Source organism: Pseudomonas sp. EL_65y_Pfl1_R83, assembly GCF_963970695.1.
GTDB lineage: Bacteria > Pseudomonadota > Gammaproteobacteria > Pseudomonadales > Pseudomonadaceae > Aquipseudomonas > Aquipseudomonas tritici.
The window spans coordinates 1-57,671 of record NZ_CAXAQI010000019.1 but is presented as its reverse complement, the minus strand read 5'-3'; the positions used below and the strand labels follow the sequence as shown (position 1 = coordinate 57,671).

49 protein-coding genes and 1 pseudogene (1 of these 50 running past the window's edge) are annotated in these 57,671 nt (G+C 60.6%); 30 read left to right on the top strand and 20 right to left on the bottom strand.

Annotated features, from left to right (window positions below; genetic code table 11):
- The 3 genes in view from AACY08_RS23370 to AACY08_RS23360 are tightly spaced (each overlapping or abutting the next) and all read right to left on the bottom strand, a layout consistent with a single transcriptional unit that may run on beyond the window.
- Positions 1-1,475, bottom strand: partial view of a hypothetical protein gene (locus tag AACY08_RS23370; protein WP_339471592.1) — the 5' portion only. It extends 322 nt beyond the left edge of the window; 1,475 of the gene's 1,797 nt are visible here — the first part of the coding sequence; it begins with the start codon at positions 1,473-1,475; its stop codon lies beyond the left edge, outside the window.
- On the bottom strand, positions 1,462-1,908 hold the full coding sequence (locus tag AACY08_RS23365; protein ID WP_339471591.1) for a bpX5 domain-containing protein: 447 nt from the start codon (positions 1,906-1,908) through the stop codon (positions 1,462-1,464). The genes AACY08_RS23370 and AACY08_RS23365 overlap by 14 nt, the downstream gene beginning before the upstream one ends.
- The gene (locus AACY08_RS23360; protein WP_339471590.1) at positions 1,905-3,026 is read right to left on the bottom strand and encodes an AAA family ATPase; all 1,122 of its coding nucleotides are present in this window, start codon (positions 3,024-3,026) and stop codon (positions 1,905-1,907) included. Before AACY08_RS23360 ends, AACY08_RS23365 begins: the two co-directional genes overlap by 4 nt.
- Positions 3,027-3,116: 90 nt before the next feature.
- Here AACY08_RS23360 and AACY08_RS23355 point away from each other — a divergent pair, with 90 nt between their 5' ends.
- From AACY08_RS23355 to AACY08_RS23340, 4 genes are all read left to right on the top strand, one after another.
- Positions 3,117-3,605, top strand: a complete 489-nt coding sequence (locus AACY08_RS23355; protein ID WP_339471589.1) for a GFA family protein — start codon at positions 3,117-3,119, stop codon at positions 3,603-3,605.
- 127 nt (positions 3,606-3,732) lie between these two features.
- Entirely contained in the window at positions 3,733-4,629 is an 897-nt protein-coding gene (locus AACY08_RS23350; protein WP_339471588.1) for a dihydrodipicolinate synthase family protein, read from the top strand.
- Between the two features lie 91 nt (positions 4,630-4,720).
- Complete coding sequence (locus AACY08_RS23345) at positions 4,721-6,295, top strand: aldehyde dehydrogenase (NADP(+)) (protein WP_339471587.1); 1,575 nt, start codon at positions 4,721-4,723, stop codon at positions 6,293-6,295.
- A gap of 126 nt (positions 6,296-6,421) precedes the next feature.
- Positions 6,422-7,120: a GntR family transcriptional regulator gene (locus AACY08_RS23340; protein WP_339471586.1), complete on the top strand. Its 699-nt coding sequence runs from the start codon at positions 6,422-6,424 to the stop codon at positions 7,118-7,120.
- 49 nt (positions 7,121-7,169) lie between these two features.
- Here the strand turns inward: AACY08_RS23340 and AACY08_RS23335 are convergent, their stop codons facing one another.
- The gene (locus AACY08_RS23335) at positions 7,170-8,171 is read right to left on the bottom strand and encodes a 4-hydroxyproline epimerase (protein ID WP_339471585.1); all 1,002 of its coding nucleotides are present in this window, start codon (positions 8,169-8,171) and stop codon (positions 7,170-7,172) included.
- A gap of 21 nt (positions 8,172-8,192) precedes the next feature.
- Positions 8,193-9,437: an NAD(P)/FAD-dependent oxidoreductase gene (locus tag AACY08_RS23330; RefSeq protein ID WP_339471584.1), complete on the bottom strand. Its 1,245-nt coding sequence runs from the start codon at positions 9,435-9,437 to the stop codon at positions 8,193-8,195.
- A gap of 365 nt (positions 9,438-9,802) precedes the next feature.
- Between AACY08_RS23330 and AACY08_RS23325 the strand changes: the two genes are divergently transcribed.
- The 5 genes and pseudogenes from AACY08_RS23325 to AACY08_RS23305 form a co-directional block, all read left to right on the top strand.
- Entirely contained in the window at positions 9,803-10,633 is an 831-nt protein-coding gene (locus AACY08_RS23325) for a transporter substrate-binding domain-containing protein (RefSeq protein ID WP_339471583.1), read from the top strand.
- 51 nt (positions 10,634-10,684) lie between these two features.
- Positions 10,685-11,347: an amino acid ABC transporter permease gene (locus tag AACY08_RS23320; RefSeq protein WP_339471582.1), complete on the top strand. Its 663-nt coding sequence runs from the start codon at positions 10,685-10,687 to the stop codon at positions 11,345-11,347.
- A 6-nt stretch (positions 11,348-11,353) separates the two neighbouring features.
- Complete coding sequence (locus AACY08_RS23315) at positions 11,354-12,013, top strand: amino acid ABC transporter permease (protein ID WP_339471581.1); 660 nt, start codon at positions 11,354-11,356, stop codon at positions 12,011-12,013.
- A complete protein-coding gene (locus AACY08_RS23310; protein ID WP_339471580.1) occupies positions 12,006-12,731 on the top strand; it encodes an amino acid ABC transporter ATP-binding protein in 726 nt (241 codons plus the stop codon). The genes AACY08_RS23315 and AACY08_RS23310 overlap by 8 nt, the downstream gene beginning before the upstream one ends.
- Positions 12,732-12,852: 121 nt before the next feature.
- Positions 12,853-13,473 (top strand): annotated as a pseudogene (locus AACY08_RS23305) (serine hydrolase domain-containing protein); the annotation flags it as partial.
- A 59-nt stretch (positions 13,474-13,532) separates the two neighbouring features.
- On the opposite strand, the gene AACY08_RS23300 reads toward AACY08_RS23305, so the two are convergent.
- Positions 13,533-14,810, bottom strand: a complete 1,278-nt coding sequence (locus AACY08_RS23300) for an ATP-binding protein (RefSeq protein WP_339415952.1) — start codon at positions 14,808-14,810, stop codon at positions 13,533-13,535.
- Positions 14,811-15,518, bottom strand: coding sequence for a winged helix-turn-helix domain-containing protein (locus tag AACY08_RS23295; RefSeq protein ID WP_339427580.1), 708 nt, complete (start codon positions 15,516-15,518; stop codon positions 14,811-14,813). It abuts the gene before it with no gap.
- A gap of 157 nt (positions 15,519-15,675) precedes the next feature.
- Here AACY08_RS23295 and AACY08_RS23290 point away from each other — a divergent pair, with 157 nt between their 5' ends.
- Positions 15,676-16,875: an MFS transporter gene (locus tag AACY08_RS23290; protein ID WP_339471579.1), complete on the top strand. Its 1,200-nt coding sequence runs from the start codon at positions 15,676-15,678 to the stop codon at positions 16,873-16,875.
- On the opposite strand, the gene AACY08_RS23285 is transcribed toward AACY08_RS23290, so the two are convergent.
- Entirely contained in the window at positions 16,831-17,433 is a 603-nt protein-coding gene (locus AACY08_RS23285; protein WP_065872862.1) for a tRNA-(ms[2]io[6]A)-hydroxylase, read from the bottom strand. The two genes, AACY08_RS23290 and AACY08_RS23285, sit on opposite strands and share 45 nt — an antisense overlap.
- 151 nt (positions 17,434-17,584) lie before the next feature.
- Between AACY08_RS23285 and AACY08_RS23280 the strand changes: the two genes are divergently transcribed.
- A complete protein-coding gene (locus AACY08_RS23280) occupies positions 17,585-18,430 on the top strand; it encodes a universal stress protein (RefSeq protein WP_339471578.1) in 846 nt (281 codons plus the stop codon).
- A gap of 58 nt (positions 18,431-18,488) precedes the next feature.
- Here AACY08_RS23280 and AACY08_RS23275 read toward each other — a convergent pair whose 3' ends face one another.
- Positions 18,489-18,962: a DUF1289 domain-containing protein gene (locus AACY08_RS23275; RefSeq protein WP_339415945.1), complete on the bottom strand. Its 474-nt coding sequence runs from the start codon at positions 18,960-18,962 to the stop codon at positions 18,489-18,491.
- A gap of 396 nt (positions 18,963-19,358) precedes the next feature.
- On the opposite strand from AACY08_RS23275, the gene acnB reads away from it, so the two are divergent.
- The gene (gene acnB, locus AACY08_RS23270; protein ID WP_339471643.1) at positions 19,359-21,968 is read left to right on the top strand and encodes a bifunctional aconitate hydratase 2/2-methylisocitrate dehydratase; all 2,610 of its coding nucleotides are present in this window, start codon (positions 19,359-19,361) and stop codon (positions 21,966-21,968) included.
- A 209-nt stretch (positions 21,969-22,177) separates the two neighbouring features.
- On the opposite strand, the gene AACY08_RS23265 is transcribed toward acnB, so the two are convergent.
- Positions 22,178-23,455: a serine/threonine transporter gene (locus AACY08_RS23265; protein WP_339471576.1), complete on the bottom strand. Its 1,278-nt coding sequence runs from the start codon at positions 23,453-23,455 to the stop codon at positions 22,178-22,180.
- A gap of 395 nt (positions 23,456-23,850) precedes the next feature.
- On the opposite strand from AACY08_RS23265, the gene AACY08_RS23260 reads away from it, so the two are divergent.
- The 4 genes from AACY08_RS23260 to AACY08_RS23245 all read left to right on the top strand — a co-directional run bounded on the left by AACY08_RS23260 (position 23,851) and on the right by AACY08_RS23245 (position 27,369).
- Positions 23,851-24,375, top strand: coding sequence for a cysteine hydrolase family protein (locus AACY08_RS23260; protein WP_339471575.1), 525 nt, complete (start codon positions 23,851-23,853; stop codon positions 24,373-24,375).
- Between the two features lie 53 nt (positions 24,376-24,428).
- A complete protein-coding gene (locus tag AACY08_RS23255; RefSeq protein ID WP_339471574.1) occupies positions 24,429-25,382 on the top strand; it encodes a 2-hydroxyacid dehydrogenase in 954 nt (317 codons plus the stop codon).
- A 129-nt stretch (positions 25,383-25,511) separates the two neighbouring features.
- Positions 25,512-26,579: a phosphotransferase family protein gene (locus AACY08_RS23250; RefSeq protein ID WP_339471573.1), complete on the top strand. Its 1,068-nt coding sequence runs from the start codon at positions 25,512-25,514 to the stop codon at positions 26,577-26,579.
- A 22-nt stretch (positions 26,580-26,601) separates the two neighbouring features.
- Entirely contained in the window at positions 26,602-27,369 is a 768-nt protein-coding gene (locus tag AACY08_RS23245; protein ID WP_339471572.1) for an SDR family oxidoreductase, read from the top strand.
- A 50-nt stretch (positions 27,370-27,419) separates the two neighbouring features.
- Here AACY08_RS23245 and AACY08_RS23240 read toward each other — a convergent pair whose 3' ends face one another.
- Positions 27,420-28,049: a DNA-3-methyladenine glycosylase I gene (locus tag AACY08_RS23240; RefSeq protein ID WP_339471571.1), complete on the bottom strand. Its 630-nt coding sequence runs from the start codon at positions 28,047-28,049 to the stop codon at positions 27,420-27,422.
- Between the two features lie 217 nt (positions 28,050-28,266).
- On the opposite strand from AACY08_RS23240, the gene AACY08_RS23235 reads away from it, so the two are divergent.
- The 3 genes from AACY08_RS23235 (at position 28,267) to AACY08_RS23225 (ending at position 31,181) form a co-directional block, all read left to right on the top strand.
- On the top strand, positions 28,267-29,592 hold the full coding sequence (locus AACY08_RS23235) for a C4-dicarboxylate transporter DctA (RefSeq protein WP_339471642.1): 1,326 nt from the start codon (positions 28,267-28,269) through the stop codon (positions 29,590-29,592).
- 177 nt (positions 29,593-29,769) lie between these two features.
- The gene (locus AACY08_RS23230) at positions 29,770-30,471 is read left to right on the top strand and encodes a FadR/GntR family transcriptional regulator (protein WP_339471570.1); all 702 of its coding nucleotides are present in this window, start codon (positions 29,770-29,772) and stop codon (positions 30,469-30,471) included.
- A 17-nt stretch (positions 30,472-30,488) separates the two neighbouring features.
- Positions 30,489-31,181, top strand: coding sequence for a GntR family transcriptional regulator (locus AACY08_RS23225; protein ID WP_339456827.1), 693 nt, complete (start codon positions 30,489-30,491; stop codon positions 31,179-31,181).
- Between the two features lie 101 nt (positions 31,182-31,282).
- Here the strand turns inward: AACY08_RS23225 and AACY08_RS23220 are convergent, their stop codons facing one another.
- The gene (locus AACY08_RS23220) at positions 31,283-36,151 is read right to left on the bottom strand and encodes an NAD-glutamate dehydrogenase (protein WP_339471569.1); all 4,869 of its coding nucleotides are present in this window, start codon (positions 36,149-36,151) and stop codon (positions 31,283-31,285) included.
- Between the two features lie 488 nt (positions 36,152-36,639).
- On the opposite strand from AACY08_RS23220, the gene AACY08_RS23215 reads away from it, so the two are divergent.
- The 7 genes from AACY08_RS23215 to AACY08_RS23185 all read left to right on the top strand — a co-directional run bounded on the left by AACY08_RS23215 (position 36,640) and on the right by AACY08_RS23185 (position 44,043).
- Positions 36,640-36,993, top strand: a complete 354-nt coding sequence (locus AACY08_RS23215; protein WP_339471568.1) for a hypothetical protein — start codon at positions 36,640-36,642, stop codon at positions 36,991-36,993.
- A 207-nt stretch (positions 36,994-37,200) separates the two neighbouring features.
- The gene (locus tag AACY08_RS23210) at positions 37,201-38,160 is read left to right on the top strand and encodes an AAA family ATPase (RefSeq protein ID WP_003174327.1); all 960 of its coding nucleotides are present in this window, start codon (positions 37,201-37,203) and stop codon (positions 38,158-38,160) included.
- Between the two features lie 5 nt (positions 38,161-38,165).
- Positions 38,166-39,098, top strand: coding sequence for a DUF58 domain-containing protein (locus AACY08_RS23205; protein ID WP_339471567.1), 933 nt, complete (start codon positions 38,166-38,168; stop codon positions 39,096-39,098).
- A complete protein-coding gene (locus AACY08_RS23200) occupies positions 39,095-39,589 on the top strand; it encodes a DUF4381 domain-containing protein (protein ID WP_339471566.1) in 495 nt (164 codons plus the stop codon). Before AACY08_RS23205 ends, AACY08_RS23200 begins: the two co-directional genes overlap by 4 nt.
- Complete coding sequence (locus tag AACY08_RS23195; RefSeq protein ID WP_339471565.1) at positions 39,582-40,670, top strand: vWA domain-containing protein; 1,089 nt, start codon at positions 39,582-39,584, stop codon at positions 40,668-40,670. Before AACY08_RS23200 ends, AACY08_RS23195 begins: the two co-directional genes overlap by 8 nt.
- Complete coding sequence (locus AACY08_RS23190) at positions 40,667-42,406, top strand: tetratricopeptide repeat protein (protein ID WP_339471564.1); 1,740 nt, start codon at positions 40,667-40,669, stop codon at positions 42,404-42,406. Before AACY08_RS23195 ends, AACY08_RS23190 begins: the two co-directional genes overlap by 4 nt.
- Positions 42,403-44,043 (top strand): BatD family protein, encoded by a 1,641-nt coding sequence (locus AACY08_RS23185; protein ID WP_339471563.1) that lies wholly within the window; start codon positions 42,403-42,405, stop codon positions 44,041-44,043. The genes AACY08_RS23190 and AACY08_RS23185 overlap by 4 nt, the downstream gene beginning before the upstream one ends.
- A 16-nt stretch (positions 44,044-44,059) precedes the next feature.
- On the opposite strand, the gene AACY08_RS23180 is transcribed toward AACY08_RS23185, so the two are convergent.
- Positions 44,060-44,335, bottom strand: a complete 276-nt coding sequence (locus tag AACY08_RS23180; protein ID WP_339471561.1) for a type II toxin-antitoxin system RelE/ParE family toxin — start codon at positions 44,333-44,335, stop codon at positions 44,060-44,062.
- The gene (locus AACY08_RS23175) at positions 44,335-44,607 is read right to left on the bottom strand and encodes a CopG family ribbon-helix-helix protein (RefSeq protein ID WP_339471559.1); all 273 of its coding nucleotides are present in this window, start codon (positions 44,605-44,607) and stop codon (positions 44,335-44,337) included. Before AACY08_RS23175 ends, AACY08_RS23180 begins: the two co-directional genes overlap by 1 nt.
- A 375-nt stretch (positions 44,608-44,982) precedes the next feature.
- On the opposite strand from AACY08_RS23175, the gene AACY08_RS23170 reads away from it, so the two are divergent.
- From AACY08_RS23170 to AACY08_RS23160, 3 genes are read left to right on the top strand one after another with little or no spacing between them, the layout of a single operon-like run.
- A complete protein-coding gene (locus AACY08_RS23170; protein WP_339471558.1) occupies positions 44,983-46,224 on the top strand; it encodes an exonuclease SbcCD subunit D C-terminal domain-containing protein in 1,242 nt (413 codons plus the stop codon).
- Positions 46,221-49,859, top strand: coding sequence for an AAA family ATPase (locus AACY08_RS23165; protein WP_339471557.1), 3,639 nt, complete (start codon positions 46,221-46,223; stop codon positions 49,857-49,859). The genes AACY08_RS23170 and AACY08_RS23165 overlap by 4 nt, the downstream gene beginning before the upstream one ends.
- Positions 49,856-50,449, top strand: coding sequence for a glutathione S-transferase (locus AACY08_RS23160; protein WP_339471556.1), 594 nt, complete (start codon positions 49,856-49,858; stop codon positions 50,447-50,449). The genes AACY08_RS23165 and AACY08_RS23160 overlap by 4 nt, the downstream gene beginning before the upstream one ends.
- A gap of 54 nt (positions 50,450-50,503) precedes the next feature.
- On the opposite strand, the gene AACY08_RS23155 is transcribed toward AACY08_RS23160, so the two are convergent.
- The 6 genes from AACY08_RS23155 to AACY08_RS23130 form a co-directional block, all read right to left on the bottom strand.
- Positions 50,504-50,629, bottom strand: a complete 126-nt coding sequence (locus AACY08_RS23155) for a hypothetical protein (RefSeq protein ID WP_339415919.1) — start codon at positions 50,627-50,629, stop codon at positions 50,504-50,506.
- Positions 50,630-50,788: 159 nt separating this feature from the next.
- Positions 50,789-50,968 (bottom strand): hypothetical protein, encoded by a 180-nt coding sequence (locus AACY08_RS23150; protein WP_016980181.1) that lies wholly within the window; start codon positions 50,966-50,968, stop codon positions 50,789-50,791.
- Positions 50,969-51,124: 156 nt separating this feature from the next.
- A complete protein-coding gene (locus AACY08_RS23145) occupies positions 51,125-52,297 on the bottom strand; it encodes a lactonase family protein (RefSeq protein WP_339471555.1) in 1,173 nt (390 codons plus the stop codon).
- Complete coding sequence (locus tag AACY08_RS23140) at positions 52,287-52,580, bottom strand: DUF5629 family protein (RefSeq protein ID WP_339415915.1); 294 nt, start codon at positions 52,578-52,580, stop codon at positions 52,287-52,289. Before AACY08_RS23140 ends, AACY08_RS23145 begins: the two co-directional genes overlap by 11 nt.
- A gap of 79 nt (positions 52,581-52,659) precedes the next feature.
- Complete coding sequence (locus AACY08_RS23135; protein WP_339471554.1) at positions 52,660-55,035, bottom strand: efflux RND transporter permease subunit; 2,376 nt, start codon at positions 55,033-55,035, stop codon at positions 52,660-52,662.
- Between the two features lie 15 nt (positions 55,036-55,050).
- On the bottom strand, positions 55,051-56,091 hold the full coding sequence (locus AACY08_RS23130) for a WD40/YVTN/BNR-like repeat-containing protein (protein ID WP_339471641.1): 1,041 nt from the start codon (positions 56,089-56,091) through the stop codon (positions 55,051-55,053).
- A 307-nt stretch (positions 56,092-56,398) separates the two neighbouring features.
- On the opposite strand from AACY08_RS23130, the gene AACY08_RS23125 reads away from it, so the two are divergent.
- On the top strand, positions 56,399-57,514 hold the full coding sequence (locus AACY08_RS23125) for a Gfo/Idh/MocA family protein (protein WP_339471553.1): 1,116 nt from the start codon (positions 56,399-56,401) through the stop codon (positions 57,512-57,514).
- The last annotated feature ends 157 nt before the right edge of the window (positions 57,515-57,671 follow it).

Sequence of the window (57,671 nt, the reverse complement as noted above, 5' to 3'; positions counted from 1 at the left end):
TCAGGGGTCACCAGGCGCCAACTCTGGTGACCGCCATGGTGAGTGAGTAATGCGCACCCGCCAAAGGCGTACCTCCAATTCGAGCTGGCGGCAAACAACACTTGGCTGACCCCGGCCGCAGCACCCACCGCGTAGCCGGATGTCTTTTCACCTTCGGCCCAGGCGGAGTATGTCACCAGTTGCCCGCCCTCACTGCGGGCGTAGACCAGCGTTAACGCGTCCACTTGCGCCAACCCCATGACATTGCTCGTCACCGCGAAAGCCTCGCCCTTCGGCCCTTGGCCGGAACGCTGCCAGCGAGCAAGCTGGCCTTTTGTATCAAGCACATACAGGCGTTCGGACAGTTGACCACGCAGCCACACCGCCGGCAGAAACGTCGCGGTGCCTGGTGGCAGGTGCATTTCCTCGCGAGTCGGCTTGGGGACGGAATCAAGACTGGGGATGTTCCAGAAGTGCAGCGTATTGTCCTCACTCAACATCGCGCCAAGGCTGCGATAGTGGAATGTGGTAGCCAGCACATGCTGCTGTTTCCCCCATAGGCGACGTCGCACCTCAAGGGCTTTTTTCTGGTTCTTGTGGGGCAGTTTGATCACCACCATGCCGGGCTCGTCCAGCATGCGCAGTGCCACATAATTGCCGGAGCCGGAGATGACCGGCGGCAGGGTCAATGCAACCCGAGCCACCCGCCCGGCGGCCGTCGGCGAAGGCGTGTGGACTTCATTATCGAACTGGCCCTTGAGCAGGCGCACCGCTTGTTGCTCATCCGGTATCGGCAGCGAGACGCGCCGCGATTGCAAGGCGAACGACAGGCTGCGCCCATCCAGGCTGCGCGTAATCTGCACGCGGTGGGTGCAGACCTTGGGATCGGTGTGTGGCAAGCGCTGCCCGACCACCCAGCACTCACCGGCCGCCTGATCGGCCAGCCAGTCGCGCCACGCCTGCCAATGGCGATCGCTCACGGTCTCGTAGGTACGGGCCTCGAGCAGGCGCTTGAGCTGTGCCGGTGAATCCAGTTCATGCAATACCGGCGCGCCTTGCAGAATGCCCCAACGCAATTGCGCGCCAGCCTCCTCGGCACGCCGCGCCAGCAACATCAACAACGCAAGGTGCACCAGGCGCGCAGCCCCCAATTGCAAGGGGCCCGCATCAAACATCACCACAATCAAGCGATTCGCTTCACGGGCACGGTACTGCGGGGCGAGGAACATATGCTCACCGCCGACCGCGCGGCGCAGGAATTCGTCGGGCACTTCATCGGCCAGCAGCCATTCGCTGGAGAGCAGCCGCTCATAGGGACCACGCCGGTGCAGATCGCCCAGGCCGTCAGGCTCCGGCACTCCGCCCTGGTGCAGGCCACGCAGCGGCCCCAGCAGCGGGTTGAGGCGACCCAGCAAGTCGGCGAACAGAGGTAAGTGTTGCGGGGCAAACCATTCCAGCCATTGCCGCCAGGGTTGCAGGGCCTCAGGCAGTTGCATGTGCAATTCCCCAATAGCGGGCGATGCGTTGCAGATGCGCCGGTGACACCGTCAGCAGGCGGTCCAACGGGACCACCGCTTGGGGCTCGCACCACAGCAGCAAGGGCGAACGCTTGAAGCGTGCCGACAAGGCCTGGCCCAGCAGGTCCTCCGGCACATCCGGTTGCCAACTGGTCGGCAACCAGAGTGCCGGCGCGCGGGTGCTGGGGGCGGCATAAGCCACACCGTCGACCCACGGCAGATCGGCCGTCACGCCCGTCACCACCAGCACGTCACCGTTGGCCGTGGCTTGCAGGCGTGCGGCATGCTCGGCCGCAAGTAGCGAGAGACGCCGGTGCAAATGCCGTGCAGCCTCCCCCCAGGCCACGGCAGCCTGAGCCTCGGCGGGCAACGGCCGTGAACGCCAGGCCCAGGGCTGGATTACCGCACTCATTCGGTGGGTGTCAGCAATCGGGTGAGTTGCCCGCGCGCCTGCTGCAACGGTTCGGGCATGGTCTGGCTGTTGAAGTTGGCATCGATCTCGCGCAACAGGCCTTCAAGCACAGTGCTGGTCGGCGGTTCGGTACGGGCGAGGTAGTCTTCGGCGGTTTCCAGCAGGCGATTCAAGCGTGACATCGGCTGCAACGTGGCCTCTTCCACCGCACTGAACAGATGGCTGTTGCTGGAGGCGGCGAACAGATCGCGCAACACTTCTCGGCCGTGTTGTTGAGTGGCCTGGGTCGGCAGCACGTACAGCAGCGGCCACAGGTCAGCGTCACTGGCCTCCAGGCGCCCACTGAGCAACGCGGCGGCCGCAATCAGGCGCTGGGATTTGACGATACGCCGGTCCGACAACTGAATACCGGCTTCGCGCAGGCGACGAATAGCCTGGGCCAGCGCTGGGCGGACGGCACTCAGATCGACGTTTTTCAAGGCCTGGCCCAGGGTGTCCAGTTGCGTAAGACCGAGCAGTTGTTGCACCGGCCGCTGCTCCGACTGCCAGCCGCCGGCCAACATCGCTTCCAATTGATTATCCGGCACTGACTCCACAAACAGGTGCAACAGAAAACGGTCGCCGAAGGCCGCCAGCGCTTCATCGTCCGGCAGGCCGTTGGCGGCGCCGACGCACACGCGCAGCGGGCATTGCAGTTGGGTATGGCCACGGCGAAAGCGGCGCTCGTTAAGCACGCCCAGCAAGGTATTGAGGATCGCGGTAGAGCCTAGAAAGACTTCGTCGAGAAACACGATATCGGCTTCTGGCAGCATGCCACTGACATCGGTTTCCACTGTGCCTTCGCGGAGTTTTTTCAGGTCTACCGCACCAAACAGTTCGGACGGTTCGGTAAAGCGCCCGAGCAGGTATTCAAAGTAGCGCCCGCCCATCGACTGCGCGACGCGCCGCACCACCGCGCTTTTGGCAGTGCCGGGTGGCCCGATCACCAAGATGTGCTCCTGGGCCACGGCCGCCAGCACGATCAGTTCGGCCAGTTGCTCGCGCCCAACCAAGCCCTCGGTGGCGGCACGCACAGCGTGACGGATTTGCGCGGCAGCGCTCTGCAACTGAGCAATCATGGGCGTCTTCCCTGAAAACAAAGCGGTGAATCTTGCCTGAGGCTAAGGTTTTAGCAAAGTGTTGTTACATACTCACCTGAGGAGTTACCCATGCAGCTTGAAGGATCCTGCCATTGCGGTGCCGTCAAGTTCAGTCTCACCAGTGCCCACCCCTACCCTTACCAGCATTGCTACTGCTCGATCTGCCGCAAGACCCAGGGCGGCGGCGGTTATGCAATCAACCTGGCCGGTGACACCATTAACCTGAAGGTGCACGGGCGCAAATCCATTTCGATCTGCCACGCCAAGCTCAAGCCCGAAGGCGTCAGCCGTGCCCATGTGAGCACCGCTGAACGGCATTTCTGCTCGCGGTACGGCAGTGCCTTGTGGCTGTTCAGCCCGGAATGGCCGGAGCCGATTCATCCGTTTGCCTCGGCCATCGACACGCCGCTGCCGGTGCCGCCAACCCATACGCACCTGATGCTGGGATCGAAGGCGCCGTGGGTGGAGGTCGCGCGGCGCAAGGGCGACCTGCAGTTCGATGAGTACCCCGAAGAATCCATCGCCCAGTGGCATGAGCGGCACGGGCTGACCCGCTAAACGCCACTGACTTTTTTTGCCATACAAAAATTAAAGCCTTGAGTGGACGGGTCAGATTTCAACATTGTAGATTGGATACAGTTGACAATTTAACAGCAGTCCCACCACAACAAAAAAGGTACTTGAAATGGCAATCTGGAAAGGCGTTTTCCCCGCGGTCACGACCAAACTGACCAAGGACGGCGAGGTCGATTTGGCCGCAACCCAAGCCAGTATTGATCGGTTGATCATCAATGGCGTCTCTGGCGTTATCGTCCTGCCGATGCTGGGCGAGAATGCGTCGATGAGCCTGCAGGAGCGCGAATCGGTTATTCGCGCGGCCGTGGAAGTGGCCGCGGGACGCGTGCCGGTGTTGTCCGGTCTGGCCGAGATCACCCTGCAAACGGCGAAGAAAAACGCGGCGCTGTACAAGCGCTTCGGCGCACAAGGCCTGATGGTTTTCCCAAGCCTGGGCTACAAGACCGACCCTCGTGAGACCGTGGAATGGTACAAGGGCATCGCCAGTGCCACCGACCTGCCGATCATGATCTACAACAACCCGATCGCCTACGGCGTGGACTGCACCCCGGCGATCCTGGCAGATCTGGTGAATACACCGGAGATCGTCTGCATCAAGGAAGAAACCGGCGATATCCGACGCGTGACGGACATGTATGTCGCATTCGGTGATCGCTTCAGTATCTTTTGCGGGGTCGACGACCTGATCGTCGAAAGCAGCGCGCTGGGCGTGACCGGCTGGGTCTCCGGCATGACCAACGTGTGGCCGGCAGAATGCGTGAAGCTCTTTGACCTCTGCGCCCAGCAACGTTTCAGCGAGGCCCGCGCGCTGTACCACATCCTCACGCCGTCCTTTCACCTGGATGTGCACGTCAAGCTCGTGCAGTACATCAAGTTGGCCGAGCATCTGGTCTACGGCGCTCCAGAGTGGACGCGCGCGCCGCGCCTGGCGCTGGTCGGCCAGGAGCGTGATTACGTGATCAGCACTGTCCAGAAAGCTATCGACACCCTCGCCGTTCGCGGGTGACCCCACCGGCCCCTTCGCCACGGCAAGGGGCCTGCTTCGCTAACAAATACCCAACCGTTGCACACTCATTTTCCATTGAGCGAGGCTCGTTATGTCCATTACAGGTGAGATGCTGATCGGCCAGTCGAAGGTTCGCGGCCAAAACGGGCTGATTTGGGGAGTCAACGCTGCCACCGGCGAAACCTTATCCCCTGATTTTGGTGGTGCGACTCTGGATAACCTCGAAACTGCTTGCGCCCTCGCGAACGCGGCGCTCGATACTTACCGCGAGACATCGTTAGAGCGCCGCGCGGTGTTGCTGGAGACCATTGCGCGTAATCTCCTCGCACTGGGCGATGTCTTGATCGAGCGCTGCATGGCCGAAACCGGCCTGCCGCGTGGGCGTCTCGAAGGCGAACGCGCACGCACTGTCAACCAGCTTGCTCTGTTCGCATACGTGGTTCGCGATGGCAGTTTCCTCGATGTGCGCATTGATCCGGCACGCACGGAACACACGCCACTGCCTCGTGCAGATATCCGACTTTGTAACATTGCCCTTGGCCCGGTTGCCGTGTTCGCTGCCTCCAATTTTCCGCTGGCGTTTTCCGTCGCAGGCGGTGACACCGCCTCTGCACTGGCTGCCGGTTGCCCAGTGATCGTCAAGGCGCATTCGGCGCACCCAGGAACGTCTGAGCTGGTGGGCCAGGCAATTCAACGCTCCGTACGCGAATGCAAGCTGCCGGAAGGCGTATTTTCCCTGTTATTCGATTCGCAGCATGGCATCAGTCAGGCCCTGGTTGCCGATCACCGGATCAAGGCGGTGGGCTTCACAGGCTCGCAACGGGCAGGCGTCACCTTGATGAAGATCGCGGCGGCACGCAGGGAGCCGATTCCGGTTTATGCAGAAATGAGCGCGATCAACCCTGTCGTGCTGCTGCCCCATGCGCTGGCCGAGCGCAGTGGAGCCATCGCTGACGCCTTCATTGCCTCGCTCATCTTGGGTGCAGGCCAGTTCTGTACGAACCCTGGGTTAATAGTGGCGCTGGAGGGCCCGCAACTCGAAGTTTTCGAACACGCAGCGATCATTACTATTAGCGCAGCACCGGCGGCAACCATGCTGACGCGCCTGATCTACGAAAGTTATTGCGATGGCGTTAAGAAATTGAGTGCGCAGCCTGGTGTCGAGCTGCTTGGCCAAGGCCGACCCGGTAAGCTTTTTCAAGGACAGGCGGCGCTGTTCGCCACCAGTGCGCACGCGTTTCTAACAAACGCAGAACTGCGTGCCGAGGTATTTGGCGCATCATCCTTGATTGTGCGCTGCCCCGACGCAGATACTTTGCAGCAGGTACTTGAAGCCTTGGACGGTCAGTTGACGATTGCGGTTCACGCAAGTGCCAACGACTACCCTGCCCTTGGCGCGCTGATGCCGACGCTGGAGAGAAAAGCCGGGCGCGTTCTGCTCAACGGTTTTGGTACAGGCGTAGAAGTCTGTCATGCCATGGTCCATGGCGGCCCTTTCCCGGCCACATCAGACCCTCGCACCACCTCGGTTGGCAGCCTGGCGATCGATCGATTTTTGCGGCCCGTGTGTTACCAGGATTTCCCCCAGGCGTTGCTCCCTCCGGCACTCCAGGACAGCAATCCGTCAGGCCTCTGCCGGAGGATGAACGGCACAGTTGAACCCTGACGGATCAGCAGGATTGAAATGTTTCGCGCTCGATTACTGGAAGCGTCCTACATTTGTGTGGCTGAGGTATGATCGGCCGATGAGGATCTCGAATCCTGGATCCAGTCACCTGTCAGTAGCTGAAGAATGCCTAAAAAAGAGCCTTTGCCCAACCTGCGCATCAAACGTCAAAGCTTGCCCGATACCCTGGCGGAATCACTGCGTGAGCGGATTCTCAATGGAGAGTTCAAAGAAGGTGAGTCGCTGATCCAAGAGACGATTGCAACCGAGTATGGCGTCAGCCGCATGCCGGTGCGCGAAGCGTTCAAGGAGCTGGAGGCGTCCGGCCTGATCACGACTCAGATTCATAAAGGCTCCGTGGTGAAATCCATCCCCCTGGAGCAGATCGCGGAGTTGTTTGATCTGCGAGCCTTGCTGGAGTCAGAGCTGCTGGAACGCTCACTGCCGCGAATGACGGAGGCGCATTTCGCGGCGACCAAACAGCTGCTCCCGCAACTCGAGGCCGCCTATTCGGACGATGACGTTGCGCGATGGGGCAAGCTCAACTGGCTGTTTCATGAAAGCCTGTACGCAGCGGCTGATCGCGTGCAAACGCTCGCCATTGTTCAAGGCATCAACATTCAGACGGATCGTTACATCCGCTTGCAACTGTTGCTGACTGGCGGAAAAAAAGAAGCCGAAGTCGACCACCGCGAGCTGCTCAAGCTGTGTGAGCAAGGCGATACCAAGAAAGCGGTCCAGTTTCTGCGCAAGCACATTCAGCGCGCAGGCACTGACCTTGTCACGCTGCTCAAAAAAAAACGCGACAAGGACACGCGGGTTTAAACGCAAGCGCGCGCCCCCTCCGTCAATAGAGGGGGCCACGCCCTTCGCCTCAGCCCAGTTGAAACCCATGCGCCAATGGATCGCGGTCATCCACAAAAATCGTGTTGTGTCCGGTTACCTGGGCCCAGCCGGCAATGCTTGGCATGATGCCTGAAAAACCGCCAACCTCGGTCGCCGACTCAACGCGGCAATCAAACATCGTGCCGATGATACTCTCGTGAACAAACTCGTCACCCGCCTTCAAGCGGTTTCGCGCGACCAGTTGCGCCATGCGTGCCGAGGAGCCGGTGCCGCACGGCGAACGGTCGATGGCCTTGTCGCCATAGAACACGGCGTTGCGCGCATGGGCGCGAGGGTTCCTGGGTTTGTCGCACCACATGACATGGCTCACCCCCTGAATACGGCCATCCAGCGGGTGAACCGGCGCCAACAGCGCCTGCGCAGCCTGCCGTACCAGGGGGCTTAATCGAACGATTTCGCTGACCGCCATTGAGTCCAGGCCTTGCCAACCCGCTTGCGGCTCGATGATGACGTAGAAGTTCCCTCCATACGCCAGGTCGACATTCAATTTGCCCAGGCTGGGCACATCGAGCTGCACATCGGCTGCGTGGAGGTAACTGGCGACGTTGTAGAGACGGACCTGCTCAACCGACGCACCATTTCTCACGTAGTCGATCGCAACACGGCCCGCAGGCGCCTCGATGGCCAACGTGCCTTCAACCTTCGGCACCACAAGGCCTGCTTCCAGCGCAGCAGTCACCGTCCCGATAGTGCCGTGACCACACATTGGCAGGCACCCGCTAACCTCGATGAACAGCACACCGATATCGCAATCCTCACGCGACGACGGATACAGAATGCTACCCGACATCACATCATGACCACGGGGTTCGAACATCAAGGCTTTGCGAACCCAATCATGCTCACGCTGGAAAATCTGGCGTTTTTCAGCCATCGAAACATTGGGTAGCACAGGCCCTCCACCGGTAACAACGCGCACTGGATTGCCACAGGTATGCGCATCGATGCAAAAGAACGTGCGACGAGACATAGAAACTCCCTTTTGAACGAGTTAGTTGAAACGGCTGATTGCATACGGGGCGAGGTCGATCAGAGCGGGTTTGTCCAAGGCAATATCGCTGACCAATCGACCCGTTGTTGCTGCCTGCGTCAGGCCGAGATGACCATGGCCGAATGCGTAGATAACAGAGGGATGACGCGGCGAGACGCCAATTACCGGCAGACTGTCAGGGGTGGCCGGGCGATGACCGGCCCAGCATGTACCCCCTTCCGTCTGCAGCCCGGGAAGATAACGAGCGGCCAGCCGGGCCAGGGCCTGCGAGCGCTTGAAATTCGCTGGCGCGTGCAACCCACCAAACTCAGCGGCGCCACCGATCCTCAAGCCGCAGCCCAACGGCGTGGCCACGAAATGGCGCTCCGCGAAGATAACCTCCCTGGACAACGTGACGCCTGGCGCCGGCAGCGTGGCGTTGTAACCTCGCTCGCTTTCCAGCAAAACCTTGTCCCCAAGGTGCCGAGCCAGCAGACCGGACCACGCGCCGGCGGCGACCACGATCTTGTCAGCCAGGAGCCAGCGACCGTCGCAAAGACCCGCGGACGCAGCGCTACCCCCCAAGCCAGGCCGTATGCCGCAGACCTCACCCACTTGAATACGCAGGCCTTGGGCAACCAGTGACTGGCGCAATTTGTTCACTAAGATCTTGGGGTCCTTGACGTGCGACCACTGAGGGGTGAACACACCACGGGTGATTGACTGGCCAAGCGCAGGTTCGATTTCGCGTGCTTCGTCGCCATTCACCGTCTGCACCTCAACGCCGCAGGCGCGCTTGAGATCCCACTGCGCGGCATCCTGGTCGAATGACTCTGCTTTCTCGTAAACCGTCAGTGCGCCGAGGCGCTGCAGTTCTTCGTGCAGGTCATGTTCGGCGAGCAGTGGCAGGAGGTCTTCATAGACCCGGGCGTTAAGCGCCGCCAATGCAGACGTGATGCGCCTGACCTCCGAGGGCTTGCCTGCACTGGAGAAGCGCAGCAGCCACGGTATCAGCCTGGGCGCATGGCTCGGGCGTATCGCCAAGGGGCCCAATGGATCCAGCAACCAACCGGGTACTTTCCACAATAATCCCGGCACCGAGGTGGGAATGACTTCCGTAACCGCGATACCACCGGCATTACCGAACGAGGCCTTGTCGCCTTCAGGGTCGCGGTCAATCAAAGTGACGCTGACGCCTTCCCTCAGCAAATGATGCGCGGCTGCCAACCCCACGATGCCGGCGCCAATGACGATTACGTGCCTCATGAGTCACACCCTTTTCAGATGGAAAAAACGTGCCTTTGAAAGAGTTTTCGTTGGAATTAATCCATTGAATTAATTATATGCAGATTGGATACATTAAACACTGCCTGTCAACCCCTCCCTGCTATTCCGCCAAACTCTGACACAGTTCATAGTCTGCAACATCTTTTTAAAAAACATAACCTACTGATATTAATTGTATTTTTTTTATTTTGATGTTGCCTTCCTACACGTAATCAAAAAAACGCGCCCCTAACCCCTTCTTTCACCAATAAACATTTGGTAGATTTTTCGCTGAATGTAGATTGGATACAGTAAACATAAAAGCCATACCCCTAAAAACAATGCCAACCCAATCGGGGATTCCCATGAACATTGCACGCCACGTAAGCGCCTCTCTCCTGCTCGCTTTTGCCACCACAGCATCCATAGCCTCAGCCGCTCCAAGCTCGACACTGGACCAGGTCATTTCGTCAAAAACCCTTCGGTGCGGCGTCCAGCTCGACTATCCACCGGCAGGCTTTCGCAACCAGGCCAACGAACCGGATGGCTACGACGTTCAATACTGCAAAGACATGGCCACTGCCCTGGGGGCGAAGGCTGTGATCGTCGAAACCCCCTCCTCCGAGCGCATTCCGGCGCTGGTCTCAAATCGTATCGACGTCCTCATCGCTTCCGCATCGATCTCACCCCAACGCGCCATGAGCGTGAGCTTTTCCCAGCCCTACGTGAACTACACCAACGTTGTGCTCACGCGCAAAGACGCCAATATCGAAAGTTTCCAGGACTTGAAAGGCCGCAACATTGGCGGTGTCACGGGCACTACCACCGAGCAGGAGCTTCAGGCGTTGCGCAAAGGATGGAATGAAGAAAATGGCAGCTATACGGGGTTCGGCAGCGAGGCCGAAGGCTACCTGGCGCTGGCTCAAGGCAAGATAGATGGCGTGATCATCGGTAACGCGTCGGCCGCCGCACTGGTTCAGAGCGGTCAATTTCCAACGTTGGCGATCAAGGGAGTCGCCCCTACGCCTCCCGACCTGTGCGGCATTGCGGTGAAAAAATCAGACACACAGATGCTCAATTGGGTGAAGACGTTCGTCTGGACCCAGGTCAAGAACGGTCGCTACACAGAGCTGTACGCGCAGTACTTCGGTGACGGCGAAGCGCCTTCGCTCACGGTTGCCGGCGTGGACTATTAACCCCACCCTTCGAGCGGCCGGCGTCGGCTGCTCCTGCCCGGAGTCTGCGCTATGTTCGGATACACATTTTACTGGTCGATGGTCTGGGAAAAGCTCCCCGAGCTTATCGAGGGCGCCAAAACAACACTGCTCTTGACCGTGTTTTCGATGATCATCGGCACGCTCATCGCCCTTGCGCTGACCCTGTTGCGCACACACGAAAAAGGCTTCGGCTATGCGATTGCCACGTCCTGGGTCGAAGTCGCTCGTAATACACCAGCGCTGTTTCAGGTGTACATGATTTATTTTGGCTTGGGCGCGCTGGGGCTGCACTTCTCCAGCTACATGGCAATGCTGTTGGCACTGTCGTTCAACAACGCCGGTTATCTGGCCGAGATCTTTCGCGGGGGGCTTCAGGCTATTCCAAAACAACAACACACGGCGGCTAGATCACTGGGTATTTCGTCGTTCTCGGCCTACACCCATGTGGTATTTCCGCAGTTGTTCAAGATCGTATATTTCCCGTACGTCAACCAGCTGAACTGGGCCCTGCTCAACAGTTCACTGGGCATGATCATCGGCCTGCGCGAGCTTACGGGCGCGACGCAGGCCGCCCAGTCCGAATCCTTCAGGACGTTCGAGTTCTTCATCATCGCCGCCTTGATGTACTACATCATGTCCAAGCTTATTGAGGGCGGCGCCCGACTCACCTTCTGGCGCGTGTTCAAGGGGTAGGCAAGCATGCAATTCCAATTGGCATACTCTGGTTTGCACTGGGGCGATATCCCATTTGTGCTCACTGGCATCTGGCACACCTTGTTACTGACGTTATTGGCGACGGTGCTTGGCACTCTCCTCGGGGTACTGGTCGGCTGGCTTCGACAGGAGTTCATTTTCGCGCGCCTTGTACTGGGCCCCTTCGTCAACGTGGTCCGCAGCATCCCGCTGATTATTCAGTTCATCCTGGTCAATAGCTTCTTTGCCATGGCAGGTTTCGGGATGAGTCCACTGCTCATCGGCGTCGTCGTCCTCAGCCTCTATATGGGCATGCTGACCTCGGAGCTGGTCCGTTCGGGCTTGCAATCCATCCGGCCCCAGCTGAAAAAAGCCAGCCGCTCACTCGGTTTGAGCTACTGGCAGGAGTTGCGCCACATATCCGCCCCATTGGCCTTTCGCACGCTATTTCCTGGCTGGATCGGCACGGTGATTGGCCTGACAAAAGACACGGCATTGGTGAGCGTTGTGGGCTACATCGAGCTACTCAGAGCCTCCCAGATTCTGATTAACCGCTCAAACGAGGCACTTCTGGTATTGGCGGGCGCCGGGCTTTTCTACTTTGCGATCTGCTACCCCATTTCCCGCTACAGCCGCCATCTTGAAAAGGTAATGCACCATGATTGATATCAAGGATGTCCGCAAAAGCTTCGGCCCTATAGAAGTCATCAAAGGCGTCAACCTGACGATCCAGAAGCGTGAAGTCTTATGCCTGATCGGTGCCAGCGGCTCGGGGAAGTCCACGTTACTGCAGTGCATCAATGGCCTGGAACCGATTCAAGGGGGCAGCATCCTGGTCGACGGTACGAATGTGCACGCCAAGGGAACCGACTTGAACCAATTGCGCCAGAAACTCGGCATCGTGTTCCAGCAATACAACGCATTCCCCCATCTTACCGCACTGGAAAACGTGGCACTGGCGCCACGCCTGGTCAAGAAGCTTCCCAAAGCCCAGGCCTTGCAATTGGCGCGTGACCACCTGGCCTTCGTCGGCCTGGGCAATCGAGCAGACATGCGTCCGGCGAGCCTCTCCGGCGGCCAACAACAACGATTGGCAATTGCGCGCGCCCTGGCCATGCAGCCCGACTACATGCTTTTCGACGAAGTCACCTCCGCCCTTGACCCTGAGCTGGTGGGAGAAGTACTGGACACCATCCGCAAACTCAAGGATTCGGGCATGACCCTCATCATGGTGACCCACGACATTGCCTTCGCACGTGAATCCGCAGACCGAATTGCATTCTTCGACAATGGGTTGATCTGTGAAGTCGGTGACGCCCGCCAGGTCATCAATGAGCCACGGGAAGAAAGGACCCGGCAGTTCCTCCAGCGCGTATTGCACTGACCGGAGCCACAGGGATCAGCCGTTAACAGTCTTTGACGGTTTATCGACAAAGCTGTCAAAGACTGCCGCCCCCCAGCGCCCCTAGCATTCGAGCATCCAAACCACTTGCCGGGTGCTCTTCATGCTTCGCACATTGCGCGGTATTCCGTTGCTCGGTTGCCTCTTGGGCAGTCTCGGCTGTCACGGTCAGCCACCTGCCCCGCCGTCGATTCCGAAGGGCGACTACAGCACGATCATCCGCTATCTGCAAACGCGGATCCCCTGGGATATGGCCAAGGAACATGTACCGGACCTGTCCATTGCACTGGTCAATGGTCAGGAACTGATCTGGGCCCGCGGGTTTGGCATGGCCGACAAAGCCAAGCGGCTGCCGGTAACGCCGAACACCGCCTTCCGGGCCGGGGCGACCTCCAAACTGCTCACCGCCAGCGCGGCCCTGCAACTGGTTGAGCAACAGCGGTTGGCGCTGGATGCGCCGGTCCAGCAGAGCTTGCGCGAGTTCTATGTGCGCTCGCCCTTTCACACCGGTCAGCAGGCCGCCGATCGCGATATAACCTTGCGCCGCCTGCTCAGTCATCAATCCGGCTTGCCCAGCGAACACCTGCGCAATAGCTTCGCCATGGGGCAGATACCGATGCGCCTGTCCGGCGTTTGGCTGAGCACACCGCCGGGCACGCAAGCGGCCTATTCCAATCTGGGCTATGCGCTGGCGGGCGCAGCCATTGAGAGCAGCAGCGGCCAGGGCAGGAGCAACTGCAGTGAGCGGGCTTGCCCCGCTTACTACAGTCGATTTCAGCGTCGTTAATCGGCATACGCCCACGTCATCCGGAACGACGCTCCGCCCCATTCCGAATCCAGCACTTGCACCTGGCCGCCGTGCCACTGCGACACCCGTTGTACCAGCGCCAGGCCAAGGCCGAAGCCGCCGGTGCGACGGTCACGGCTGGCGTCGAGGCGCATGAAGGGCTGGAAGATCTTCGAGCGGCCTTCCTCCGGAACACCCGGGCCGTCGTCACACACCCGCACTTCATAGCCGCTGCCGAACGTGACCAGCGACACCTCCACACGGCGCTCGGCGTATCGGATCGCATTGCGCAGCAGGTTGATCACCGCTCGCGCCATAAAGCGCGGTTCGATCTGGATAAAGTCCACCTCGCACGTACGCAGCGACAGCTGAATGCCGGCCGCTTCCGCTTCGAGGGCCACGCTGCCGATCACACTGTCGAGCCAGCTGTGGGCCTCGATGCGCTCGCGCGTGACCTGAGTGGCGCCACGTTCCAGGCTGGCATAAGTGAGCAGCTCGGAGACCATTTCTTCCAGCTCGCCGAGGTCGGCGTACATGTCGGTAATCAATTGGCTGCGCTGGCGCGGGTCGGTCTGTTGCTTGAGCTGGTCGAGCTCGAACGACAGGCGCGCAATCGGCGTGCGCAGCTCGTGGGACACGGCGTTGGTCAGCTCGCGCTGGTTGGCGATCAGGCTTTCAATGCGCTCGGCCATCTGGTTAAAGTGCCCCGCCAGCTCGCGCACGGTGGAGCGGCGTGGCAGCAGGATGCGGGAACTGAGGTCGTTGTCACCGAAACGTTGTGCCGCCAGGCGAATATGCTCCAGGTCGCGCCAGTGCGGACGAACCCAGAAATACAGCACAATTGCCAAGCACAACCCCAGCAAACCGTAGGCCCACAGGTACAACCATTTAGGCTCTTCAGGCAGCTTGATATTGAGCAGTTGCGGGCCGCCATCGATATTGGCGATGAACTCCATGAAGTCGCCCCGTACCACTAATTGGCCGGCCGCGAGCAAGTGCTGCTCGCGTTGGCTCAGCGCCAACTCATCGCGTTGCACCAAATCCAGACGCAGACCGTAATGCTGCTGCAATTCGCTCAGGCGCACCTCGCGGGCCTCGGCCGGCACGGGACGCAATTGCTCCACCAAGCCATAGGCGGGGCCGCGCAGGGCTTCGCGGTTATAGGTTTCGTTGGCCTCAGGGAGCAGCTCATCGAAGGTGTAGTTAACCAGCCAGATTGCCCCCGCCAGGCCCAGCGCCAGGATGATGTAAAGGCGGATGTAGAGCCGCAGCATCTAGACCTCCCACGCAAACGGGTTGAACAGGTAGCCCTTGCCCCAGATGGTCTTGATGCACACCGGTTCGCGCGGGTTGTCGTTGAGTTTGCCGCGCAGTTTGCTGATGTACACATCGACACTGCGGTTGAGGCCATCGAACGCGATACCGCGCATGCGGTTGAGAATGTCATCACGGGACAGGATCGTCCCCGAGTTGCTCGCCAGCAGCCACAACAGCTCGAACTCCATGGTGGTGAGGTCGATCTTGTCATCCCCCAGGCTGACGCCCCGGCAACTGCGGTCGATGGCCAACCGCCCGAAAGCGAGGGCGCCGCGCACCGTCGGCTCTGGCGCCTGCCGCCGCTGCAGGGCGCGCAGGCGTGCGAGGAGCACCGGGGGTTTGATCGGTTTGATCACATAGTCGTCAGCACCAGACTCCAGGCCAAGGATGTGGTCCAGGTCATCTTCCTTGGCGGTCAGGATCACGATGGGCGTGTCGGACACCGCGCGGATCCCGCGACACACATGCAGGCCGCTCTGACCAGGCAGCATCAGGTCGAGCACGACGATCTTCGGTTTGAAGTCCAGGAACGCCGCCAGGGCCTCATCGCCCCGGTGCACCACGCGCACCTCAAAACCATGCTGTGACAGAAAATGCGCGATCAGCCCTGCCAGCTTCTCGTCGTCCTCAACGAGCAAGACCTTGCCCAACCCCAGGTTTTCCATAAGTTCTCAGTGTGCAGATGCGGATTGAAGAGCGGGGATTATAGGTGGCAAGCTGGGCAACAAACGCAGCGGGCTCACACCGGCCGACCAAGCTTCATGTTTTTAAGAGTTTTTAACAAATAACCTGCAATCTTTAACGCCATCCACAGGGAGTTGCATGCGCAAGGATTACCTGGCTTTTTTTATCTCACTGTTCCTGTCACGGCTGGCGGACCAGATACTGCTGTTTATCGTGCCGCTGCTTGTGTTCCAGACCACCAACAGCGTCGCATGGGCCGGGCTTGCGTTTTTCGTCGAATCGCTGCCGCGCTACCTGGCTTTTCCAGTCTGTGGAGCGCTGTGCGATAAATTCTCGCCGGTGCGCATCCTGCATATCAGCCAGGTTTACCGCGCACTGGCGTGCGTAGTGGCCGTAGCGCTTTACGGGGTGTTTGACGGTATCTATTGGCTGGTAGCGCTGTCTGCGCTGTGCGGCGTGCTGACGACTCAAGGCATCATGGCCCGCGAAGTCGTGATGCCGCACATCTTCAAGCATTACACCTACGCCAAGACCTTGTCCTACTCACAAATAGCCGACCAGAGCGGCCTGGTGCTGGGGCCGCTGGTAGCGGCATTGATGCTGGAGGTGTGGGCCTGGCATTGGGTGGTGCTGGGGGTTGCCGGGCTGTTTGTGCTAGCAGATCTGGCGATGCGGACCTGGCAGCGCAACACTGCGGTGAATCTGGAGAGCTTTGAACAGCATCAGGACATCTGGCTGCAACCGCTGCGCATCGCATTCGGGCATATCCGCAACCTGCCAGAGCTGAAGCGCATCATTGCCCTCGCAGTCGGCGTGAACCTGATCATCGGCGTGACGCTGGCCACGTCGGCGGCGATGGTGACCGGGCAATTCGCCGCCGGCAAGGATGCCTATGCGCTGCTACAGGCTGCCGGCGCAGTGGTCACCATCGCTATTCTGTTTTACCTGGCACGCGCCACCCTGGCGTTGAAAGTGCTGGGCGGGCTGTCGTATTCAATGATCGGGGCCGGGGCCTTGGTCATGGCGGTCAGCCCCACGCTTTGGGCTTACACCGTGGGTTTCCTGCTGGTCACCGGTTTCGACAAAATGTTCAACGTGTACATGCGCAGCACCCGTCAACGGGTCATTCCGGTGCAAGACTTCGGCAAAACAGTGGGCGTGATCACCTTGCTCAACAACCTGGCGCAGCCATTGGCTGGCCTGGCGATTGCCGTACTCGCCGCACCCTTGAGTACCCAGACGGTGATCCTGCTGCTGGGCGGGATCACCACGCTGATCGGCGTGGCCGTCGCGTCAGGCTGGCACGCCACTGTGAAAGCGGAACTCGATGTCGGGTGACTCGATCAGTTCCTGCTCGGCCGCCCTCACCCGCTCGATCACCTGGGCGATGTCCTTGGCGTCGCCATACTGGTACGCCAGCTTCAGGTAACCCTGGAAGTGCCGCGCCTCGCTTTTGAGCAAGCCGAAGTAGAACTTGCCGAGTTCTTCGTCCAAATGCGGCACCAATGCTTCGAAACGCTCGCAACTGCGCGCTTCGATAAAGGCACCCACCACCAGCGTGTCGACCAGTTTGACCGGCTCGTGGCTGCGCACGACTTTGCGCAAACCCGAGGCATAGCGCCCGGCGTGCAGTTGTCGCAGCTCGACCTTGCGCTTTTTGATCAAACGCATGACTTGCTCGTGGTGCACCAGCTCTTCACGGGCCAGACGCGACATCATGTTGATCAGGTCAACATGGCCGTGGTACTTGGCCATCAGGCTCAGCGCGGTGCTGGCGGCTTTGAATTCGCAGTTCTTGTGGTCGATCAGCAGGGTTTCCTGATCGGCAAGCGCGGCCTGGACCCAAGCGTCAGGGGTGCGGCAACCGAGGAATTCGTGGATTTCTGGCAGGTTCATCGGGCTCACGGGCAAAAGGATCACAAAAGGCCGGCGATTATACCGACCCCGCCGCAGACCACCAGTCACGGGCCTTGATATGCATCAACATGACGTGCGCCAGCCAGCAACTATAGTTGTTCCAGCCCCCGCCTCTTTTGGAGATCCGATCATGCAAGCCATCCGCAGCATCCTGGTGGTCATCGAACCCGAGCATTCGGAAAGCCTGGCCCTCAAGCGCGCCAAGCTGATCGCCGGGGTCACTGGCGCGCACTTGCATTTGCTGGTCTGCGACAAAAAGCATGAGCACTCGGCGCTGCTGGCGCTGCTGAAGTCGGGCTTACAGGAAGATGGCTACAGCGTCAGCACCGAGCAGGCCTGGAATGACAGCCTGCATGAAACCATTATTGATGTGCAGCAAGCCGAGGGTTGTGGCTTGGTGATCAAGCAGCATTTCCCCGACAGCCCGCTGAAAAAAGCCCTGCTGACGCCCGCGGACTGGAAGCTGCTGCGCTATTGCCCGTCGGCAGTGCTGCTGGTCAAGACGGCTAAGCCGTGGACGAGCGGTGTGATCCTGGCGGCGATCGATGTGGGCAACACCGATGCAGACCATCGAGCGCTGCACAATTCAATCATCGACCATGGTTTTGATATCGCCAGCCTGGCCAAGGCGCAGTTGCATGTCATCAGCGCCCACCCGTCGCCGATGTTGTCGGCGGCAGACCCGACCTTCCAGCTCAAGAAAACCATCGAGGAGCGTTATCGCGAGCAATGTAAGGCGTTTCAGGCAGAGTTCGATGTGGACGACTCACACTTGCACATTGAGGAAGGCCCGGCGGATGTGCTGATCCCTTTCGCCGCCCATAAGTGGCAGGCGGCGGTGACGATCATCGGCACCGTGGCGCGCACAGGGATTACCGGGGCGCTGATCGGCAATACGGCGGAGGTGATACTGGATGCCGTGGAAAGTGATGTGTTGGTGCTCAAGCCTGACACGCTGATGGATCAGTTGGAGTAACTGGCCAGCAAGGCCTGACGGGGTCTTTCGGACGATTGCTCCCACATTGGGTTCTGTGTCATCCGCTGGAAAATGCATCTTTGAGAAAGCTTGGCGCGATATAGCGCTGGTAGTGCGCCTCCGACAGGATAAAGAACTCTCGATCAATGGCGTCACGCAGGTCTGGCAAGGGCCAATCGCGAAATTCCGGCAACAGCACCATGCCGTAAGCCTCCACGTTGGAAATCACCCGCGCACCACGGGCGATCAACTGGTAGGCCCAGCAATACTCGGATTGATGTGGCACGAAGCGAATCTTGCGCTGCTCCAACTGCCCACGCAGGGTCTTGGGGTCAAATACCTCGAGTTTGCCGGCCATTACCTGCACCAACAGTTGCTCCAACCGCAGCCAGACCGCGCGTTTTTCTTCTTCGTTATAGCCGTTCCACTGGATCACTTCGTGGTGGAAACGCTTGCAGCCACGGCACACGAGATCACCGTAAACCGTGGAGCACAGGCCGACGCAGGGGGTCTTGATGGTTTGGTTGGACATGGGCAAGACACGCAGATAAGCAAAACAATGCGCCATGTTAGCCCTTTGTCTAACGGCTATCACCCTGCAAACTTGGCGAGGCAACTTACCTTTAGATTTTTTTTGCCGTAGAATCATCCGGCCTTGTAAGGCGCCAATAATCCGCTGGAAGCTGTTTTCAAAGCGTCACGAGCACAGTCGTTCCTTCAGAACGGTGTTGGCGATGGTGAATGACTCGGTAGGTCAACGCCCTCGCCAACCCTCATCAGCTCCGTTCTGCAGGCGTAAAACTTTGAAAGCAGCTTCTGTGAGAAATGCCGGCAGCGCTGGCTTTGTGGCCCAAAAAGCCCCCGAGCGCATGCGTGCCGTTCATTGCTGGATGAGCGTCCCGTGGGACCACTGATGAGGGTAATAACTGTGCTTGAAGCCTACCGCAAACATATCGAAGAGCGTGCAGCCCTGGGTATTGTTCCCCAGCCGCTTAACGCCGAACAAACCGCAGGCCTGGTTGAGCTGCTGAAAAATCCTCCGGCTGGCGAAGAAGAATTCCTCGTTGACCTGATCACCAACCGCATTCCACCAGGCGTTGACGAAGCTGCCTACGTCAAGGCCGGTTTCCTGTCTGCCCTGGCCAAGGGCGAAGCCACTTCCCCCCTGATCGACAAGAAACGCGCCGTTGAACTGCTTGGCACCATGCAAGGCGGCTACAACATCGTGACCCTGGTTGAGCTGCTGGACGACGCCGAACTGGCACCTGTCGCCGCGGCCCAACTCAAGCACACCCTGCTGATGTTCGATGCGTTCCACGACGTGGCCGAAAAAGCCAAGAACGGCAACGAGCATGCCAAAGCCGTGATCCAGTCCTGGGCTGATGGCGAGTGGTTCAGCAACCGCCCTACCCTGGCCGACAAGATCAGCCTGCGCGTGTTCAAGGTCACCGGCGAAACCAACACCGACGACCTGTCCCCTGCGCCAGATGCCTGGTCCCGTCCTGACATCCCGCTGCACGCCCTGGCCATGCTGAAAATGGCGCGTGAAGGCATCGTGCCGGACGAGCAAGGCAAGACCGGCCCGATGAAGCAGATCGAAGAGATGCGCGGCCAAGGCTTCCCGATCGCCTACGTCGGTGATGTGGTTGGTACAGGCTCCTCGCGTAAATCCGCGACCAACTCCGTACTGTGGTTCTTCGGTGACGACGTTCCTTACGTGCCGAACAAGCGCGCTGGCGGCTTCTGCTTCGGCAGCAAGATCGCTCCCATCTTCTATAACACCATGGAAGATGCTGGCGCACTGCCAATCGAATTCGACGTTACCAACATGAACATGGGCGACGTGATCGACCTGTACCCGCATGCTGGCAAAGTCTGCAAACACGGCACCGACGAAGTCATCACCACCTTCGAAATGAAGACCCCGGTGCTGTTGGACGAAGTCCGCGCCGGCGGCCGTATTCCGCTGATCATCGGTCGTGGCTTGACCGACAAGGCGCGCGCAGAACTGGGCCTGGGCCCTACCGACCTGTTCAAGCTGCCTGAAGCGCCTGTCGACACCGGCAAAGGCTTCACCCTGGCACAGAAAATGGTCGGCAAGGCGTGCGGTCTGCCAGAAGGCAAAGGCGTTCGTCCTGGCACCTACTGCGAACCGAAGATGACCACCGTGGGTTCCCAGGACACCACCGGTCCGATGACCCGTGACGAACTGAAAGACCTGGCGTGCCTGGGCTTCTCGACCGATCTGGTAATGCAGTCGTTCTGCCATACCGCGGCCTATCCAAAGCCGATCGACGTGACCACCCACCACACCCTGCCTGACTTCATCATGACCCGTGGCGGTGTATCGCTGCGTCCAGGCGACGGCATCATCCACAGCTGGCTGAACCGCATGCTGCTGCCGGACACCGTCGGTACCGGTGGTGACTCCCACACCCGTTTCCCGATGGGCATCTCGTTCCCGGCCGGCTCTGGCCTGGTCGCGTTTGCCGCAGCCACTGGCGTAATGCCACTGGACATGCCGGAATCAATCCTGGTGCGCTTCAAAGGCAAAATGAAACCTGGCATCACCCTGCGCGACCTGGTTCATGCCATTCCTTACTACGCGATCCAATCGGGTCTGCTGACTGTAGAGAAGAAAGGCAAGAAGAACGCGTTCTCCGGCCGCATCCTGGAAATCGAAGGCCTGAACGACCTGACGCTGGAGCAAGCTTTCGAGCTGTCCGACGCCTCGGCCGAACGTTCGGCTGCCGGTTGCACCATCAAGCTGTCGAAAGAGTCGATCACCGAGTACCTGAACTCCAACATCACCCTGCTGCGCTGGATGATCGGTGAAGGCTACGGTGACCCGCGTACCCTGGAACGTCGCGCCCAAGCGATGGAAGCCTGGGTTGCCAACCCGGAGCTGATGGAAGCCGATGCCGACGCGCAATACGCCGAAGTCATCGAGATCGACCTGGCCGACATCAACGAGCCGATCCTCTGCGCACCGAACGACCCGGACGATGCCCGTCTGCTGTCGAGCGTTGCCGGCGAGAAGATCGACGAAGTGTTCATCGGCTCGTGCATGACCAACATCGGTCACTTCCGCGCTGCCGGCAAGCTGCTGGAGCAGGTCAAGGGCCAGCTGCCAACCCGTCTGTGGCTGTCGCCGCCGACCAAGATGGACGCTCACCAACTGACCGAAGAAGGCTACTACGGCATCTACGGCAAGGCTGGCGCGCGCATGGAAATGCCGGGCTGCTCGCTGTGCATGGGTAACCAGGCACGTGTAGAGCCGAATTCGACCGTTGTGTCGACATCGACCCGTAACTTCCCGAACCGTCTGGGTGATGGCGCTAACGTCTACCTGGCTTCGGCCGAGCTGGCAGCAGTGGCGTCTACGCTGGGTCGCCTGCCGACCGTCGAAGAGTACATGGGCTACGCGGCGAAACTGGACACCATGGCCAGTGACGTCTACCGCTACCTGAACTTCGACCAGATCGCTGAGTTTCGCAAGATCGCAGCAAGCGCCAACATCCCGGTGATTCAAGCCTAATATGTTGATGTGAAGAAGCGCCGCGTATCGCAAGGTACGCGGCGTTTTTTTATGCCTGCAATACGGTATTAGCGACACCCCAAAACAAATGTGGGCTTGCTCGCGAATGCGGTGTGTCAGTCAGTGATTTATTCACCGATCCACTGCATTCGCGAGCAAGCCCACTCTCACATTTTTAGTGCCGTGCAGTCAGCTTGACCGCATCAGACTCAAGCAATAAACGAATACACCAACGCTGTAATCGCCACCAAGCCGACGGCCGTGACAAACACATTCGACGCCTGCCCACGGTACTTGGCCATGGCCGGAACCTTACGAATGGCGTACATCGGCATCAGGAACAGGATCGACGCGATGATCGGCCCGCCCAGCGTCTCGATCATGCGGAGGATACTTGGGTTAAGCGTGGCAACCATCCAGCACACCACCAGCATGAAAGCGGCAGTCATGCGGTCCAGGCTCTTGGCACCCGGGCGGCGACCCGTTTTCAGCACCAGCCCCTTGAGGCCTTCGCTGGCTCCGATGTAGTGGCCCAGGAACGACTTGGCAATCGCCACGAACGCGATCAGGGGGGCTGCGAACGCGATGGTCGGGTTATCGAAGTGGTTGGCCAGGTAGGACAGGATCGACAGGTTCTGCGCTTTCGCTTCGGCCAACTGCGCCGGCGACAGGGTCAGCACGCAGCTGAACACGAAGAACAGCACCATCCCGACCATTAACAGGTGCGCGCGGGACAGGATCTGCGAACTGCGCTCATCGGCATGGACACCGTACTGGCGCTTCTGGTCAACCGCAAAGGCCGAGATGATCGGCGAATGGTTGAACGAGAACACCATCACCGGGATCGCCAGCCACAGCGTATTGAGCAGTGCCGACGGGGCTGGGACTATGCTGGCGGTGCTGAGGATGCCGCCATTCCAATGCGGAACCAGGTACACCGCCAGGAACAGCAACGCGACGATGAACGGATACACCATCAGGCTCATGGCCTTGACGATCACTTGCTCGCCGCAACGCACCACGGCCAACAGACCGAGGATCAGCACCAACGACAGAATCGCCCGTGGTGGCGGCATAATGTGCAGTTGGTGTTCCATGAAGCTGCCAACGGTGTTGGTCAGCGCCACGCTGTAGATCAGCAGGATCGGGAAGATCGCAAAGAAGTAGAGCAAGGTGATCAGCGCACCGGCCTTGATGCCGAAGTGCTCTTCGACGACGTCGGTGATGTCGGAGCCTTCTCGGCCGGACAGCACGAAACGGGTGAGGCCACGGTGGGCGAAGAACGTCATCGGGAAGGCCAGTACCGCGAGGATCACCAGTGGCCAGAAGCCTCCCAGGCCCGCGTTGATCGGCAAGAACAGCGTGCCGGCGCCAATGGCGGTGCCGAACAGGCCCAGCATCCAGGTGGTGTCCTGGCGGCTCCAGCGTGTGAGGGTTGCAGGTGTCGTCTCATAGCGTTGGTCGACGCTACTGGCCTGATCATTCATCCGATCGGATCTCCGCTTTTACACGGCCGGGACGAGTCAGAAAACCTGACAGGCAGCGCCCCGACCATAGAAGGGGCCGGATTGTCCGGGATTCTGTTGAATAAGCAAAGACTTAGCTGAGGAACGGTGGCGTGGTACATCGACGCGCCGCGCGCAACTCAAATACATTCGTTGACAACTAGGCGCCGCTCTCAGCATGATCCAGCCATGAACCGTATTCAGCTGAACCTCACCACCACCACCACCACCACCACCACCACGACCGCCTCAGGCGGGTCGTGCGGTTGCGGTGGGTGTTCACGCTAAACACCTCACAGATTCAACCCAAGGCCCCGCCAGCAATGGACGGGGCCTTTTTATTGCTCCGCCATCTGGCCATTGCAAGGAGCAACACCATGACTGACGCCCTGCTGATCATCGATATGCAAACTGGCTTATACGACGGTCCGGAAAAGCCCTTCGAGCGCGAACGTGTCCTCGCCACCATCAACCAACTGATTCAGCGTGCCCGCCCTGCAGGCGCACCGATCTTCGTCGCCCGCCACACTGGTCCGAAAGGCTCGCCGATTGAAGCCGGCAGCGCGCCCTGGCAGCTATGGCATGGCCTGGATGTCGACGAGTCCGGCGATCTGGTGTTCAACAAAACCCGCCCCAGCTGCTTCCTGGGCACAGACTTGCAGCAGCAACTGAGGGCGGCGCAGGTCAGTCAATTGGTGATTGTGGGCATGAAAACCCAGTTCTGCATCGACACCACCTGCCGGGTAGCGGTGGAACTGGGCTTTTCGGTGGTGCTGCCGGAAGACGGCCATACCTGCATGGACACTGCGGCACTGAAGGCAGAGGCGATTATCGAGCATCACAACGCGACGTTGGCTGGGGCGTTTGTGAAGCGCACGAGAGCGGCTGAGATCCGCTTCTGACCACGCAAATACTGCATACTCATGCCCTCAAACCCTTCAGCAAGAGCCTTCCGATGACCGCCACCGTTCTGGTCCTGGTAGAAACCATCAACGACTACCTGCCCATCATCGAGAGCAATGACTTTCATGTGATCCTGGCGCCGACACCTGCCGAACGCGCCGAAGCCATCAAAGCCCACGGCAGCCAGATCAACGCCGTACTGACCCGTGGCCCGCTGGGTTTGTACGCCGAGGAAATCGCCGCCCTGGCGCTGCTGGAAATCATCTGCGTGATCGGCGCCGGCTATGAGCATGTCGACCTGCAGGCCGCCAGCAATCGCGGAATTGTCGTGACCAATGGCGCCGGAGTGAATGCGCCGTCGGTGGCCGATCACGCCATGGCGTTGCTGCTGTCGCTGGTGCGCGGTATCCCGCAGACCGACGCCGCCGTGCGCCGCAGTGAATGGCCGAAAGTGATGCGCCCGTCGCTGGGCGGCAAGCAGCTGGGCATTCTCGGACTCGGTGCGGTGGGCCTGGAGATCGCCAAGCGTGCCGCCCTGGGATTCGGCATGGAGGTGAGCTATCACAACCGCCAACCGCGCGACGACGTGGACTACACCTACTGCGCCACCGCCGTGGAACTGGCGCGCACCTCGGACTTCCTGATCCTGGCCACGCCCGGCGGCGCCAGCACCCGCCACCTGATCGATCGCCACGCCCTGGACGCCCTGGGGCCGAATGGCTATCTGGTCAACATCGCCCGTGGCAGCGTGGTGGTCACCGCCGACCTGCTCGCCGCCCTGGAGCAACGCCGCATCGGCGGCGCCGCGCTGGATGTGTTCGACGACGAGCCCAAGGTGCCCGACGCGCTCAAGAAGCTCAGCAACACAGTGCTCACCTCCCATGTCGCGGGCCTGTCGCCGGAAGCCGCCCATGACACGGTGCAGCGCGTAGCGGACAACTTGGTGGAATACTTCGCCGGGCGTCCAGTGCTCACGCCGGTCGCCCTGCCCCCGCCCAATAAATGACCGATCAGGCACGCTGATCATCATCCAACACGCTAACCTATTAAGCCGCCCCGACCTTGTCGCTGGGCGGTGGTGCGCATTAGATTAGGAAATAGTCCAAGGCCTTTAGAATAAGCAGAAGGGATAAGCATGGCGCTGAACGACCAATCGACCCAGATTCGCCCAGGCGAAGAACTTGATGCCAGCCTGATCGATCCCTACCTCAAGGCCCACATCCCCGGTTTGAGCGGCACGCCTACGATCAGCCAGTTCCCGGGTGGTGCGTCCAACCTGACCTACCTGTTGGAATACCCCGGTCAGGAATTCGTGCTGCGTCGCCCACCGTTTGGTCACAAGGCCAAGTCCGCTCATGACATGGGCCGCGAATACCGCATTCTCAACCAGCTCAAAGACGGCTTCCCTTATTGCCCCAAGGCCTACGTGCATTGCACCGACGAGTCGGTGATCGGTGCCGAGTTCTATGTGATGGAACGCGTCAACGGCATCATCCTGCGCTCCGACCTGCCGCCCGAACTGGGCCTGGATGCGGCCAAGACCGAGGCGTTGTGCAAAAGCTTTATCGACAAATTCGTCGAACTGCACCAAGTTGACTACAGCGCCTGCGGCCTGGCTGACCTGGGCAAGCCGGAAGGCTACGTAGAGCGCCAGATCCGTGGCTGGAGTGATCGCTACGAAAAAGCCCTGACCCCCGACGCGCCGCGCTGGGAAGCCGTGCGCGCGTGGCTGAATGACAAAATGCCCGCCGACCACCCAACGTCGAGCATCGTGCATAACGACTACCGCTTCGACAACGTGATCCTCGACCCAAACAACCCGATGCAGATCATCGGCGTGCTGGACTGGGAGCTGACCACCCTCGGCGACCCGCTGATGGACCTGGGCAACACCCTCGCCTACTGGATCGAAGCCGCCGACCCTGCGCCGGTGCAACTGATGCGCCGTCAGCCAAGCAACGCCCCCGGCATGCTCACCCGCCGCCAGTTCGTCGACTACTACGCTGAACGCGCGGGCCTGCAGATCGACAATTTCGACTTCTACTACACCTACGGCCTGTTCCGCCTGGCGGGCATCGTGCAGCAGATCTACTACCGCTTCTTCCATGGCCAGACCCAGGACAAACGCTTTGCGCAGTTCATTCAAATGAACAAGCTGCTGGAGCAAATGAGCCTGAATGTCATCGGCAAATCAGCGCTCTGATCGCACACACCAAGGAACCCTCATGTCCAAGACCAACCTGTTCGACCTCGATGGCAAGATTGCTTTTGTTTCCGGCGCCAGCCGTGGCATCGGTGAAGCCATCGCCAAGTTGCTGGCCCAACAAGGCGCTCACGTGATCGTTTCCAGCCGCAAGCTGGAAGGCTGCCAGCACGTGGCTGATGCAATCATCGCCGACGGCGGCAAGGCCACCGCCGTGGCCTGCCATATCGGCGAGATGGAGCAGATCACCCAAGTGTTCGCCGGCATTCGCGAGCAATTTGGTCGCCTGGATATCCTGGTGAATAACGCTGCGACCAACCCGCAATTCTGCAACGTGCTGGACACCGATCTCGGTGCGTTCCAGAAGACCGTTGACGTGAACATCCGTGGCTATTTCTTCATGTCGGTGGAAGCCGGCAAGCTGATGCGCGAAAACGGTGGTGGCAGCATCATCAATGTGGCGTCGATCAACGGGATTTCGCCGGGTCTCTTCCAGGGCATCTACTCGGTGACCAAGGCCGCCGTGATCAACATGACCAAGGTGTTTGCCAAGGAATGCGCCGAGTTCGGCATTCGTTGCAACGCCCTGTTGCCGGGCCTCACCGACACCAAGTTCGCCTCGGCCCTGGTGAAGAATGACGCAATCCTGAAAATGGCCCTGGCGCAGATCCCCCTCAAGCGTGTGGCGGATCCGAGCGAAATGGCCGGCGCGGTGTTGTTCCTGGCCAGCGATGCGTCCAGCTACACCACGGGTGTGTCGCTGAATGTGGACGGTGGTTTCCTGTCCTGATAGCCCAGACACCGCCGCACCCACAGTGTTGACAGTGTGGAACCAGGGATTCAGGGCCGTTTGAACTGCTGCCGCAGCGTTTCAATTCGCGGCCGGCAGCAGCAGCCGTCCAGATGATCATTCACCATCCCCATCGCCTGCATCAGCGCATACATCGTGGTCGGGCCGACAAACGTCCAACCCCGCTTCTTCAGGGCTTTCGACAAACGTTCGGAAGCCGGCGAGGTGGGGTTACCCGTCCAGTAAGCCATGTCCACCACGGCCGGGCGCTCATCGTCAGCGGGCTCAAACGCCCACAACCACCGTGCCAGCGAGCCGGTCTCCTCCACCAACTCACACGCCCTGCGCGCATTGTTGATGGTGGACACGATCTTCGCGCGATTACGCAAGATGCCCGGGTCCTGCATCAGCCGCTCGATATCCGCCTCGCCGTACTGCGCCACCCGGCGAAAATCAAACCCCTCGAACGCCGCGCGAAACTGCTCGCGTTTGCGCAGGATGGTGATCCACGCCATGCCTGCCTGAAAACCTTCCAGGCAGATCTTCTCGTACAGCTGGGTATCGTCCGCCACCGGCACGCCCCACTCACAGTCGTGGTAATGCGGGTATTCCGGCGCTGCGGTGCGCCAGGTGCAATGGGTGCACCCGGTGTCGTCAGTGGTCAGTCCTGGCGGGTCCATCTATCACCTCGTATGCCGAGCGACGGATGATAAGCGAAAAAAATCCCACCCCGCCAACCGCTCAAGCATCGACCTCACCGACCAACTGGTCAGACCGGGACCCGTCAAACGCTAAATAATGACTTGTTATTTCAAAAATACCTGGCCTAGACTGGCCCCGCACTGGACTTACCGGTATGACCACAACAATTAAGCCCTGGAGTCACCAGGGCACCGAATAGAGATCCCTCCCATGCTCAGATGGTGCTCGCGTTCGATTTTCCTGCAAGTCGTGATTGGCCTGATGCTAGGCGTAATCTGCGGCTTGGCCCTTCCCGAATTCTCCTCGCAACTCAAACCCTTGGGCGACGGCTTCATCAAGCTGATCAAGATGCTGATCGGCCTGATCGTGTTCTGCGTGGTGGTCAGCGGCATCTCCGGCGCCGGCGACTTGAAAAAGGTCGGACGCATCGGCCTTAAGTCGGTGATCTACTTTGAGGTCCTGACCACGGTCGCCCTGGTGATCGGACTCATCATGGCTTTTAGCACCGGTATCGGCACTGGCGCCAATATCCATCTGGAGCAGTTGTCGTCTGCCGGTTTGAATGAGTTGGCCGACAAGGGCCAGCACATCAAGGGCACCAGCCAGTTTCTGATGGACCTGATCCCCAACTCGGTCATCGGCGCCTTTGCCGAGAACAACGTGCTGCAAGTGCTGTTGTTCTCGGTGCTATTCGGCAGCGCGTTGAACCTGGTGGGCGAAGCGGCGTCGGGCATTTCCCGGCTGATCAACGAACTGAGCCATGTGATCTTTCGCATCATGGGCATGATCGTGCGCCTGGCGCCGATCGGTGTGTTCGGCGCGATCGCCTTTACCACCAGCACCTACGGGCTTGATTCGCTGCAACACCTGGGCAGCCTGGTCGGCCTGTTCTACCTGACGTGCCTTGCCTTCGTCGGCCTGATCCTGGGCCTGGTGATGCGCCTGTCGGGCCTGCGCATGCTGCCGCTGCTCAAGTACCTGCGCGAAGAACTGCTGATCGTGATGGGCACCGCCTCCTCCGACGCCGTGCTGCCGCAAATCATGCGCAAGCTGGAGCACCTGGGGATCGGCAGCTCCACCGTGGGCCTGGTAATTCCAACTGGGTATTCGTTCAACCTCGATGGCTTTTCGATCTATCTGACCCTGGCCATCGTGTTTATCGCCAATGCCACCGGCACACCGCTGTCGATGACCGATCTGATGACCATCTTGTTGGTATCGTTGATTACATCCAAGGGCGCCCATGGGATTCCCGGTTCGGCGCTGGTGATCCTGGCGGCGACCCTTACCGCGATCCCGGCGATTCCGGTGGTGGGCCTGGTGCTGGTGCTGGCGGTGGACTGGTTCATGGGCATCGGTCGCGCCCTGACTAACCTGATCGGCAACTGCGTCGCCACCGTGGCCATTGCACGCTGGGAGAAAGACATCGATATCCAGCGCGCCAACAAGGTCCTCGATGGTCACCAAGGCTACGCTTTCCAGGCCAAGAAACCGGTGCTGCCCGCGCATCAGGAGTTCTGAGCAAGCGACACCGTTTAAATGTGGGAGCTGGTTTGCCTGCGATAGCGGTGGGTCAGCCTACAAAGCTATCAACCGATAGTCAGCCAGCGCAGCGATGCGGCGACCCGACAAGCCAGCGCCCACATTGGCTCAATGCCAGTTTAATTATTGTATTGGCAACTTAAAGGAGTGTACGACGTGATCAGCACCTCAACCGTCGTCAATTCAGTCGTAGAAAAACTCCGAGCCGCTCTGGCGCGGGGCCAGTGGCGCCGCGGCGAAATGCTCCCCGGCCAGCGCGAACTGGCCGAACAAATGGGCATCAGCCGCCCCAGCCTGCGCGAAGCCGTGATCGTCCTAGAAACCCTTGGCCTGGTGCGCTCCATGCCCGGCAAAGGTGTGGTGGTGCTGGAAACCAGCGTCAGCGACGCGCACTCCAGCGACACCGTGGCCGACGCCAGCCTCGAAGACATCCTGCAACTGCGCTACACCCTCGAGCCGTTCATTGTCGGTCTGGTGGCCCAATCCATCAGCAGCAAAGAGGTCGGCCAATTGCGCCTGACCTTGATGGACATGCGCGAAGCCCTCGACGCCGGCGACGCCGAAGCTGGCATGAACGCCTACATCGGCTTCCATGAAGAACTGTTCGCCCTGACCTCCAACCCGATCTTCCAGAACGTGGTGCAACAAACCAGTAACGCCCTCAAGCAAAGCGCCCAAGTGCTGCGCAACTCGCCCGAGCACCTGGAGGAGCGCTTGCGGGAAAACGAAGCCGTGGTGCGCGCCATCCGCAACAAGAACAGCGCCCTGGCCAGTGCGGAAATGCGTCGGCACATCCTTCAGGAAGGCCTGCGCATGGGCATCCGTTTGAACATCCCGGACGACCATCTGGGCAGCTGACTTTCTGGAGACAGGCCATGACCGCTCACGCGCTGCAACGCGACCCTATCCTCCCTGCCCTGCGCCTGGTCGCTGGTAAAAAGCCTTCGGTGGACGACATCTACCCGCGTCTGTTCGACGCCATCCTCGAACAACGCATCGCCCCGGCCAGCCGTTTTACCGAAGAAGGCCTGGGCGAAATCTTTGGCGTGAGCCGCAGTGTGATTCGCCGGGTCCTGGCAAAACTGTCCCATCAGCAAGTGATCATCCTGCGGCCCAACCAACGGGCCCAGGTCGCCGCGCCGGACCCGCAACAAACCCGGCAAATCCTTGAAGCACGGCGCCTGACTGAAATAACCGTGGTGCAACTGGCCTGCGCACACGCCACACCGCCCCAGGTGCGCCAGTTACGCGAGCTGATTGCCCGCGAGCGCGAGTGCATCGAGCGCGGCCAGCGTGGACCGGCGATTCGGCTGTCGGGGGAATTTCATCTGCAATTGGCAGCGATGGCGCGCAATGCACCGCTGGCGCAGTTCCTTAACAGTTTGGTGCCGCTGACGTCGTTGATCATTGCCCAATATGAAGCAGAAGCCTGCACGTATTGCGCGTGGCAGGAGCATGCGGCGATTGTGGATGCAGTGGAGCAGCGTGACTCAACCACCGCGGTGACCCTCATGATGCAGCACTTGGATCATCTGGAAAGCAAACTAGTAAAACACCACTGCACCTAAGTGAATGAAGATCAAAATGTGCCCTTCAGTGTTTGATAAATAGCGTTGCAACAAAAAGCCCCCGCATCTCACGATGTGGGGGCTTTTGTTTTACCGCTTGATCAAGCCGGTTGCAGCACCGACTGACCACTCAACGCCAGGTCCAGCAACTCGCGGTTGGCCACGGCATACATGGCGTAGTCCGTACCTACAGCAGCACGAATCTCAACCATCATCGCCACCCAACGCTCGGCCATGTCCTTGTGCTGCTCAAGCCACAGGGCCACGCGGGCTTCCATGTCTTGTGGCGCGTCGGCCATTTGCAGGACGGAGATGGTGATTGCACGCTGCTGCCAGTCCACGTCATCGCGGAAGGCTTCGCGGGCCTGGGCCTGCCAGTTGTTGGCTACCGGCAGATCGCTGATCTGCTGCAGGTACCATGGCAAGTCCAGGGCGCTGCCGACGGCGAAGTAGGCCTTGGCCACTTCGGCAGCGTCATGCCCGGTGACGTCAGCGGCTTCGATGATCGGCAGCAAGGTGTACAGGTGAGCCGTGCCTGCAACCATGCGTGCCAACAGCTCAGGAACACCGGCTTCGGTGTAGGCCTGGTAACGGTTCTGCCAACCTTCACGGGTCGGGCCTTCCAGCAGTTCGTCGAGCTTGAGGCCCAACGCCGCCAGGTGCGGACCGAAGTGCGCGGTGTCACGGCCAGCGTCCTGCTCGTTACGACGGCTGCGCAGGAACCAGCGCGTGGCGCGACGACCCAGGCGCATCAGCTCGTCCATCAGCTCCAGTTGCACGTCAGCCGACACCAGGTGGTCCAGGGCTTCGATCTGGCGGAACCAGTGCGGGAGATGGAAGATGTCACGCACGATCACGTAAGCGCCGGCTACGTTCGCCGGGGTCATGCCGGTCGACTCTTTGAGCCGTTGAACGAAGGTGATACCCATGTGGTTGACCAGATCGTTGGCGATCTGGGTGCTGACGATTTCGCGTTTGAGGCGGTGGCGGCGCATGGCCTCGCCGAACTTGGCGACCAGGCTCGGTGGGAACGCGGTCTCCATGTCTCGGGTCAGGTAGTCGTCATCCGGTACGCGAGACTTGAGCAGCGCTTCCTTGAGGTCGATCTTGCTGTACGAGATCAGCACCGACAGTTCCGGACGGGTCAGGCCCTTGCCATTCGCGGCGCGCTCGACGAGTTGCTCCTCGGTCGGCAGGTACTCGATGGCGCGATCCAGCTTGCCACGGCCTTCCAGGTCGCTCATCAGGCGCTTGTACTCGGCGGCACGCTCGTAGGCACGGCGCGCAGCCAGGGACAGGGCCTGGGTCTGCTTGTAGTTGTTGCCCAACACCAGGTTGCCGACTTCGTCGGTCATGCTCGCCAGCAACTGGTTGCGTTGCTTGTCGGTCATGTCACCGGCCTGCACCACTTCGTTGAGCAGGATCTTGATGTTCACTTCGTGGTCGGAGCAATCCACACCACCGGCGTTGTCGATGAAGTCGGTGTTGGAACCGCCGCCATTGAGGCCGAATTCCACACGACCCAGCTGGGTCATGCCGAGGTTACCGCCCTCGCCCACCACTTTGCAGCGCAGCTCGTTGCCATTGACGCGCAGTGCGTCGTTGGCTTTGTCGCCCACATCGGCGTGGCTTTCAGTGCTGGCCTTGACGTAGGTACCGATACCGCCGTTCCACAACAGGTCTACCGGCGCCTTGAGCAAGGCGTTCAGCAATTCGGTCGGGGTCAGCTTGTTGGCCGAGATGTCGAAGCGCTCTTTCATCTGTGGCGAGATGGCAATGCTCTTCGCGCTGCGCGAGAAGATACCGCCGCCTTCGGACATGATGCGGGTGTCGTAGTCGGTCCAGGCCGAACGCGGCAGCTCAAACAAGCGCTGGCGCTCAACGAAGCTGGTGGCCGGGTTAGGGTTTGGATCGATGAAGATATGCAGGTGGTTGAAGGCCGCGACCAGTTGCAGCTTGTCGGACATCAACAGGCCGTTACCAAACACGTCACCGGCCATGTCGCCGACGCCCACAACAGTGATGCTGTCTTCCTGTACATTGATGCCGCGCTCACGGAAGTGACGCTGTACACCGACCCACGCGCCCTTGGCGGTGATGCCCATTTTCTTGTGGTCGTAACCGGCGGAACCACCGGAGGCGAACGCGTCGCCCAGCCAGAAGCCGTAGTCGATGGCGATGCCGTTGGCGATGTCGGAGAAGGTCGCAGTGCCCTTGTCCGCAGCCACCACCAGGTACGGGTCATCGTTGTCATGGCGCACAACGTTGGCCGGCGGTACCAGGGCGCCGTCTTTCAGGTTGTCGGTGATGTCCAACAGGCCGGAAATGAAGATGCGGTAGCAGGCGATGCCTTCGGCCGCGATCTCGTCCCGGCTGCCGCCCAGTGGCAGGCGACGCGGCAGGAAACCGCCCTTCGCCCCCACTGGCACGATGACCGAGTTCTTCACTTGCTGGGCTTTTACCAGGCCAAGCACTTCAGTACGGAAGTCTTCTTCACGGTCGGACCAGCGCAAACCGCCACGCGCCACGTTGCCGAAGCGCAGGTGCACACCCTCAACCCGTGGCGAGTACACGAAGATTTCAAACTTCGGCACTGGCTTAGGCAGCTCAGGAATCGCGTGCGGGTTGAACTTGAAGCTGAAGTACGACTTGTTCTGACCGTTGGCGTCGGCCTGGTAGAAGTTGGTACGCAGGGTGGCCTTGATCAGGTCCAGGTAGCGACGCAGGATGCGGTCTTCGTTGAGCACCTGAACGTCGTCCAGGGCGCTGAGAATCGCTTGTTCCAGGCGTTGCTGCTTGTCTTCCAGGTCTTCGGCGGTGAGTTTGCGGGCCAGGTAGAAGCGGGTCTTGAACAACCGGGTCAACTCGCGAGCGATGTCGGTGTGGTTGTTCAGGGTGCTGGCGATGTAACCCAGGTCAAAGCCCAGGCGGATCTGCTTCAGGTAACGGGCGTAGGCACGCAGCAAGGCCACGTCGCGCCAAGGCAGGCCAGCAGTCAGTACCAGGCGGTTGAACGCATCGTTCTCGGCGTCGCCATGCACGATGTGCACGAACGCGTCTTGCAGGGTGTCGTTGAGCTGCTGGATATCCAGGTTCACGCCTTCGGCGGCGATGAACGCGAAGTCATGGATCCAGAACTCACGACCATTGGCGTGACGCAGGCGATACGGGAACTCACCCAGCACGCGAAGGCCGAGGTTTTCCAGGATCGGCAGCACGTCGGACAGCGCCAGCGGGGTGTCGGCATGGTAGAGCTTGCAATGCAGCTCGCGTTGGCCGGAGACCTGGCCCAGCGGCTGGTAGAAGCTCATCACCAGCGGGTTGGCTTCGGTCAGGCTGTTGAGGTGCTGCATGTCGACCACGGCCGAATGCGCAGCAAAACGCTCGCGGTAACCGGCGGGGAAGCCTTTCGGGAAGTCGGCCAGCACGTTGGTGCCTTGGGCTTCGCCGAAGCTTTCCACGACCAGGCTGGAGTAGTCGTCCTGCCAGCTGCGGCAGGCCTGCACCACTTCTTTTTCCAGTTGCAGCGTGTCGATGTCCAGGCGGTTCTTCGGGTCAACCCGCAGAATCAACTGCACGCGCGCCAGCACGGACTCGGAGAAGAAGGTCCAGAATTCGCAGTCCGAGGCCTTCAGGCGATCCATCAGCACTTGCTGGATTTTCTGGCGCACTTCGGTGGAATAGACGTCGCGCGGCACGTAGGCCAGGCAGTAGCAGAAACGACCGTACGGGTCTTTGCGCAGGAACACACGGATCTTGTTGCGTTCCTGGATCTGCACGATCGACATCACGGTGCTGAACAGCTCGTCGACCGGAGTCTGGAACAGGTCATCACGCGGCAGTACCTCAACGACTTGAGCAAGCTCCTTGCCCAGGTGAGCCTTGGGCTGGAAGCCGGAACGGCGTTCGATTTCCGCGACCTTGCGGCGGATGTACGGGATCACCCGCACGCTTTCGCCATACACCGAGGAAGTGTACAGGCCCATGAAACGGTGTTCCTTGATGACCTTGCCGTCGGCGCTGATCTCACGGATCGACACGTAGTCCGGATACGCCGGGCGGTGCACGCGGCTCGGGTGCGCAGCCTTGGCGAACGACAGCACGGTCGGCTCACGCAGGTACGACACTGCATAGTCTTCGATGCGCAGGTCGTCGGCGGTAAGGCCAGCGCGCAGCAGTTTGGTCAGACCGAGGAAGGAATCGGCGTCATATTCGATATGACCGCCATCCGCCTCGTCACGTACCACAAACTCTTCATAGCCGAGGAAGGTGAAGTGGTTGCCCACCAGCCATTCCAGGAAGTTCTTGATCTCGGCTTTTTCTTCGCCGTCGATGCTGAACTGGCTGGCGTCGATACCGGCCAGCAGGTCCTGGACCTTAGCTTTCATCGGTTCGAAATCAGCCACGGCCACGCGCACTTCGCCGAGCACCTGCTCAAGCTCTTTGCTCAGCACGCTCAGTTCGGCGGCGTTGGCGCAGCGATCAATTTCCAGGTACATCAGCGATTCTTGCTGGATGCCTTCGCCCTGGGTGCCTTTCGGCAGGATTTCCAGCAGCTCGCCCTTGGCACCACGACGTACGCTGAGCACGGTGGTTTGCAGGGTGTGGATGCTGTAGCCACGGCGGTTCAGTTCGGTGCGGACCGAGTCCACCAGGAACGGCAGGTCATGGTGCAGCACTTCGACCGCGGTGTGGGTCGACTGCCAGCCATGACGTTCATAATCGGGGTTGTAGACCCGCACCTGCGGCTGGGTGTGGTCAAAGCGCTCAAGCAGGCGCCACGCAGAGAGGGTGCAGCCGGCCAGGTCGGAAAGGCGACGCTGGGTCAGTTCGTCCAGGGAAATGATGCCGAAGAATTGTTCAGCAAACAGCGCCACTTGTGGCAGTGCCTGTTCACTGATGTGCTGGGCCAGTGCCGCTTGCAGTTGATGCTGGAAGTCGGCCTTGCTGGCTGCGGTGAAGAACGCCATCTGTGGTACTCCGCTTGGGCTTGTTATTGATGGAAGCGTCGCGTGTTATCCCCTTGGGGGACCGTCAGCTCTGTTCGCTGGTAATTCTGGAAACACCATAAACGAATCAGAGTGACAGGTGGGTGAAGCTGGACAAGACAATCAGGTCACATACAACTTCCATAAGATGCGCACCTTGCCGGGTGACGGTACGACGGGCAGGTCAGGCGCCTGGCGGGTGCACATCCGTTGCGCAGCTTAACGAGTGTAGGAAGACAGCTGCTTGCGACGCTGCGACATATTCGGTCATCGGTAAGCAGGCTTGGGGTTGCGACTTGGGCAACCCGGATTTCCAGGTAGAAAAACCGGCGCTTTTCAATCCCCCGAGTACCAGAAGTGACTGATTCAGCCGGCCAGGTCATGCACGGGGTCTGACACTGGATGCAGCACAAAATTCGTCGCAATGGCACAATTGCCCCCATCACGCCCTACCCCAGACAGGATTCCCCATGCTGCAACTGAAAACCGACGCCCTGATGGTCACCCCGTGCGACGACGAAGAAGACAACATGGCCATGCTCTGCTGCCACGGCAAAAACGGCGAGATGTTCATGCTCACCCGTTATCCCGATGAAGAGGAGGTGGAACTAACCTGGGACTACGCGCCGTCGACCCTGGATGGGTTGAAGGTCACGCTGAGTGAGACGACCGTGCTGGTAGAACTCGCCGCCGGCGATGCCGACGCGTTGGGTGGCAAGGATCAGTTGCAGATCACCCATGCCACGGCCGTGTCGGACATGGCCGAAGTTGAAGAAACCCTGCAGAACATCCTCAAGGGCACCGGTACCTTCTCCCGGACTTAAGTCACTGTTTAGTGAGCGGGCTTGCCCCGCTCACTAAACACCCGGTCCAGCCCTCATTCCTCGCGGACACACAAAAATCCTACAAGTTTTGCCAAAAATACCCGTTACGTCGTTAGTCGCCTGCCCCCTCGATGGATTAAAGTAAGCCCCCCAAGCCCGGCGTTTTTTACTCGACGCCTGCGCTCATCTCTCCAGGAACCGTCATCGATGGAACATCGTGAAGCGCTGCTTGCGCTGCGAACTTTTCTTTCTACGCAGATTCTCGGCCAGGAAAAACTCATCGATCGCTTGCTGATCGCCTTGCTCGCTGACGGCCATATGCTGGTAGAAGGCGCGCCGGGCCTGGCCAAGACCAAGGCCATCAAAGAGCTGGCCGAAGGCATAGAAGCGCAGTTCCATCGAATCCAGTTCACCCCCGACCTGTTGCCCGCCGACATCACTGGCACCGAGATCTATCGCCCGGAAACCGGCAGTTTCGTGTTCCAACAGGGGCCGATCTTCCACAACCTGGTGCTGGCCGATGAAATCAACCGCGCGCCGGCCAAGGTGCAATCGGCGTTGCTGGAAGCCATGGCCGAGCGCCAGGTCAGCGTCGGACGCAGCACCTACGACCTGTCGCCGCTGTTCCTGGTCATGGCCACGCAAAACCCCATCGAGCAGGAGGGCACCTACCCGCTGCCCGAAGCCCAGCTCGACCGGTTCCTGATGCACGTCAAGATCGGCTTCCCCGACGCCGCCGTCGAGCGGCGCATCCTGCAACAGGCGCGTGGCGAAGCCCTGAACGGCGAAACCAAGCCTGAGCGCCGCGTCAGTCAACAGGCGATCTTCGCCGCACGCAAGGAAATCCTCGGCTTGTACATGGCTGATGCGGTAGAGGAATACCTGGTGCAGCTGGTGATGGCCACGCGCACCCCGGCCAAGTTCGACCCGGAGATGGCCGAGTGGATCGCCTATGGCGCCAGCCCACGCGGCTCCATCGCCCTCGACCGCTGCGCCCGCGCCCATGCCTGGCTGGCCGGTCGCGACTTCGTCAGCCCGGAAGATATCCAGGCGGTGCTGTTCGACGTGCTGCGCCATCGCATCATTCTGTCGTTCGAGGCCGAAGCCGCCGGCATTGACCAGGACCGCGTGGTGCAACGCATTCTTGACGTCGTTGCCGTCGCTTGAAACCCATGAACGCCAGCGATGGAATCCGCGTCACGCTCAGCGAATTGATCGAGATGCGCCACCGTGTGCGCGAAGTGCAGCTGTTTTCCACGCCAAGCCAGCGCAGCCCGCTGATCGGCCTGCATCACTCCAAGCTGCGCGGGCGCGGTGTCGACTTCGACCAGGTGCGCGTGTACCAGGCCGGCGACGATGTGCGCACCATCGACTGGCGCGTGACCGCGCGCACCCAGGAACCGCACACCAAGCTGTTCCACGAAGAGCGCGAGCGACCGATTTTTATCATTGTGGAGCAAAGCTGCCGGCTGTTTTTCGGCTCAGGGCAGATGTTCAAATCGGTGCTGGCGGCCCAGGCGGCCAGCCTGATCGGCTGGGCGGCGCTGGGGCATAACGACCGCGTGGGCGGGTTGGTATTCGGCGATAGCGAACACTACGAAATCAAGCCGCGCCGCAGCAAACAAAGTCTGCTGCAACTGCTTAACCGGTTGGTGCGCGTCAACCAGAGCCTGAACACCGAAAGCCGCCCCGAGGCTGACGCGCTGGGCATGGCCCTGCGCCGTGGCCGCGAAGTGTTGCGCCCAGGCAGCCTGGTAATTGTGATCTGCGATGAACGCGCGCTCACCGACGGTGCCGAGCAGCAATTGAGCCTGTTGTCACGGCACTGCGACCTGCTGCTGTTGCCCATCTCCGACCCGCTGGACCACGCCCTGCCCGCTGCCGGGCTGCTGCGTTTCGCAGAACGCGGTGCCCAGCTGGAACTGGATACGCTGAACGTCGATTTGCGCCAGGCCTACAAGGCCCAAGCCGAAGCGCGCATCGCCCGCTGGGAACTGCTCGCCCAGAAGCTGCGCATCTTGTTGATGCCCTTGAGCACCCAGAGCGAAATGGTCGAGCAACTGCGCGAGTACCTCAACCCGCAACGTCCGGTTAAAAAACAATGAACAGCCTTGACCAACTGCAACCGCTGATCGCCCCGCCAGCCGTCGGCTTTTGGCCACCTGCGCCGGGCTGGTGGTTGTTGCTGCTGGTGATTCCACTGCTCGGCTGGGGGCTTTGGTCACTGCGACGCTTCCTGCCAACCCGTCGCCCCATCGCCCGCGCCGAGCAACCGCTGGACCCATTGCGCATCGCCGCCCTCGCGGAACTGGCGCTGATGCCCAAACCCTACGACGGGGCCCCGGCCGGCGCGTGGTTGCAGCAACTCAACGGCCTGCTCAAACGCCTGTGCCGCAACGACTATCCCTACAGCCAGAGCCATACCCTCAACGGCCGAAAATGGCTGGCCTTCCTCGACAACCGCTGCCCCGCCGCTGGCCTCACACGCTGGATGGTGTTGGTGGAAGGCGCCTACAAACCCGAATGCAAACTCGACGACAAGGCCATCGCCGGCCTGACCCAAGCGGTCGACACCTGGATTCGCAAACATGTTTGAGTTCGCCTGGCCGTGGATCTTCGCCCTGTTGCCCTTGCCCTGGTTGATGCGGCTTGTGTTGCCGGCAGCCGACAGCGGCGAGCCGGCGTTGAAAGTCAGCTACCTCAGCGACCTCGAGGGCCTCGCTCGCCGCCGCGCCCGCGTCAACCTGCCCGGCTGGCGCCAGCAAGGGCCCTTTGTGGTGCTGTGGCTGCTGCTGTTAACCGCCGCCGCCCGCCCGGAATGGCTTGGCGAGCCGCTGCCGATTGCCGCCAGTGGCCGCGACCTTCTGGTGGCGGTGGACGTGTCCGGCTCCATGGACTTCCCCGATATGAACTGGCAAGACGAGGACGTCAGCCGCTTGAGCCTGGTCAAACACTTGCTCGGCGATTTTCTTGAAGGCCGTGAAGGTGACCGCGTCGGCCTGATCCTGTTCGGCAGCCAGGCCTACCTGCAAGCACCGCTGACCTTTGACCGCCACACCGTGCGCACCTGGCTGGATGAAGCGCGCATCGGCATTGCCGGCAAGAACACCGCGATTGGCGATGCCATTGGCCTGGCCTTGAAACGCCTGCGTCAGCGCCCGGCGCAGAGCCGTGTACTGATCCTGGTCACCGACGGCGCCAACAACGCCGGGCAGATCGACCCACTGACCGCCGCGCGCCTCGCCGCTGAAGAAGGCGTGAAGATCTATCCGATCGGCATAGGCGCCGACCCGGAACAAACCGGCTCACTGGGCATCCTCGGCGTCAACCCGAGCCTGGACCTCGACGAACCGGCACTCAAGGCCATCGCCGAGGCCACGGGCGGTCAGTACTTCCGCGCCCGTGATGGCGAAGAGCTGCAAGCGATCAAGGCAACGCTCGACACGCTCGAACCCGTTGAGCAGCAACCCACCCAGGCACGCCCGGCCCTGGCCCTGTACAGCGCGCCGCTGGCCTTGGCATTGGTGCTGAGCATGTTGCTGGTGATCCAGGAACGCTGGCCGAACAACGCCTTGCATCGGTGGTTCACCAAATTGTCGAGCAAGGGGATTTTCCTGCAACAGCACCCGGAATGGCGCCAGCGCCTCACACGCCTGCGCTTGCGGAGGCGTCGATGATCGACCTGTGGCCGCACTGGTTCCGCCCTTGGTCGCTGTTGCTCCTGCCATTGCTCGGCTGGTTGCTGTGGCACCTGTGGCATCGGCAAAAGCGCGCCGGGCGTTGGCAGATGATCCTACCGCCGGCCTTCCACGCCGTGTTGCTCAGTGGTGGTAACGGGCGCGAAAGCAAATCGCCATGGGTGGTGCTCGGCATTGCCTGGCTCTTGGCCGTGCTGGCGCTGCTTGGGCCCAGTTGGCAAAGGGTTGAGCAGTCCAGCCAGAAACCCTCCGATCCTTTGGTGGTGCTGCTGGAACTGACCCCGGAAATGCTCGCCACCGACAGCCCGCCCAACCGCCTGGAACAGGCGCGGCGCAAGCTGTATGACCTGTTGCAGGCACGCACCGATGCGCAGACCGCCATCGTCGTTTACGCCGGCAGCGCCCACACCCTGGTGCCGCTGTCAGACGACCTGGGCACCAGCCGCAACCTGCTCGAAGCCCTGCGCCCGTCAATCATGCCGGAGCCCGGCCACCGCGCCGACCTGGCAGTCGAGAAAGCCCTGGGCCTGCTCAAACAAGGCGGCCTCGGCCAGGGTCGTCTGTTGCTGATCGGCTCGTCGCTGTCCAAACAGGAACGCCAGGGCATTCGGCTGCTGCTGCAAAGTAGCCAGGCGCCGACCCTGTCGATCCTCGGTATCGGCAGCCGGGAAGGCACCCCGGTGACCCAGGAAAGTGGCGAGTTCCTCAAGGACGAACACGGCGCGATCCTGGTGCCACGTCTGGACAGCCCGACGCTCAAGGCGTTCGCCAGCGAAATGGGCGGCCGCTACCGCGCCGCCCGCCTGGACGACAAGGACCTGCGCCAACTCGGTGTACTGGACCCGCCACACACCTTGCGCAACGACGCTCAACGGCTGCACCTCGACACCTGGGCCGACCAGGGTTACTGGCTGCTCCTGCCGCTGTTGCTACTCGCTGCCTGCGCCGGTCGGCGTGGCTGGTTGTTCTGCCTGCCCCTGCTGCTGTTGAGCGCGCCACAACCCAGCTATGCCTTCGGCTTGCAGGACCTGTGGCTGCGTCCCGACCAGCAAGGCCAATACCTGCTGAAGCAGAAACGCCCCGCCGAAGCCGCCGAACACTTCGAAGACCCACAGTGGCAGGGCGTAGCGCTCTACGAAGCCGGCAACTATGCCGAGGCCATCAAGCGTTTCGCCGAGAGCAATGACGCCTACGCCCACTACAATCGGGGTAACGCCCTGGCCAAGTCCGGTGAGCTGGAGGCCGCCATCGACGCCTACGAACAGGCCCTTGAAGCACAACCCGACTTGCAACCGGCCCTGAAAAACAAAGCGCTGGTGGAAACCCTGATGCAGGAAAAAGAGCAGCCCGAACCCGATAAGCCAGCCAATAACGAGGATGACGAAACCACCCAACCCGGCCAAACTGCGCAACCGGGCGCGAGTGGGCAGAGCACCACGGGTGGCGAGCAGTCACCCCAAGGCCAGGGGAAAGCCGGCACCGGCGACACACAGGCCGGTAATACGCCGCACACCGCAGGCAATGAAGTGCCGGGCAGCGAACTGGGCGACGAACAAACCACTACCCCGCCGCTGCTTCCTGCCGACGCCAGCCTCGACGGTGAACGTCGCCAGGCCCTGGAGCAATGGCTGCGGGAGATCCCGGACAATCCCGGCGAACTGCTGCGCCGCAAATTCTGGTACGAACAGCAACAACATCAGGACAAGACTCGATGAGCCGTCGCACCACCCTACTGTTCCTGCTCGCACTCTCGGCAGGCCACGCCCAGGCGGCGAGCCTGACTGCCAGCGTCGACCGCAGCCGCCTCAACTCCGGGGAAACGGTGGAGCTCACGGTAGAGTCCAGCGATGTAACGCAGTTCGGCAAACCCGACCTGTCGCCGCTGGATGCGCAGTTCGAAGTCAGCGGTACGCGGCAGATCAACCAACTCACCACGCTGGGCGGCGATAACCACGCCACCACGCGATGGATCATCACGCTGCTGCCCAAGGAAAACGGCACGGTGCTCATCCCGCCCCTGCAAGTAGGCGCGTACAAGACCCAGCCGATCAGCCTGCAAGTGATAGAAACCGCTAGCCAGAACACAGCCGCCGAACTGGCCCCGGTGTTTGTCGAGGCCAATCTTGACCAGACCAGTGTCTACGTCCAGGCCCAGGCACTGTTGACCGTGCGGGTGTACCACTCGGTGTCGCTGTATGACGACAGCAGCCTCACGCCGTTGCAGATTGCCGACGCACGCGTCGAGCAATTGGGCGAGTCACGCACCTACGAGAAGGTGATCAACAGCATTCGCCACGGCGTGATCGAAACCCGCTACGCGATTTACCCGCAGCACAGCGGCACGTTGGCAATTGCGGCGCAGACGTTCAGCGCCACGCTGGTTGAGTCGCGCCCGCCGCAAGAGAACACACTGCAAGGCACCAAACCCGGCAAGCTGATCCACGTCAGCTCGGCGCAGCTGCCGCTGGTGGTCAAGCCCAAGCCGGCGCTGTATCCCGCCGATACGCCCTGGCTACCGGCGCGCAGCCTGACCCTGAGCGAAAACTGGAACCCGGAGCCCGAGCATGTCCAGGTCGGCGACTCCCTGACCCGCAGCCTCACGGTCAAGGCCGAAGGCCTGTCCAGCGCGCAACTGCCGGCCCTGCCTAGCACCGAGATCAACGGCCTGCGCCGCTACCCGGACCAACCGGTGCTCGGCAACCAGACCAACGACCGCGGCCTGATCGGCAGCCGCGAAGACCGCGAAGCCCTGGTGCCCAACCGCGCAGGTGCACTGGAACTGCCTGCCGTTGAAGTGGTGTGGTGGAACACCCACGAAGATCACCTTGAGCGCACCAGCCTGCCGGCCCGCACCCTGCAAGTGGCGATCAACCCTAGCCTGGTGGTCGACACTCCCGCCACGCCCACCGTCATCACCGCCCCCGATGACAACCACCTGTGGCTGTGGCAACTCAGTACCCTGCTCCTTGCCTGCACCACCTTGCTGGGCTTTGGCTTGTGGTGGCGCGCACGCCGACAGCCCGCCGTACTGCGCGCCGCACAAACCGGCCCGAGCCCGCGCACCCTGCTCGACGACCTCAAGCGCGCCACCCAGGCCAACGACCCCCAGGCCACCCGCCAGGCCCTCGACGCCTGGGCACGGCAACAGCCGGAAACCCTGGCAGACATGGCCGCGCGGTTTGTGCCGCTGTCGGACGCGTTGGACGGCTTGAACGGCGCGCTGTACAGCGAGGGCGGCCATTATTGGCAGGGTGAAGACCTGTGGCGTGCGGTGAAGGCCATCACGGTGGCTGAGCGTGAGTTGGATCCCGCCGCCGACACCACCAGCCTGCCGCCGCTATATCCCAAGTAACCGCTATTTCACTCGGTTAGCGATCCTCACGGGTATGCCACAGGCGCAACAGATAAACAGTGGAACCCACTATCTCGTAACGCATTTCGTAATGGCCGATCAGAATCCGGCGCACATCCCTGGGCTCGAATTCTTCCAGGCGCTCGCCTATACGCGGATTGGGCAGCAGCGTAATGAGGGCAGCCGTGAGTTGCTGCACGGTTCGTGCGGCGGCAGGTTGACTCACTAACGCCAGAAATTCATACAGTCGGGCAAGGTCGGAAAGCGCCTTGGCTGTCCACTTCAATTCCATCAGCGCGGCACCGGCAATGGCGTTTCGCTGCTGAGGCTATCAGCCCAGGCCTGGACTGCCTGGTGATCAATCACGCGGCCGGCGTCAACATCAGCCAAGGCCTCAAGGGTCAGGCGACTACGCTCCTCTTCCTGGTCTATCCATGCCGACAGAGCCTGCTTGACGATCCAGTTTCTGGAGCGATCAAGGCGCTCTGCCATTAAATCGACCTTTTGGGCCAGATGCTCAGGAACATGAGCGGTGACGGATCTGGTTTTTGAGGGGATTGCCATGATGGGGTGGCTCCTGATCAGTACATGTTCTCTTGACGCATCATTATGCCCCGCTGTGCGGCAGTATGAATCAAAGTTAATCATAGCGACTTACGGTACAGCATCAAGTGCCTGTATCGACATGGGTTGTGAAGGCCAGCAATCCCTATCCCTTTAATTTGCGGGACGTTTCCTAGACAACCCCACGGCCTTGCGCCTGCTCAGTTCACTGGCTAGCCGTCGCTCCGTCGCTGTTTATCAGCGATCGGGTGTTTCTATCTGACACACCGCATTCGCGAGCAAGCCCGCACACAGTTGATCTGTGTCACCCGCAGGCACCGTGTGTGCTTTTACGGGTAAACTCCCCTCCTTTTCATCTATTCCACGGAGTTCGCCTTGCGTCTGTTCCACACCTCCGACTGGCACCTTGGCCAAAACCTCCACGGCCAGGAACGCGATTTCGAACACGCCTGTTTCCTCGAGTGGCTGCTGGGCCAACTCAATGCCCAGCGCCCGGATGTGCTGCTCATCGCCGGCGATATCTTCGACACCGTCAACCCGCCGCTCAAGGCTCAGGAGCGGCTGTATGACTTCATCATCAGCGCCCACGAGCAAAACCCCAAGCTGACCATCGTGATGATCGCCGGCAACCACGACTCCGGCTCGCGCATCGAACTGCCCGCGCCATTGATGCGTCGCCTGCGCACCCATGCGCTCGGTCGCGTGCTGTGGCTGGATGACGGCCAACTGGATGCCGAACGCCTGCTGATCCCCCTGCCGGATGCCAAGGGCAAGATTGCCGGCTGGTGCCTGGCCTTGCCATTCCTGCGCCCGGCGGAAGTCACCGGTGCACACCTGGGTGACGACTACCTGCGCGGTATCGGCCAGGTGCATGAATGGCTGATCGCCGCCGCCAACGCCAAGCGTAAAAAAGGCCAGCCGCTGATTGCCATCAGCCATGCGCACATGGCCGGAGGGTCGGTGTCGGAAGACTCCGAGCGCAGCCTGATCATCGGCAATGCCGAGGCGCTGCCGGCCAGCCTGTTCGATAAAAGTGTCGGCTATGTCGCCCTCGGCCATTTGCACAAGCCGCAGAAGGTCAATGGCGAAGAGCGGATTCGCTACAGCGGCTCGCCGATTCCGCTGTCGTTTTCCGAAATCAGCTACAAGCACCAGATTCTCGACGTGACGTTCCAGGGCCAATGCCTGGTGAGTGTCGAACCACTGCTGATCCCGCGTTCGGTTGACCTGCAACGCCTGGAGGCTGCGCCGCTGGCGGATATCCTCAAGGTCTTGGCCGAGTTGCCGGACGTCGACCTGCTCGCCGAAACCCAGCGCCACCCGTGGCTGGAAGTACGTGTACGCCTGGACGAGCCGCAACCCGACCTGCGCCAGCAAATCGAAACCGCCCTGCAAGGCAAAGCCGTGCGCCTGGTACGCATCGCCGCCGAATACGCGGGTAAACGCGCCAGCGCCAACACGGACGACGAGCGCCTGATCGAGCTCGACCAGCTCACGCCCCAGGAACTGTTCAGCCGCGCCTGGCAGGACAGTTACGGCAGTGAAGTGGATGAACAGACCTTGAAGGATTTCGCCGTGCTGCTCCAGGAAGTGCAACAGGAGGAGCAACAGCCATGAAGATCCTCGCCATTCGCCTGAAAAACCTCGCCTCCCTGGCTGGCCCGTTCGAGATCGACTTCACCGCCGAGCCCCTGGCCAGCGCGGGGTTGTTCGCGATAACCGGTCCCACCGGGGCCGGTAAAAGCACCCTGCTCGATGCACTGTGCCTGGCGCTGTTTGGTGCGGTGCCGCGCCTGGGCGATACCGGCCAGGCCAAGATGCCGGACGCCGACAGCGACATTTCCATCGGCGACCCGCGCACCTTGATCCGTCGCGGCACCGGTGGTGGTTATGCCGAAGTGGATTTTGTCGGCGTCAGCGGCCGCCGCTACCGTGCGCGCTGGGAAGCCAACCGCGCCCGCGACAAGGCCAGTGGCAAGTTGCAGAACAGCCGCCAGAGCCTGATCGACCTGGACAGCGAGCAACTGCTGGCCAGCCAGAAAACCGAATACAAGACCCAGTTGGAACTGGCCCTGGGCCTGAACTTCGAGCAGTTCACCCGCGCCGTATTGCTGGCGCAAAGCGAGTTCAGTGCCTTCCTCAAGGCCAACGATAACGAGCGCAGCGAACTGCTGGAAAAGCTCACCGACACGGCCCTCTACACCCAGCTTGGCCGACGCGCGTTCGACAAGGCCAAAGACGCCAGGGACGCGCACAAGCAGTTGCAGGACCAAGCCACCGGCGTGGTGCCCCTGGCCCCTGAAGCCCGCGCCGAACTGGATCAGCAGTTCGACGCCGCAAACGCCCAGCTCAAGGCCCAACAGGCCCAACTCAAGCAGTTGGAGCGGCAACACACCTGGCTTAAGGAACTGCGCGAATGGCAGGAACGCCAGCTCGCCGCCACCGAACAACTGCAGCGCGCGCAGGCTGATTGGGATGCCCAGGGCCCGCAACGCCAGGACCTGAGTCGCCTGGAGCACTTGGCGCCGCAACGTCATCAGTTCGCCCGCCAAGCCGAACTCAACAGCGTGCTTGCCCCGTTGGCCGTGCAGATTCAGTTGCATATCGAACAACAGGGCCAACTGCATAGTCGCCAGACGCAGGCCGAGCAACAGCAAGCCAGCGCGCAAACCGCGTTGGCCGAGGCGCTGAAAAACCAGGCCGATGCCGTGCCTTTGCTGCGCCAGGCGTTTGAAGAGCAGAGCACCCTCGCCCACTTGACCAAAGAGCTGGCCAAGCGCACCGAGGACAAACAGCAGCACGAACACGCCTGCACCGAAGGCCAGGCCCGGCTTAACGGTCTGCTGGAAAAGCAGAACCAAGTCGCCGAACGCCTCCAACGCCTGGTCACCGAACTTGATCGCAGCGCCGCCCTCGCCCCCTTGAGCGACGCCTGGACCGCCTACCGCGATCGCTTGCAACAGCTGATGTTGATCGGCAATCGCCTGAACAAAGGCCAGGCTGAGCTGCCGCAACTGGAACAACGCGCTACCGCTGCCGCTGAACAATTCACCCAACAGCGCGGCGCGTTGGACCTGCTCTACCAGGAAGCCGGCGCCGAACCCCATGCCGTGGCCGAGCAAATCCAGTTGCTGGCCAGCCTGCTGCAAGACAATCGCAAACAACAACGCGCCTTCGAAGACCTGACGCGCCTGTGGGACAGCCAGCAACAGCTGGACCAGCAAGCCAGCGTACTGACGCAAAAGCTCGCCGATGCCCAACAGCAACGCGAGCAACTGAACCAGACCGGCCTGCAAACCAAAGCGGAGCTGACCATTGCCGAACAAACCCTGGCGGTCACGAAGCAACTGCTTGAGCGCCAGCGCCTGGCCCGCAGCGCCAGTGTCGAGGAATTGCGCGAGCAGTTGCAGGACGACCAGCCCTGCCCTGTGTGCGGCAGCCACGAACACCCGTACCACCAGCCCGAAGCGCTGCTGCAGAGCCTCGGTCGCCATGACGAAAACGAGGAAGCCACGGCGCAGAAAGCCGTCGACTCACTCAAGGAAAAGCTCACCGAGCTGCGCGGCGAAGTCGGCGGTCTGATCGCCCAGCAAAAGGAATACCTGCAACAGCAGGAGCAACTAGCGACGCAACAACAAGCACTCAAGCCCAGCCTGGATGCGCACCCACTGTCGGCCGCGCTGTTCAACCAGGAGGCGGCCAAACGCAGCGCCTGGCTTGATCAACAGTTGAGTCAACTGACCCAGAGCATCGCCCAGGACGAACAACGCCAAGGCGCCCTGCTCAACCTGCAACAAAACGCCGGGCGCTTGCAGCAACAACTGCAAGCCGCCCAGGAAGCGAGCCAGCAGGCGCGTCAATTGCTGGTGGATCAGCAACGCGAGTTGGCCAGCGACCGCGAACGTCTTGAGCAGGAACTGACTGCCTTCGCCAGCTTGTTGCCCGCCGAAACCCTGGAAGGTTTGCGTGCCGAGCCGGCCGCAACCTTCATGCAGCTGGACCAGCAGGTCAGCCAACGCCTGGAACAGCTCGGCCATCAACGCGATGAGCTGGCCGAGCAACAAGAACGCCAACAGGCGATCGAGAAAGAACAGACCCATCAGCAGCATCGTCAGCAGCAACTCGATGCGCTGAATCAGCAGGTCAACGAGTTGGCCGCCCAGCAACAAGCAGCTCAGGACAAACTCGGCGCGTTGCTGGGCGAGCACAGCAGTGCCGAACACTGGCAACAGCAGTTGGATCAGGCCGTGACCCAATCACGCCAGAGTGAAACCGACGCCAACAAGCAGTTGCAAGAGATCCACAACGCATTGATCCAGTTGGCCGCCGATCTCAAGGCCCAACAGGAGCGTCAGCAAGCGTTACACGCCGAGCAGCAATCGCTGGGCACACGCCTCAGCGAGTGGCGCGCCCTGCACCCGGAACTCGATGACGACGGCCTCAACCGTCTGCTGGCCTACGATGACGCCCAGGTCAGCCAATTGCGCCAGCAGTTGCAGCACAGCGAAAAAGCCGTCGAACAAGCCAAGGTCCTGCTGCAGGAACGCGAGCAACGCCTCGCCGAGCACCAGGCCCTGCACAACGGCAACCTCGACGCCGAAGCACTGGACAGCGCCCTGGCCGCGCTCAACCAGCAGTTGGCCGAGGGAGAGAAAGCCTGCGCCGAATTGCGCGCGCGCCAATCCGAAGACCAGCGCCGCCAGGATGCCAATCAGGCCTTCGCCGAGCAGATCGCCAACGCCTATGACGAATGGCAACGCTGGGCACGCCTGAATGCGCTGATCGGCTCGGCCACGGGCGACACGTTCCGCAAGATCGCTCAGGCCTACAACCTCGACCTACTGGTGCACCACGCCAACGTGCAATTGCGCCAATTGGTGCGTCGCTACCGCCTCAAGCGCGGCGGCAGCATGCTGGGCCTGTTGGTCATGGACACGGAAATGGGCGATGAATTGCGCTCGGTGCATTCGTTGTCCGGTGGCGAGACGTTTCTGGTGTCGCTGGCGTTGGCCTTGGGCCTGGCGTCGATGGCCTCCAGCACGTTGAAGATCGAGTCGCTGTTTATCGACGAAGGTTTCGGCAGCCTGGACCCCGAGTCGCTGCAGTTGGCCATGGACGCACTGGACGGTTTGCAGGCCCAGGGCCGCAAAGTGGCGGTGATCTCCCACGTGCAGGAAATGCACGAGCGCATTCCGGTGCAGATCCAGGTCAAGCGCCAGGGCAATGGCTTGAGCACGCTGGAGGTCAAGTGAGTGAGGCGTTGCTGTATTCGTTTCGGCGCTGCCCGTATGCGATGCGTGCGCGCCTGGCGTTGCGCTATTCGGGGGTGCCCGTGCGCATTATCGAAGTGAGCCTCAAGGCCAAGCCGGCCGAGATGCTGGCACTGTCGCCCAAAGGCACGGTGCCGGTGTTGAGCGTGAATGGCGAGGTGATCGATGAAAGCCTGGCGATCATGCAATGGGCGCTGGCGCAGCACGATCCGCAGGATTGGCTGCTGCCGGGTAACCCGGCGGTATTGGCGTTGATTGCCGAGAACGATGTGGGCTTCAAGTATCACTTGAATCGATACAAGTATGCCGAACGCTATCCGGAACAACCGATGGAACATTATCGGGCCGAGGGTGAGGTGTTCTTGCGCGCACTTGAGGGATTATTGGCGAACCACGAGTACCTATTCGCCGATCACCCAAGCCTGGCAGACATGGCCCTGGCGCCGTTTGTGCGGCAGTTCGCCCATGTGGATCGGGAATGGTTTGCCGGTGCACCGTATCCCCGGTTACAGCAGTGGCTGGAGCGCTTCCTGCAATCGCCGCTGTTCATTGCCGTGATGGCAAAGAACTGACACCCGGCGTCAAAAGGGCTCACTGCAAAGAGCCTGTTCCACAAGCTATTCGGCTTAGCCTTCAACCAGGTTAAGCAACCGCTCACGGGCAATCTCCGGCTCACCGTCCACCCCTTGTATGGAGGACAGGATGGGGGCGGAGTAGAGAACCAGGATGAGTGCGGCGAGTCGGAGTGCCATGCTGTCGATTCCAGGAATAAATGCGTCAATATTTGAGCGTCAAATTTAAACACATGGCAATGTGATATCAATCATTTTTATTCTGCAGATGCACAAACGCCAAACCACTCGAACGAGCCAGGCTTCGTTCCAGTGGTTTGGCGTCTGCTTTTGTGCAGGTTATTGCTGAGTCTTGTGATCCAGTGCGGCGTAGAAGTTGGCACTTTGTTGCAGGTATTTCTGGGTGTAGGCGCTGGTGCTGGATTTTTTGCCGGAGACTTCCACACTGGCCGCCGCTGGCAGGGCAACAGTGGCGGAAACTGCGGAAGCGGCGATGATGGAGAAGAGATTCAAGTTCATGTCGGTAACCCTTGTGTTCGTTTGGTTGAGTGGCCTGGGAAGGCCTTGGAACCAAACTTACGCCCGAGGGTTAAACCTTAGAAATGCTTTGAAACAGTAGCCGCTATTAATAAAATTAATACACCGGGTCAGGCCCCACAGTGCGGGGCCTGTGGCTTATTGACGCACTAGGAACTTGAGGTCACTGGGGGCATCAATCGCCAGTTTCTGCACGGTTTTACCCAGCAGACCGGTTTTGGGGTCGCGTTCAACCACCACGATTTCGTTGCTTTTCTGGTTGGCGATCAGCAAAAACTTGCCGCTCGGGTCCAGGCTGAACTCGCGCGGGTGGTCGCCTTCCACGGAACGGCGTTGCAGTTCCTTGAGGTGCGCGGTGGCCGGGTCGATGCTGAACACCAGCAACTGATTGGCCGTGCCACGGTTGCTCACGTAGAGGAATTTGCCATCACTGGACGCATGCAGCGCGGCGCTGGCCTTGTCTGACACCGGTTGCTCGGCCGCCAAATCCACCCGTTGCGTCTGGGTCAGTTGCCCATCTTTGTAGTCAAACACCGCGACCTGTGCGCTCATCTCGGTGGTCAGCCAGGCATGCTTGCCATCAGCGCTGAACAACAAGTGACGCGGACCGCTGCCCGGCGGCAGTTGCACCGAGGCCGGAGTGGCCGGGGTCAATGGCAGTTCATGATTGGCCTTGGGGTCGTAGTGATAGGCAAACACCTTGTCTGCGCCCAGGTCCTGCACGAACACGTAGTTACCATCTGGCGACGACACCACCGAATGTACATGGTTGGATGCCTGGCGCTCCGGGTTGACGCGGCTGGCCGGGTGGCCGCTCAGTTGCACCGGGGCTGACAGCTTGCCCTCGGCATCGACCGGCAGCACCGCCAGGCTTCCGCCCGGATCTTCCACTACCGAGTAGTTGGCCACAAACAGGTAGCGCCCATCGGCGGCCACGCTGGAATGGGTGGGCTCGTTGCCAAGGCTCTGGACCTGGTTGATCAAGGTCAACTGATGATTCTGCGGATCAATGCTGTAGCTGCTCACGCGGCCGACCGCATCCTTTTGGCCCGGCCCGTTTTCGTTGACCACAAACAGGTGCTTCTGGTCCTTGGAGACCGTCAGCCATGACGGGTTCGCCGCCTTGGCCGCTAACACCGGCTGGCCTTGGAACGTGCCGGTACGGCTGTCGAATTGCAGGCGGTAGATGCCTTGGCTGGTGCCAGCAGTGTAGGTGCCCACCAGCAGTTCATAGGTGTCGGCCGGCGCGGCTTGCACCGACATCGCGCCTACGCTGCCGGCCATCAGCAGGGGCCAGAATTTACGCATCATCCGCTTCATCCTCGTCGTTGTTGTTGTCGCCCTTGATCGCACTCAGGCAGACCAGACGGTGTTCACCGTCTTCGTTGCTCAAGAGCCAGCTTTGCAAGCTGCCATCAAAGGTGGCGGCGTTCAGTTGATCTGGACTGAACGTCCAACGCTTGAGTTCCCGGCCGTCCATGCTTTCGATCTGCAAGTGCTGATCGAACGTGAAGTCGAAGGCGTGCAGCCCGTTGATGATCAGCATGTCGCTGTCTTTCAGGGCGGTGCTCAGGTTGGGTGCTGCGTCGGTCATGATGTGAAGTCACTGCGGGGGAAAAGACACATGATAGGTCAATTCCCCCGCAGTGCCTTGCGGCAATGGTCTCTATCGGTCAGTGAGCAAACAAAGAATTGCCCTTCTGCCCCGCCAACTTCTCCGGTTTGATCAGGAACCGCGCCAGCGCCGGCAGCAGCCACAGCGCACCAAACATGTTCCACAGCAGCATGAAAGTCAGCATCAAGCCCATGTCGGCCTGGAACTTGATGGCCGAGAAGATCCAGGTGCACACGCCAATCGCCAAGCACAAACCGGTGAACAGTACGGCTTTACCGGTGGACTTGAGCGTCTGGTAGTACGCCTCTTGCAGCGGCAGGCCGGCACGCAGGAAGCTTTCCAGGCGGCTGTAGATGTAGATGCCGTAGTCCACGCCAATCCCCACGCCCAAGGCCACTACCGGCAAGGTCGCGACCTTGACGCCGATCCCCATGAACGCCATCAGCGCGTTGCCGAGCACCGAGGTCAGCACCAGCGGCAGCACGATGCACAGGGTCGCGGCCCAGGAGCGGAAGGTGATCATGCACATGGTCGCCACGCACAGGTACACCAGGATCAAGATGGTCAACTCCGATTCCTTGATCACCTCGTTAGTAGCTGCCTCGATCCCGGCATTACCAGACGCTAGAATGAATTCCAGGCCATCCTTGTTGTTTTCCTTGGCAAAGTCCTGCACCGCATGCACCGCGCGGTCGAGGGTTTCGGCCTTGTGGTCGTTGAGAAACACCAGCACTGGCGCCACGGAGCAGTTGTTGTTGTACAGGCCATCGGCACGGGCGATGGAGTTGTTCAGCACATCCGGGTTGCGCGACAGCGTTTCCCATTTCAGGTTGCCCTCGTTCATGCCCTTGATCATCTGCTTGGACACGGTCACCAGCGAGATCGCCGACTGCACGCCTTCAGTGTTCTGCATCTTCCACATCAACTGGTCGATGGGCGCCATGGTTTCATAGCGCGAGCAGCCTTCGGCCTTGGTCTTGACCATGACCACTAGCACGTCAGAGCTGGTCGAGTAGTTGCTGATGATGAAGTTGTTGTCTTTGTTGTAGCGCGAGTCCGGGCGCAGTTCCGGCGCGCCTTGGTCCAGGTCGCCGATCTTCAGGTTCTGGCTGTACCAGAGGCCACCACCAAAGGCGACCAACGCGAGCAGGATCGAGACTGGCGCCACTTTGGCGCTGGCGAATTTCGACAGCAGGCGCCAGAACGGGTGTTCGCGGTGCGCGTCTTTCTTGCTTTGGGCAATGGCGCGCTTGCTGATGCCGACATAGGAGATCGCCACCGGCAGCAGGATAAGGTTGGTGAACACGATCACCGCCACCCCGATGGACGCGCCGATGGCCAGTTCGCGGATCACGCCGATATCGATGATCAGCAGCGTGATAAAGCCAACCGCATCTGCGAGGATCGCGATCATTCCCGGCAGGAACAGCTGCCGGAATGTGCGTCGCGCCGCCGTCAGCGCGTTGTCCGCCTCACTGGACTGCAGCGCGATGCCGTTGATCTTCTGCACGCCGTGGGAAATACCGATGGCGAAGATCAGGAACGGCACCAGCATCGAATACGGATCGAGGCCAAAACCGAAAAAGTGCATCAACCCGAGCTGCCAGACCACCGCCACCAATGTCGTGCTCAACACCGCAATGGTGCTGCGCAGGCAGTGGGTGAACCACAGCAGCAGAATCAGCGTGATGACAAACGCGATGCCAAAGAACAGCACCACCATCACCAGGCCATCGATCAGGTCGCCGACCTTCTTGGCAAAACCGACGATGTGGATCTTGACGTTGGGGTTCTGCGCTTCGAACTTGTCGCGAATCTTGTCTTCAAGCTCATGGGAGAACTTGCGGTAGTCAAGGGCCAGCAACGTGCCTTGGTCCTGCGGATCCGGGTAAGACTCCAGCAGCGGGATATCGACAATGCTTGATTTGAAATCGTTGGCTACCAGGCGCCCGACCTGGCCGGACTTGAGCACGTTGTTGCGCAGTTGATCAAGGCTTTGCGGCGAGCCGTTGTAACTCTGCGGAATCACTTCACCACCGGCAAAGCCTTCTTCGGTCACTTCGGTCCAGCGTACGCTGGGGCTCCACAGCGACTTGAGGCCCGAACGGTCGACGCCGGAGATGTAGAACACTTCGTCGTTGATCTGGCGCAGAGTCTCCATGTACTCCTTTGTAAAGATGTCGCCGTTCTTGGCCTCCACCGAAATGCGCACCGTGTTGCCCAGGTTGGCCAGGTCGTTGCGGTGCTCCATCATCTTCTCGATGAAGGGGTGCTTGAGGGGGATCATCTTTTCAAAGCTGGTGGACGGGCGAATCAACGTCGCCTGCCAGAACAGGAAAATACTCACCAGCAGGCAGATGACGATCACTGCCGGGCGGTTGTTGAAGATCAGGCGCTCAAGAAAGGTCGCTTTATCGTTGTGATGACTGCTCATTCTTTGCCCGCCTTCTTATTGTTTTGTCGGTTCGGCGCCGGTGGGCATGGCAACACGAACGCCACCCTGCCCGGCCAGAATCAAGTTGCCGTTGCCTGCCGCCGTGACGGCCGACAGCGAAATACGGTCCGGACGATTGAACACGCTGAAGGTCGCCCCATCGTCATGACTGATCACCACGCTGCCACCGTTGCCGACGACAACGATGGAACCGTCATCCAGCAAAGTCGCGCCCGACAAACCAAACTCCAGCGCTCCCCGCGCCGCGTTCAGCTCGACTTGTTCCCAGGTGCTGCCGAAATCCGTGGAGCGGTAAAGGTTGCCACGCAAGCCATAAGCCAACAGGGTCTGCGGTTGGGCGGTGCTGATCACGCCAAACAGCGAGCCCTCGTAAGGGCCTTCGAGTTTTTCCCAGGTCTGGCCGTCGTCGCTGGAGCGGAACATGTTGCCTTGCTCACCGACGATGAACAGGCCGGCGTCCTTGATATGGGCGATGGCGTTGAGGTGGAGCTGGTCTTCGTTGTCGAGGCGGTCGCTGACGTCGTTCCAGGTTTTGCCGCCGTCGGTGGTTTCGATCAACGCACCGTAGGCGCCGACGGCCAGGCCGTGATTGGCGTCGTTGAACCACACGTCGAGTAACGGGGCTTCGCGTTTGAGGTCTTGATACTGCTGGGTCCAGGTAGCGCCACCATCGGAACTGGCGAGAACTTGCGCATCATGGCCCACCGCCCAGCCCTGCTTCTCATCGACGAAAAACACCGCCGTGAGCAGTTGCCGGGTGGGGACTTTGGCTTGGGTCCAGGTGCTGCCCTGGTCATCGGAATAGAGGATATGCCCGCGATCCCCAACGGCCACCAGGCGCTTGCCGGCATGGACCACGTCGATCATCAGGCCTTTGGCGGCCTTGGGGGATTCAATCGCAAACGCAGGCGTTGCGGTGGTATCGCTGGCTGCCAGTGCGGACGTTGACAACACGCCACCGACCAGCAACGAGAGCGCTGTGGCCAACAACGCAACCGTGCGTGCGGCGCGTGGGCGGCAAACAACCCAACCCATGACAGGCTCACTCATAGACCTTTCTCCCATTTATTATTGTTATCGCCTGCCTTCCGGGGCCTTGAAACCTGCAATCTAGAGCGCCTGGAGGAAGCAGGGGCCATCCTATCGGGCTTTCGAATCGTCTGACAATCGGCGCTACGTTATCTTTTGTTAACTGATGCCGTTTCCCCCTCGCCTGAATATAGCTGCATTCGCTGGGGTGATCTTCGACAGGCTAATGAATTTTTATTCCATATCTTGAATTTAAAGAATTTTTATTCCATTAATAGCCTCTCTCAAAATAATAATGCAAAGGACCACGGCAATGCGCGAACTCGGAATCGGCTTGATCGGCACAGGCTTCATGGGCCGCGCCCATGCGTTGGCATTCAACAATGCGAGAGCGGTATTTGAGCTGCCGGTACAGCTCAAGCTGGCCGCCCTGGCCGATGCCGACACCGAGCGTGCCCAGCGCTGCGCCAACGCCTGGGGGTTTGCCCAGGCCCACGGCGACTGGCAGGCGTTGATCAATGATCCCGGCGTCGATGTAGTGGCCATCACCACCCCCAACCATTTGCACTACCCCATGGCCATGGCCGCCATCGCCGCAGGCAAAGCCGTGTACTGCGAAAAACCCCTGGCCGTGAACCTGGAACAAGCCGACGCCATGCGCCGCGCCGCCCGTGCGGCCGGCGTGGTCACGCGGGTCGGCTACAACTATCAGCACAACCCGATGATCACCCTGGCCCGACAGATGATTGCCACTGGTGAGCTTGGCGAGATCATCAGCTTCCAGGGGGAATTCAGCGAAGACTTCATGGCCGACCCGTCGTCGCCTTGGTCGTGGCGTTGCGAAGTGGAACATGCCGGCGGCGCACTGGCGGACTTGGGCAGCCACTTGCTGTCGATGGCACGTTATCTGGTGGGGGATGTAGTCAGCGTGTGCGCCGATACCCACACTGCCCACGCCCAGCGCCCTGCCGTCAAAGGGAGCAAGGATTTGAAACCCATCGCGGTGGACGATCAGGTGCATGCCCTGCTGCGCTTCGCCAACGGCGCGCGCGGCACGGTGAGCAGTAGCTGGCTCAAGCATGGCTACAAGAACCACCTGAGCTTCGAGATCAGCGGGACGAAAGGCACCCTGGCGTTCGATCAGGAGCGCTTGAATGAGTTGCGCGTTTGCCGGGTTGGTCAGGAGGGTTTCCAGCGTCTGTTGGCCGGTCCCGCCCTGCCCGGCTATGCGGCGTTCAGCCCGGCTGCGGGGCACCAGTTGGGGTACAACGAGTTGAAAACCCTGGAAGTGCAGGCGTTGATCCTGGCCGTGGCGGGCCAAGGTACGGATGGCACTGACTTTGAGGCGGCATGGGAGGTTGAGCGGTTGGCGACGGCGATTCGCCTGGCTGCCAGGGAAGAACGCTGGGTAGCCGTGAACTCACTCTAAAATCCACCACAGAACTTTGTGGGAGCTGGCTTGCCTGCGATAGCGGTGTAACGGTTACACCGCTATCGCAGGCAAGCCAGCTCTTATCAAACAAAAATTAACTCATTGTTTTTGCTCTTAAAATTTAAGCCGCTTTAACCAGCTGCAATCCCAGTTT

Coding starts and splice junctions, on each gene's coding strand:
- AACY08_RS23365 (WP_339471591.1), bottom strand. CDS start 1,908: ATGAGTGCGGTAATCCAGCCCTGGGCCTGGCGTTCACGGCCGTTGCCC.
- AACY08_RS23360 (WP_339471590.1), bottom strand. CDS start 3,026: ATGATTGCTCAGTTGCAGAGCGCTGCCGCGCAAATCCGTCACGCTGTG.
- AACY08_RS23355 (WP_339471589.1), top strand. CDS start 3,117: ATGCAGCTTGAAGGATCCTGCCATTGCGGTGCCGTCAAGTTCAGTCTC.
- AACY08_RS23350 (WP_339471588.1), top strand. CDS start 3,733: ATGGCAATCTGGAAAGGCGTTTTCCCCGCGGTCACGACCAAACTGACC.
- AACY08_RS23345 (WP_339471587.1), top strand. CDS start 4,721: ATGTCCATTACAGGTGAGATGCTGATCGGCCAGTCGAAGGTTCGCGGC.
- AACY08_RS23340 (WP_339471586.1), top strand. CDS start 6,422: ATGCCTAAAAAAGAGCCTTTGCCCAACCTGCGCATCAAACGTCAAAGC.
- AACY08_RS23335 (WP_339471585.1), bottom strand. CDS start 8,171: ATGTCTCGTCGCACGTTCTTTTGCATCGATGCGCATACCTGTGGCAAT.
- AACY08_RS23330 (WP_339471584.1), bottom strand. CDS start 9,437: ATGAGGCACGTAATCGTCATTGGCGCCGGCATCGTGGGGTTGGCAGCC.
- AACY08_RS23325 (WP_339471583.1), top strand. CDS start 9,803: ATGAACATTGCACGCCACGTAAGCGCCTCTCTCCTGCTCGCTTTTGCC.
- AACY08_RS23320 (WP_339471582.1), top strand. CDS start 10,685: ATGTTCGGATACACATTTTACTGGTCGATGGTCTGGGAAAAGCTCCCC.
- AACY08_RS23315 (WP_339471581.1), top strand. CDS start 11,354: ATGCAATTCCAATTGGCATACTCTGGTTTGCACTGGGGCGATATCCCA.
- AACY08_RS23310 (WP_339471580.1), top strand. CDS start 12,006: ATGATTGATATCAAGGATGTCCGCAAAAGCTTCGGCCCTATAGAAGTC.
- AACY08_RS23300 (WP_339415952.1), bottom strand. CDS start 14,810: ATGCTGCGGCTCTACATCCGCCTTTACATCATCCTGGCGCTGGGCCTG.
- AACY08_RS23295 (WP_339427580.1), bottom strand. CDS start 15,518: ATGGAAAACCTGGGGTTGGGCAAGGTCTTGCTCGTTGAGGACGACGAG.
- AACY08_RS23290 (WP_339471579.1), top strand. CDS start 15,676: ATGCGCAAGGATTACCTGGCTTTTTTTATCTCACTGTTCCTGTCACGG.
- AACY08_RS23285 (WP_065872862.1), bottom strand. CDS start 17,433: ATGAACCTGCCAGAAATCCACGAATTCCTCGGTTGCCGCACCCCTGAC.
- AACY08_RS23280 (WP_339471578.1), top strand. CDS start 17,585: ATGCAAGCCATCCGCAGCATCCTGGTGGTCATCGAACCCGAGCATTCG.
- AACY08_RS23275 (WP_339415945.1), bottom strand. CDS start 18,962: ATGTCCAACCAAACCATCAAGACCCCCTGCGTCGGCCTGTGCTCCACG.
- AACY08_RS23265 (WP_339471576.1), bottom strand. CDS start 23,455: ATGAATGATCAGGCCAGTAGCGTCGACCAACGCTATGAGACGACACCT.
- AACY08_RS23260 (WP_339471575.1), top strand. CDS start 23,851: ATGACTGACGCCCTGCTGATCATCGATATGCAAACTGGCTTATACGAC.
- AACY08_RS23255 (WP_339471574.1), top strand. CDS start 24,429: ATGACCGCCACCGTTCTGGTCCTGGTAGAAACCATCAACGACTACCTG.
- AACY08_RS23250 (WP_339471573.1), top strand. CDS start 25,512: ATGGCGCTGAACGACCAATCGACCCAGATTCGCCCAGGCGAAGAACTT.
- AACY08_RS23245 (WP_339471572.1), top strand. CDS start 26,602: ATGTCCAAGACCAACCTGTTCGACCTCGATGGCAAGATTGCTTTTGTT.
- AACY08_RS23240 (WP_339471571.1), bottom strand. CDS start 28,049: ATGGACCCGCCAGGACTGACCACTGACGACACCGGGTGCACCCATTGC.
- AACY08_RS23225 (WP_339456827.1), top strand. CDS start 30,489: ATGACCGCTCACGCGCTGCAACGCGACCCTATCCTCCCTGCCCTGCGC.
- AACY08_RS23220 (WP_339471569.1), bottom strand. CDS start 36,151: ATGGCGTTCTTCACCGCAGCCAGCAAGGCCGACTTCCAGCATCAACTG.
- AACY08_RS23215 (WP_339471568.1), top strand. CDS start 36,640: ATGCTGCAACTGAAAACCGACGCCCTGATGGTCACCCCGTGCGACGAC.
- AACY08_RS23210 (WP_003174327.1), top strand. CDS start 37,201: ATGGAACATCGTGAAGCGCTGCTTGCGCTGCGAACTTTTCTTTCTACG.
- AACY08_RS23205 (WP_339471567.1), top strand. CDS start 38,166: ATGAACGCCAGCGATGGAATCCGCGTCACGCTCAGCGAATTGATCGAG.
- AACY08_RS23200 (WP_339471566.1), top strand. CDS start 39,095: ATGAACAGCCTTGACCAACTGCAACCGCTGATCGCCCCGCCAGCCGTC.
- AACY08_RS23195 (WP_339471565.1), top strand. CDS start 39,582: ATGTTTGAGTTCGCCTGGCCGTGGATCTTCGCCCTGTTGCCCTTGCCC.
- AACY08_RS23190 (WP_339471564.1), top strand. CDS start 40,667: ATGATCGACCTGTGGCCGCACTGGTTCCGCCCTTGGTCGCTGTTGCTC.
- AACY08_RS23185 (WP_339471563.1), top strand. CDS start 42,403: ATGAGCCGTCGCACCACCCTACTGTTCCTGCTCGCACTCTCGGCAGGC.
- AACY08_RS23180 (WP_339471561.1), bottom strand. CDS start 44,335: ATGGAATTGAAGTGGACAGCCAAGGCGCTTTCCGACCTTGCCCGACTG.
- AACY08_RS23175 (WP_339471559.1), bottom strand. CDS start 44,607: ATGGCAATCCCCTCAAAAACCAGATCCGTCACCGCTCATGTTCCTGAG.
- AACY08_RS23165 (WP_339471557.1), top strand. CDS start 46,221: ATGAAGATCCTCGCCATTCGCCTGAAAAACCTCGCCTCCCTGGCTGGC.
- AACY08_RS23155 (WP_339415919.1), bottom strand. CDS start 50,629: ATGGCACTCCGACTCGCCGCACTCATCCTGGTTCTCTACTCCGCCCCC.
- AACY08_RS23150 (WP_016980181.1), bottom strand. CDS start 50,968: ATGAACTTGAATCTCTTCTCCATCATCGCCGCTTCCGCAGTTTCCGCC.
- AACY08_RS23145 (WP_339471555.1), bottom strand. CDS start 52,297: ATGATGCGTAAATTCTGGCCCCTGCTGATGGCCGGCAGCGTAGGCGCG.
- AACY08_RS23140 (WP_339415915.1), bottom strand. CDS start 52,580: ATGACCGACGCAGCACCCAACCTGAGCACCGCCCTGAAAGACAGCGAC.
- AACY08_RS23135 (WP_339471554.1), bottom strand. CDS start 55,035: ATGAGCAGTCATCACAACGATAAAGCGACCTTTCTTGAGCGCCTGATC.
- AACY08_RS23130 (WP_339471641.1), bottom strand. CDS start 56,091: ATGGGTTGGGTTGTTTGCCGCCCACGCGCCGCACGCACGGTTGCGTTG.
- AACY08_RS23125 (WP_339471553.1), top strand. CDS start 56,399: ATGCGCGAACTCGGAATCGGCTTGATCGGCACAGGCTTCATGGGCCGC.